The sequence below is a fragment of the Curtobacterium sp. PhB190 genome, from assembly GCF_004365385.1.
Classification (GTDB): domain Bacteria; phylum Actinomycetota; class Actinomycetes; order Actinomycetales; family Microbacteriaceae; genus Curtobacterium.
Genome location: NZ_SODN01000005.1, coordinates 225,045 through 281,237, shown reverse-complemented (window position 1 = coordinate 281,237; position 56,193 = coordinate 225,045). Strand labels below are relative to the sequence as shown.

The following is a 56,193-nucleotide window of genomic DNA, read 5'->3' as shown; positions in this document are numbered from 1 at the left end:
CGGAGGCGCTCGAGCGCCGGTCGGAGCACCGCCGTCGAGGCCGCGTCGTTCGCGTCGATCGCGGCGAGTAGCGAGCGCCCGTCGTCGACCCGGTTCGCGGTCGAGAAGCGCTCGAGGAGCACCTGCGCGGCCGCGGTCACCGCCTCCGTCGCGCCGGCGAGCAGCTGGTGGTCGTCCATGGTCGTCTCCTGTCCCGGCCGACGCGGTCCGTCGATCCGGGAGCAACGCTACGAACGTCGATCATTGCGCGCCAGTACATTCCGCGCACCGGTAGATTGCGTCTTGTGCAACTGGATCTGAACCTGCTCACCGCGCTCGACGCCCTGCTCGAAGAGGAGAGTGTGACGGGCGCCGCCGACCGACTGCACCTGTCGGCACCGGCCATGAGCCGCGCGCTCGGCCGCATCCGGATCGCCGTCGGAGACGAGGTCCTGGTGCGCAGCGGCCGGGTCATGCGGCCCACGCCACGCGCCCTCGCGATGCGCGAGGAGGTCCGGTCGCTCGTGCTGCGCAGCCGGCAGGTCCTGACACCCGAGACGACCTTCGACGCCGGCGCCCTGCACCGGACCTTCACGATCCGTGCGCACGACGCCCTGGTCTCCGTGCTCGCCCCGTGGCTCGTCGAGCACACGCACCGGGCCGCCCCCGGCGTCGGCCTGCGGTTCCTCGGCGAACCGGACGACGACACCACGGACCTGCGGCGGGGCGTCGTGGACCTGGAGATCGGTTCCGCCGAGCCCGCGACCGCCGAGATCGACCACCGGCACATCGCGACCGACCCCCTGGTCGGGCTGGCACGCCGCGGGCACCCGCTCCTGGCCTCGGGCACCGCCGACGTCGACCTGGCTGCGTGGGCAGGTGTGCCGCACGTCGTCGTCTCCCGCCGCGGCCGGTTCGGCGATCGGATCGACGAGCTGCTCGCCGCGACCGGGCGGTCACGGTCGGTGGTCGCGTCGGTCGCGTCCACGAGCGCCGCCGTCGAGATCGTGCGCGAGACGGACGCGGTCGTCGTCATCCCGGCGTCGGTGGCGTCACGTGCCGTCCGCGCGGACGACACCGTGGTCTTCACGCCGCCCGTCGAGCTGCCGGCGGTGTCGGTCGTCCTGACCTGGCACCAGCGCTCCACGTCCGACCAGGGGCACCGGTGGCTGCGCAGCCTCGTCGAGCAGGCGCTCGTCGGCACGCTGGAACCCTGACCGGCTTCGGCGACCCGGCTCACGTCTTCGACGTCAGCCGGATCGGACGGGAGGCCCGTGGCGGGCCCGCCACGGGCCTCCCGTCCGGTCTGCGGCGCGTCAGCGACCGGCTGCTGCGTGGGCGGCGACCTGGGCGGCGGACAGTTCCGTCCCGTAGACGGCCGCGTACCGCATGGACCCGGTGAAGTAGGCGTTGGCGGGCGAACCCGGCCATCCGCCGATGGTGTCGTAGCCGATCCGGAACCAGCCGGTGTAGTTCTCCGGCGTCTTGTACGCCGCGTTCGACGCGACCAGCGTGCCGTCGACGTACAGGCGCATGCCGTTGGCCGGTGACATCGTCGTCACGGCGTGGTGCCATGCGCCGTCGGTGTAGGCCTTCGGCGACGAGACGACCTGGGTCGTGCCGCTGTACGTCCCGAACGCGAGCTGCCCGCTCGTGTTGAGGTAGAGCTTGCGGTCGTGCTGCCCGGACCCGCCGGTCTGGCTGCTGCCGAAGCCGATGAGCTGTCCACCGGCGACCGTCGTCTTGAACCAGACCTCCTCGCTGAAGGTGGTCGGGTTGGCGTACGAGCGCGAGGTGGAGACGTAGCTCGTGGAGCCGTTCAGCACGTAGGCACTGCCGGTGTCGCGCGGGCAGGCGTTCGGGTCGGGCGTGACCGCCGTCATCGATCCCTGGTAGGTGCCGTTCACGCCGCGGCCCGACCAGTCCGTGGCGGTCTTCGCGTTCGTCGACTCGGTGAGCCGGTACGCGAACAGGGCGTTCGCGGTGTCGGCTCCGACGGCGCCCGTGCAGGTGAAGTACGGGGCGGTCGCGGCGGTGTTCGTGTCGTTCCGGACGGTGGCGCTGTAGGCGGAGCGCGTCGGCGCGAACTGGTTCAGCAGGACGACGACAGCCAGGGCGACCACGAGCAGGAGGGCGACGACGCGGCCGTCACGCAGGCGACGGAGGATCACGAGGGACGCACCGCCTCGACGCGGCCGACGGCCAGGCAGGCCACGAGCGGCACCAGGCACATGGCGATGAGCGCCACCCACCCGAGCGGGTCGAGGTCGATGTTCGAGGTCAGCTGGTAGTGCCCGTTCTTCGTGAGTTCGTGGATGACCACGCGGCCGACCTCACCGTCGACCAGGTGCACGGTGTTGCCGCCGTGGGCGTCGACGCGCACCGGGAAGATGCCGGACGAGATGACGGTGGCCTCGACGCCCGTGGGGCTCGAGGTGTTCGTGATGGTCGTCACGTTGACGAACGGCTTGAGCACGAACGCGGCGTACGAGACCGTCAGGGCGGAGCCGGCGATCCGGAGGCAGGTGCGGGTCACCCGGTCCGTGAAGGCACTGGTCAGGGTCAGGATCAGGAGCGTGCCGATGAGCAGGATCGGGGCGGCGCGGAACAGCCAGCCGAGGTGCGGGACCAGGAGCGCCGGGGTGCCGATCACGTCGGCCTGCGACAGCGTCCACGGGTCGACCGCGCCGTTCACGTCGCCGCGGGTGTGCAGGCCGCCGTCGGCGTCGATCGCGATGATGCGGTGCGTGTAGACGACGTCGGGGTTGGCGGAGGTCTCGAACGAGACGACGTCGCCGACGCGCAGGGTCGTGACGTCGACCGGCAGGTCGAGCACGAGGGTCCCCACCGGGGCTGCTTCACCCATCGAGGGCGTCTCGACGACGAACCAGCGGCCACCGGCGGACAGGAACAGCACCGCGGCGGTGAGCAGCAGTGCGGCGACCAGGGCGAGCAACCAGGCGAGGACGGTCTCGGACCGGGTGACCGCGCGACCGCGGAGGACCGGACGGTCGAGCGTGCCGCTGAGCGGGATCGCTGCGGTCTGGCTCATGTCGTGCTCCTGCGGCTCGGTGGGGTGCGGCTACTGCGCGTGGTGGAACGGGGGTGGCGACGCTCGGCCGGAGGGGGGTCGGTCGAGCGTCGCCGGTCTGGGGTCACGGGACGTCCCGGGACGGCTGGGGGAGCCGGCCCGGAGCGGGATCAGGCCGTGAACGTCCAGGTCATGGGGACCGAGGCTGCGAGGCCCTGGTAGGTGTTGCCCGCCGAGGAGTCGAGGGTCACCGCGAAGTTGAACGGCGTCGAGGCGCCGGCGGCCGGAGCTGCGGGCATCGTGAAGGCCGACGCTGCGGCGCCCTTGAAGCTGGCGAGCGTGCCGCTGAAGACCGTGGTCGAGCCCGAGGTGATGACGAGGTTCATCTTGGCGCAGAGGTCGGTCGCGGTCCCGTTCGAGGAGCCGTTGTTCGACTGGGTGCACGTGCTGCCCGGCGTCAGGGTGAAGGTGCTCGCGGCAGCGGTGCCGGTGTTCTTGATCGAGATCGCCGTGTTGACCGTGTTGCCCGGCGTCATCGTCGTGCTGCCGCCGAACTTGTTGATCGTCGAGCAGGTCGCGGAGTTCGTCGAGACCGAGCCGCCGTCGGTGCTGAGGCAGGTGACGGTCGCGCCGGCGTTCTGCTCCTGCATGATCAGCGTGCCACTGGCGGCGGTGTTGCTGCTGTTCGTGATGCTCGCCGCGAACCCGGACAGGGTGCCGGTGAGCGAGAGGGAGAGGAGCACGGCGGCGAAGATGCCGGCGAGGAGCGCCACGGGGGCGAAACGGATCCGCTTCAGCGCGGAGGTGCGGAGCTTGGTGGACACGGTGTACCTCATCGGTTCGGTGGTTCGCAGTGGTTGGGGGAAGCAAGTCACTCGGGCGGATTTGCTTCAATCATTAAGATAGTCACCGCTTGACCAAGTTGGCCACTCGCACACCTACCCCAGTGCGGGGGACGCTCCCGTCCCCCGGGTTCCCGACATGGAAGGATTCCCCCCGTGACCCCCGCCGCACCCGATGACGACGCCGCCGACCTGATGGCCGCGTTCACCGCTGTCGTGCGCGCGAACGCGAGCCTGGTGAACCAGCTCAGTGCCCGAGCCGGGGTGCACGAGAACGCCCTGCGAGCACTCGTGCTCATCAGCGACACCGGGTACTCCACGCCGACGGAGGTCGCTGGCTACCTCGGCCTGACCTCGGGCGCGGTGACGAACATGATCGACCGGATGAGCACCGCCGGACTCCTCGAGCGCGCGCCGAACCCGAACGACCGTCGTGGGTCGTTGCTGCGGCTGCTGCCGAGTGGCGACGACGTCGTCGCGGACTACCGGCAGCGCTACGCCGCCATGCTCCGGGCGGTCGACGGCGCGCACGGCGGCGAGCTGCACGAGGTGCTCAACGACCTGGCGACGAGTTTGTACCAGCAGGCCGCGGCAACGGGGGAGTAGGGGCTCGTCAGACCGGCTGGAGCGCCTGCTGCTCGCCGGCGGGGAGCTCGACACGGATGCGGTCACCCGTCCGGACGACACCGCCGGTCACGACGACGCTCATCACGCCGCCCTTCCGCACCACCGCACCGTCCTCGTCCCGCCCGAGCACCTCACGCAACAGACCCGGTTCGAACCCGTTGATCTGCTGGCACGGGTTCCGCAGGCCCGTCACCCGGACGCACGCCTCGTCGCCGAGGTGCAGCACGGTGCCGGTCGGCAGGCCGAGCAGGTCGACGCCGCGGGTCGTGACGTTCTCGCCCATCTGGCCCGGCTCGAGGTGGTACCCGGCGTCGGCGACCTCGTCGAACACCTCGGCGTGGAGCAGGTGGACCTGCCGCAGGTTCGGCTGGGAGGGGTCACGTGCCACGCGGGAACGATGTTGGACGGTCGTCCCGGCGTGGGCGTCGCCCTCGATGCCCCAGCCCTCGACCAGGGTCACCTCGTCGACGACGGGCTTGCTGAACCGATGGACGTCGTCCCGGCTCACGGCGATCACACGCGGATGGTCGTCACGGTTGTCGGTCATGGTGCGATTCTGGCGCAGGTCGGGGTCCGGCGCAGCACAGATCTGGTCACGCGCTCACGCGCTCACGCGCTCACGCGCTCAGCTTCGCGAACGCGGATCGGTGCCAGACCAGCGGGCTGTGCGAGAAGTCCGACATCAGACCGTTCACCCGGAGGACCACGATGTAGTGGTCACCCGCCGGGTAGGTGTGCTCGACCGAGCACTCCAGCCAGATCGGGGCTCCTTCGAGGAACACCGCGCCGGTGTCGGAGACCATCGTCTCGATGCCGACGAACCGGACGGACTTGTCGCGCGACGCGAGCTGCCGCGTGACGGGTTCGTGGCGCTCCCCGAGGACCGAGACGCCGATCGTCCGTGCGCCCGCGAGCGCGGGCCAGGTGGTCGAGGTGTGCTGCACGGCGAACATCACCAGCGGCGGGTCCTGGGAGACACCCACCGTGAACGAGGACGCGACGAGGACGGTCGGCTCGTCGTCGACGACGGCGGACAGCGCGGCGACGCCGCACGGGAAGCCGGAGAACGCCTGGCGGAGCAGGGCCGGATCGGCGGTGGACGGTGCGGTGAACATCGGGACTCCTTCGAGGGTGGGCGGGCAGAGGGTCAGGCAGCGTCCGCGTGTGCGGTGAGTCCGGACCGGTCGAGGGCGGTGGTCACGGCGCGGACGAACTCGTCCGTCGCGAGGGCCGGGAACTGACCGGTCGAGGGCATCGCCACGACGTCGGTGCCCGGGACCACACCGAACGTGATCGGGTCGTCCGAGGTGAACTGCGCGGTCGGCGGCTCGAGGACGGTGAGGTGCACGCCGGCCGCCACGAGCGCGTGCATGTCCTCCCACGTCTGCCGGTGCCCGCGGAACACCGCGGGGTAGACCGAGGCGTACCGATCGGCGTTCGCGATCGTGTCCGCGACGGCTTCGTAGAGCACCCGTGGGTTGTCGCTGCCGTACAGGCCGACGTTCTTCGCGTAGAGCTTCGTCAGCGTCGACCCGTCCGCCGGGAACGCGATCGGTGGCGCCCAGTCGTTGGCCCAGTGCTCGAACGCTGCGTCGTCCGGCTCCTCCTGCGCGTAGAGCACGGCGCCGGGGACCCGGTCCGCCCCGGCCGCGACCGCCATCGCGGTGACGAGTGCCGACCCGGTCTTCATCCCGACCGGCAGGAACCGTCCGACCCCGAGCCCGTCGAGGGCCTGCAGCAGCACGGTCGCGTAGTCACCCAGGGGTCGGTCTGCCGGTGCGTCGTCGGACTGTCCGAACCCCGGGGTGTCGAAGGCGAGCACGGCGACGCCGTCCGGGAACGCCTCGAGGACGGGGTCGTAGACCGCCGAGGTGCGAGGTGACTCGTGGTACATCGCGATGACGCGCTCGGCGTCCCCCGGGGTCGGTCCGCCGGCGCGGAAGTGCACCTGGCCCCAGTCGGTGTCGACGTAACCGCGCATGATGGTTCCTCTCGTCGGGCCGATGCCCGGTCAGAACGCCCGCAGGTTGTCCCGCAGGTGCTCGTGGTCGTACTCGGTGCGGGTCAGCCCGCGAGCCTGGAGCTCCGGGACGAGCCCGTCGCACACCTCGGCGATGAACCGCCGGGTGACACCGTTCGTCCCGATCAGGAAGCCGTCCCCACCGGACACGTCCGCGAACGCCTCGAGCTGGTCCGCGACCTGCTCGACGGACCCGACGAGCGCCGGACCGGCGCCACCGGCCTCCTTCGCGACCGCCTGCCGCAGCGTCAGCGTGGCGTTGCGGTCCCGGTAGAGCGCGAAGTTCTGGGTACCGTTCGTCGCCAGGTCGAGTTCGCCGAGCGGGGTGTCGAGCGGCACGGTCGAGAAGTCGATGTCGGTGGACTTCGACATCGTTGCGAGCGGGATGTCGATGTTGTCCATCGCGAGCTGGACGCGGTCGTCGGCACGTTGCCGCGCCTCCGCCTCGCTGGACCCGACGATCGGCCAGACCCCGAACAGCACCTTGACGTCGTCCGGGTCGCGCCCGACCGCCGCGGCGGCGTCACGGACGCGGTTCCGGTAGTCGCGCGCCTTCTCGGGGGACGAGTGGATGGCGACGATGGTGTCCGCGTACTGCGCTGCGAACGCGATGCCGCGCGGCGAACCACCGGCCTGCGAGATCACCGGGCGGCCCTGTGGCGAGGGCCCGGAGTTCAGCGGCCCCCGGGTCGAGAAGTGGCTTCCCCGGTGGTCGGCGTACCGGACCTTCGTGTGGTCGGCGAAGGTCGCCGTGCGACGATCCGCCACCACCGCCCCGGGCTCCCACGTGTCGAACAGCGCGGTCATCGAGCGGACGAAGTCCTCGGCCACGTCGTACCGGGAGTCGTGCTCGTCCATCCCGTCGTGGCCGTAGTTCTGCAGCGCACGGTCGCTCGTGCCGGTCACCACGTTGACGCCGAACCGGCCCTTCGACAACTGGTCGAGCGTGCCCGCCATCCGCGCGAGCAGGTAGGGGTGGTACGCGAAGGTCCCGGCCGTCGCGATGATCCCGAGCCGTTCGGTCGCCTGCGCGAGCAGTGTCGCGACGATCATCGGGTCTTGCCGCGGCGCCTGCATGGCGTACTTCAGGTAGACCTCCATCGAGTCGCCGTAGCGGTCGCCGACGAAGGTGTTGTCCTCGATGAGCACGTAGTCGAACTTCGCGCGCTCCATGGCCCGGGCCAGGTCGACGAAGATCTGCGCGTCCTGCCAGTCGTCGCCGATCGAACCGGAGAACGGCTGTGCCCAAGCGGGTACCGAGGTCCCGTTGCAGAACCACCCGAGGTGGAATGGTGAGGCGGTCATGAGTGCTCCAGTCCCGACGCTCAGAACGCGGCGAGGTTCGCTTTGAACGTGGACTCGGGGTAGTCGCTGCGGATGAGCCCGCGCTTGCGGAGCTCCGGCGCCAGACCCGATGCGATCTCGTCGATGTACCGGCGCGAGTGCGTCCGCACCGGTTCGCCGCGGATCAGGAACCCGTCACCGCCGACGGCCTCCATGACCTCGTCCATCTGCTCCGCGACCGACGCCGGTGTGCCGACGAGCTCGACGGCCTCGGTCTGCTGCCCCATCAGCGCCTCGCGGATGGTCTTGCCCTGCGTGCGCTTCCGGAACTGCTCGAGCCCGGACTGGTGCCCGTTCGTCGAGACGTCGTCGGGCAGCGGGGCGTCCAGGTCGAACTGCTTGAAGTCGACCTCGGTGGTGATCGACATGATGCCGAGGATGGTCTCGATCTGGTCCTGGGTCAGCTCGTTCCGGCGGCGCGCGATCTCCTCGGCGTCGGCCAGCGTCTCGCCGAGGACGGGCTGGATGATGTACATGACCTTGACGTCGTCGGCGTCCCGCCCGTGACCGACGGCACGCGAACGGATGTCGTCGCGGTACTCGCGCATCTGGTCGACGCCCTTGGGCGCCGAGAGCAGCACGTTGGCGTGCCGCGAGGCGAAGTCACGCCCCTTCGGCGAACCACCGGCCTGGCAGATGACGGGGTGGCCCTGCGGCCCGGCCGGCAGGTTGAGCGGTCCGCGGACCTTGAAGTACTTGCCGTCGTGGTGGATGGGGTGCACCTTCGTGTGGTCGGCGAGGTACCCGGACTCGCGGTCGGCGACGATCGCGCCCGGTTCCCAGGAGTCCCAGAGGTCCTTCACCACGGTGATGAACTCGTCCGCCATCACGTAGCGCTCGTCGTGTGGCAGCAGGTGGTCGAGGCCGTAGTTCTTGCCGGCGAGGTCCTCGGAACTCGTCACGACGTTCCAGCCGACGCGCCCCTTGGTCAGGTGGTCCATCGTCGCCATCACCCGTGCGACGAGGAACGGCGGGTAGAACGAGGTCGACATCGTGGCGATGAAGCCCATGTGCTGGGTGACCTGCGCCAGCATCGGCAGCAGCGGCACCGGGTCACCCTTGGGGGAGTGCAGCCCGTGCTTCAGGTCGTTCTCGGTGCTGCCGCCGTAGGTGTCACTGACGAGCGTGGAGTCCTCGAACATCATGAAGTCGAAGCCGGCGCGCTCGAGCGAGCGGGCCATGTCCATGTAGTACTCGCCGTTGAGCCAGGTGAGCGGGGTGTCGGCCGCCCAAGGGGACTTCCACGCGGGCGTCTTGAACGGGGTGAACCACGCGAGGTGGAAGGGTTCGGCTGCCATTCGTGCTCCAGAGGGGGACTGAGGTGGTGGTGCGACCAGTCGATCAGTGCGCGATTTCGCCGCGGCTGCGCCACCGTGAGGATTCGATTACGCGTGCACCCGATCGCTCGGACCACCCGCTGATCGGGGGTTTCAGGCGGACGCGGAGATTTCCGCCTGCGGTTCGGGCGTGCCGGTGGTCCGGTCCGCCACCGCGCCCGCCAATACGCCGGAGCGGTGGCCGGCGAGCACGGCGTCGGCGGACGGCACCGGGATCCGGTAGGCCGACGTGATGGTCGTGTAGAGCGCGCCGCCGAGGCGGCCGACGGGGCGGTAGCGCTCGATGTCGATGCGCCCACGGTCGTCGAGGACCCCGTCGTCGGTGTGCACACCGACCACCTCGGCGAAGACGAGCGTCGCGCCGGGCATCTCCTTCTCCTCGGTCGCACGACACTCCAGGGCGACCTTGGCACCCGCCAGGCGTGGCGGCGTGACGACGGTGCTCGGGGTGGTGTCGAGTCCGAGCAGGGCCGCTTCGTCGACGTCGGCGTCGAACAGCGCGGCCGTGTCCGTCTGGTCGGCCTCGAAGCCCTCCGTGACCAGGTTGACAACGAAGTCGCCGGTGTGCCGGATGTTGTCGAGCGTGTCCTTGCTGCCGGTGAAGGACACCATGAGCATCGGTGGGTCCATCGTGACGAGCTGGAAGTAGCTGTACGGGGCCAGGTTGTACCCGCCGGCGAGCGAGACCGAACCGATCCAGGCGATCGGCCGCGGCACGACCGCGTTCTTGATCATCCAGATGAAGTCGACGTGTTCGGACGAGGTGTCGAGGTACATGCGGTGGCCTCCTGGCGCGCGTTCGTGGGTCGAGATCTGACGGGAGGCTCGGTGCAGGTCCGGTGGGTCGGCGCGCCTCCCGGGGCAGCCGGTCGCAGGGCCCGGCTCAGGCCGCGCGGTCGTCGTCCAGCACGCGGGCTCCGGGGATCGCCCGGAGGAGCGTCCGGGTGTACTCGTGCTGCGGGGCACCGAAGATCTGGTCGGGGGTGCCGGACTCGACGATCTGCCCGTGGTCCATGACGTGCACGCGGTGCGACACCATCCGGACGACGGCGAGGTCGTGGCTGATGAACAGGTACGCCAGACCGAGTTCCTGCTGCAGCTCGACGAGGAGCTCGAGGATCTGCTCCTGCACCACGACGTCGAGCGCGGAGACGGCCTCGTCGAGGACGACCAGGTCGGTCTGGAGTGCGAGGGCGCGGGCGATGGCGACGCGCTGGAGCTGCCCGCCGGACATCTCGTTCGGCAGCTTGTCCGCGGTCGCCGCCGGCAGAGCGACCCGGTCGAGCAGGTCGAGGGCGCGGGCCTTCCGCGTTGCGGCGTCGCCGATGTCGTGCAGCACCATCGGTTCCTCGATGCTCCGACGGACGGTCCAGCGGGCGTCGAGCGAGCCGTACGGGTTCTGGAACACCGGCTGCACGCGACTGCGGAACCGCATCAGGTCGCCGCCGCGCAGCCCGGAGAGCTCGGCGCCGTCGAAGGTGATCGAGCCGCTCGTCTGGTGCTCGAGCGCGAGGACCATCTTCGCCGTCGTGGACTTGCCGGACCCCGAGCCGCCCACGACCGCGACCGTCTCACCGCGTGCGATGTCGAAGGTCGAGCCGGTCACTGCGACGAAGGGGTCCTGCCGCCGCCAGCCGCTCGAGCGGATCGGGTACTCCTTGCGGACGTCGGTGAGCCGGACGAGCGGTTCGGCCGCCGCCACCGCGAGGTCGGGGCCGGTCGGACGGTGAACCGTCGTCGCAGGGCCGTCCCCGACGAGGCGGACGGATCCGAAGTCCGGGGCGGCCGCGAGGAGCCGCTGCGTGTACTCGTGCTGCGGACGCGCCAGGATCCCGGCGGCGCGGCCCTGCTCGACGACGTCCCCGCGGTACATGACGAGGATCGTGTCGGCACGTTCGGCGGCGAGCGGCAGGTCGTGGGTGATCAGGAGCACGGCGGTGCCGAGTTCACTGGTCAGCCGGTCGAGCTCGTCGAGGATGGTCCGCTGCACGGTGACGTCGAGGGCACTCGTCGGCTCGTCGGCGATGAGGAGCTTGGGACGACAGGCGAGCCCCATCGCGATGAGCACCCGCTGCCGCATGCCGCCGGAGAGCTCGTGGGGGTACTGGCGTGCACGGCGCTCCGGCTCGGGGATCCCGACCATCTCGAGCAGCTCGACGACACGGGTCCGTGCCGCCGCGCCCTTGGCGATGCCGTGCACCTCGAGTGCCTCGCGGATCTGCGTGCCGACACGGTGGATCGGGTCGAGGTTCGACATCGGGTCCTGTGGCACCAGGCCGACGCCCTTGCCCCGGATACCGACCATCGTGCGCTCGGGGGCATCGTGGATCGACACCCCGTCGAAGGTGATGCTGCCGTCCGAGATCCGGCCGTTCTCGGCGAGCAGGCGGTTCACGCTGGCCGCCGTCGTCGACTTGCCGGAGCCGGACTCGCCGACGATCGCCAGGGTCTCCCCGGCGGCGAGGTCGAACGACACCCGGCGGATCGCCTCGAACTCACCGGACGGGGTCGTGAACGTCACGGCCAGGTCGCGGACGGACAGGAGCGGCTGCTGCGTCATGGGGGCTGCCTTCGGGACAGGAGCGGAGCGTGCGAGGAGAGGGGCGCGGGCCGGCCGTTGCGGCCGGCCCGCGCTGGGGTGGTGACTAGACCGCGACGGTGGGGAGCGGGGTCTCCACACGCGGCTGGGGCGTGCCTGCGAAGGACGGTGTGCCGCCCCACGAGGTCTCGACGTCGGCGAGCTCGACGACCTCGCCGAACGACCAGCCCATGCCGAACAGGGCGAAGTGGTTGCGCTCCGGCGTGAACTCGGCGACCGCGTCCCGCACGACGTACGTGGCGTAGTCACGCTGTCCCGCGTCGCGGACGGTGGTCTCGACGCAGATGTTCGTCGTCACACCGCAGACCACGAGGTTGCGGACACCCATGCCGGTCAGGACGGGTTCGAGCCGGGTGCCGTAGAACGCACTCGGGCGGGACTTGTCGATCACGACCTCGTCGGGTCGGGCTCCGAGCTCGGGGATGAGCTCGATCTCGTCGGTGCCGTACCCGAGCGAGTTCGCGGCGATCCGGTCGGTTGCCTTCGCACCCTTCGTGACACCGAAGTCGACCATGCCAGGGCTGTAGACGTAGCGGGTGAAGATCACCGGCACGCCGGCAGCACGTGCGGCGTCGACGAGGGCGACGGTGCCGGGGATCGCGTGCCGCAGCGGGGTGACGTCGATGCCGGCGCGGCCGAGCGAGTCGTCGTTGTCGAAGAACGCGCGCTGCATGTCGACGACGATGACGGCGGTGTTCTCGGTGGGGATGGTGGTGGTCATCGTGCGACTCCTAGTTGAAGAGGATCATGCCGTTGGGACGGGGCGTCCAGTCGAGCCCCTTGGTGACGCCGTACGTGTAGGTGTCGGCGATGAGCGGTGCGTAGTACGTGTTCTCGTCGACGATCGCCGAGACCTGCCCGAGGTCGGCGTTCCGGGCGTCCTCGTCGGGTTCTGCGAGCTCCTTCTCGAGCAGCGCGTCGATCTCTGCGTTCTTCGCGTAGCCCTGGCCGCCGGACTTGGTGAGCATGGTCAGGGGAAGGTCGGCGTCGAGCACCGACGGGGCGAACGCGTAGATGTACAGACCGGAGAACTTGTTCGAGAACCAGTTCGACGAGAACGTCGAGAACTCCTGGCCGTCGAGCTCCACCGTGATGCCGACCGCTTCGAGGTACTGCTGGATCGACTGTGCGAGCTGCTGGATCTGCGGCAGGGTCGTCGTCGGGTAGCTCAGCGTGATGGCGGACCCGTCGTACCCGGAGGCCTCGACGAGCTGCTTCGCCTTCGCGACGTCCTGCTCCGTCGGCTCGATGGAGTCGTCGTAGCCCTGGGTCACCGAGGCGACGAGCTGGCTGGCCGGCTCGGTGGTCCCGGCCATCAGCTTCTCGGAGATCGCGTCGCGGTCGACAGCCAGGCTGACGGCCTTGCGGAAGTCGGCGTCGTCGAGCCACTTCGCGGTCGCGTTGAAGCCGGTGTAGATGACCCGGTTCGACTTCGTGTCGACGACGTCGATCGCGTCGGACGACTCCGCGGTGTCGACGCTGGCCGGTCCGAGCAGCGCGATGTCCAGGTCGCCGGACTGCACCGAGTTCGCGCGGGTGGTCTCGTCCGGCACGAACTGGAAGACGACGTTCTCGTAGGTGCCCTGCTTGCCCCAGTAGTCCGGGTTCCGCTTCAGGGTGATGGAGTCGCCGCGGGTCCACTTCACCACCTCGTAGGGACCGGAGCCGACCGGCTTCTGCCCGAACGCCTTCGCACCCTCGGCGTAGATCGCCTCCGGCAGGATCGACACGAGTGTGACCTGGCGGTCGAACGGCGCGTACGCGGTGTTGAGGTGGAACACGACGGTGGTGTCGTCGGTCGCTTCGAGGGAGTCGATCGCGGTCATGTAGCCGCCGAGGTTCGACTCGGGGTCCTTCATCGCCGTCTCGTAGGTGTACACGACGTCGTCGGCGGTGACGGGGGAGCCGTCGGAGAACTCGGCGTCGTCACGGAGCGTGAACGTCCACGTCGTCAGGGCGTCGTCGTGGGTCCACTCGGTCGCCAGGCCCGGCTCGACGCTGCCGTCCGCCCCGATGGTCGTCAGCTGGTCGAAGACGTTCTCGAAGACGTTGAGCGACTGCAGGTTCGTGTCGAACACCGGGTCGAGGGTCGACGGTTCGGCGGTCAGGGCGGCGGTGACGGTGTCCTTGGTGGTCGAGCCGCTGCCGGTGTCGGCGGACGAGAAGCCCGAGCAGCCGGTGAGCACGAGTGCTGCGGTGCCGGTGAGGCCGACCGCAGCGAGGAGTCGGTGGATCCGGGGTGATGCCATGAGGGGGTGGTCCCTTCCGGGTCAGGGGTGCGGGGGTGGGACGAGCGGTCAGCGACGCGAACGGCGCGCGGACAGGCCCTGCGAGACGAACTGGACCCCACCGATGACCATCAGGATCATCAGGGCGGGCAGGACGACGAGCGCTGGGTTGGTCTGCAGGTAGTTCTGGCCGTCGGCGATGAGTCCGCCGAGGCTGGGGGTCGGCGGCTGGATGCCGAGGCCGAGGAAGGACAGGGACGACTCGATCGTGATCACGGTGCCGACCTCGAACGCCGCGAGGATCGCGATCTGCGGGAGCACGTTCGGCAGCAGGTGGCGGCTGATGACCCACCATCCGGACCCGCCGGCCGCGGTCACGGCGGTGACGAACTCGCGTTCCCGCAGCGACACCGCGATGGAGCGCGAGACGCGGCCGTAGCCGACCCAGTTCGTCAGGCCGAGCATCACCACCAGCAGGGTGGTGCTCGAACCGAGCGCGGCGACCAGCACGATGAGGAGCAGGACGACCGGGATCGACAGCTGCACGTCGGCAACGCCCATCAGGAACGCGTCGAGACGACCGCGGCGCCACCCGGCGACGAGCCCGATCGCCAGCCCGAGGACCATCGAGATGAGCACGGCGCCGAAGGCCACGACGAGCGACGTCCGGGTCGCCACGGACAGCCGGCTGAGCAGGTCACGGCCCAGTGCGTCCGTCCCCATCAGGTGGGCACCACTCGTGAAGGGCGTCTGCTGCGCACTCGCGAGGTCCTGCGTGTACGGGTTGAAGCCGGGCAGGAACGGCACCACCACCACGACGAGTGCGACGATCACGAGCATGACGGTCGCGACGACGAGCGAGGGCGCCGCGCCGACGAGTCCCGCGGTGAGGGACCTTGCCTGGGTGCGGGAACGGAGCCGGTTCGTTGCCTGGGTCATGAGAGCCTCACTCGCGGGTCGAGCACCGCGTAGAGCATGTCGACGATGAAGTTGATGCCGACGAAGAGCACGGCGATCAGCACGACGCCGGCCTGCACGATCGGGTAGTCGCGCTCCGTCACGCCCTGCACGATCAGCCGGCCGAGGCCCGGCCAGTTGAAGACCATCTCGAGCACGACCGTGCCGCCCATCAGCACCCCGAGGTTGATGCCGGCGATCGTGATGACGGGCAGCAGGGCGTTCGGGAGCATGTGCCGCGCGACGATCCGGCCTCGGGGGACGCCCTTCGCGCGGGCGGTCCGGACGTAGTCCAGGGTCCGTGACTCGTCGAACGAGGACGAGATCAGCCGCAGGTACAGCGCCACTTCGAACGTCGCCATCGTCGCGACGGGGAGCACGAAGCTCGCGTAGCTCGTGCGGCCGATCGCGGGGAGCAGCCCCAGGGAGACCGAGAACACGAGCACCAGCAGGATGCCGAACAGGTACGGCGGGATCGCCTGCCGGACCGTCGCGAGCCACATCAGCGTCGACCGGAGCCGCTTGCTGCCGGTCGTCTCGGCGACGACCGCCAGGGCCACCGCGAGCGCGAACCCGATGACGAACGAGGTCAGGGCGAGCTCGACGGTGTTCGGCAGCCGCTCGAGCACGAGGCCGAGTGCTGACTGACCCTGCCGGATCGAGTCGCCCAGGTCGCCCCGGAACGCACCCGCCATGAAGTCGACGTACTGCACGAGCAGCGGCCGGTCGAGCCCGAGGCTGTGCCGGGCGGCGTCCACGTCGGCCTGCGTCGCCTGGTCCGGCAGCATGAGCCGGACCGGGTCCCCGGTCAGCCGGGCGAGCACGAACGCGAACGTGAGCACCGCGAGGACCGTGACGACGATCCGCGCGACGCGGGAGCCGATGAACCGCACCATGTGACGGTCCTTCCTTGAGCGGGTACGAGGTGGTCACCTCGGTGTGCAGGTGACGCTACGGACCGATTGATTCCGCACCGTGACCTGTCGGTAACGGTTGATTGCGCGCCGTCGATCCGCATGGGCAAGCCGATCGAGGGCGTTTCCGCCGCTGTCGGCGGTCTTGGTTCGTACCGCGTTGCTCAGCGCGGAGGCGTCGGTGTCTTGAGCATCGCGGGAACGTCGTCGTGCTTCGCCCACAGCGCCACACGGTCGCCGCGGTAGTGGCCGTAGGCGAGCATGCCGACGCGACCGTCCGCACCGCGCACGAGCGTCTCGCGCACCAGGATCGCGGCACCGACCGCGACCTTCAGGACCTTGGCGGTGCGCTCGTCGCAGTTCACCGCCTCCACGGTCGCCTCGACGTGCGACAACGCGACCTGCCGCATCGCGTTGAGCCGGGCGTCCCGGTCGTCGTCGTCGACGAGCAGGTCCGGCGCGTCCATCGGGTAGTACCCGACGAGCACGCCGAGCGGTTCGCCACCGCGGGTGACGAGGTCCTCGCGCATGAGCACGTACTCATCGTCGATCTCCAGCCGGCTCCGGATGTGCTCGTCGGCCAGCACGGGCGCGCGCTCCAGCTCGGTCAGTTCGAGGGACACGGAGGGCCGGTCCGGGTCCTCCTCGGCGCGGGTCCATCCGCCGATCGGCAGGAGTTCCAGCAGCGGCAGCTCGGAGATCGAGGCCACGACGCTCGTCCCGATGCGCTGTCGTCGTTCGATGAGCCCCTCGGCACCGAGCATCGACAGCGCCGACCGGATGCTGCTCCGGCTCATCATCATCGACATGGTGAGGCTCTGCTCCTCGACCGGACGCCCGGCCGCGAGCACGCCGCGCCGGATGCTCGCCCGCAGGAGCACGTGGGCCCGTCGCGGGGAGGACTGCAGGAGTTCGCGGATCCGCTGGCCACTGCCGCTCCGGGCTCGGGCGATGGCCTCGGTGAGTTCGGTCTGCGTGTACACGTCGATCCTCCGGTCCGGAGCCGACAGTGCCAGCGGCCCCTCGGTGGAGGCGAGCTTATGGACGACGCGTGTCGTGCAACTACCCCGGAGCGTTACGTGTTGATTACGCCGTGCAGCCGGCCGAGCGCAGGGGTCAGTGTCCGAGCTCGACCAGGAACACCCCGGCGATGATCAGCGCGATGCCGCCCAGCATGAGCAACGTCAAGGGTTCGCGGAAGAGCACCCGGCCCAGGATCGCCGTCAGTGCGACACCGGTCGCGGCCCAGATCCCGTAGGCGACACCGATCGGCAGGCCGAGCGTCAGGGCCACGGCGAGCAGGCTGAAGGCGACGAGGTACCCCAGGACGACGGGCACGAAGAACAGCTTCTTGCCGTCGGTGGCGAGCTTGAGGCTGATCGTGGCACCGACCTCGGAGACGATCGCGACGGCGAGCAGGACCCAGGCCATCAGAACGCCTCGCGCTCTGGCGTCTGGCGCTTCCGTGCGGCGAGGGCTCGCTGCGAGCCGATCTCGACCAGCAGCACGCCGGCAGCGATCAGCACGATGCCGACGACCATGGTGAGCGTGAGTGCCTGCCCGAACAGCACGGCCGCGAGCACGGCGGTCAGGGCGACGCCGGAGGCTCCCCAGATGCCGTAGGCGACCCCGACCGCCATCCCCGCGCGGAGCACCAGGATCAGCATCGCGAACGCGGCGACGTAGCCCACGGCGACGAGCGCGTACCACCCGGGCTGGTCGACGGCAGCCTGCATCGAGAGCGCTCCAGTGACCTCGGCGACGATCGCAGTCCCGAGGAACAGCCACCTCATGCGCCGGTCCCGTCCGCCAGGGCCGCGATCGCCCGTGCCGCGACCCGGACGGTGGCCTGTGCGGCCCTGTCGTCCCGGTCGGCGAGCCACGTCGAGCTGATGCCGTCGGCCGTCGCGATGAGCAGCCGGACGACGTGCTCGACCGGCACTGCCCAGCGGATGCCGTCCTCCGCGGTCCACTCGTCGACCTGCTCGCGGACCGCATCGAGGTACGCGTGCTGCTCCCAGGCGGCGAGGTCCTGCAGGTCGGGGTCGCGTCGCGAGTAGGTGACCAGCTCGACGACGGCGAGTGCGGTCGCTGGGTCGTCGCGCGTCTGCGCGAGGTGGGCCGACAGGCCGGAGGTGATCCGGGCCTCCAGGTCGAGCCGCGTGACCGGTGGTGCGAACGCGACCGCCATGGCCGTGCGGAGCTGGCGTTCGAGCACGGCACGGAAGAGCGGCGCCTTCGATGCGAAGCAGTAGTGGAAGGCGCCGTGCGGCAGGCCCGCGCGGGCGGTGACCGCGCGGGTGGTCACCGCGCTGATGCCGCCGTCGCGCAGGACGGCGATCGCGGCGTCGACGAGCTGCTCGCGTCGTTCCTCGACGCTGCGGTGCTCTTGCTGGAGGGTCATGGTCCGACCGTAACGCCGAACTTGGCCATGTGGCCAAGTCGGGCGGTGAACTCTCAGCGTGGGATGGGTGGGCCCCAGCACCCCGGTCCACAGCAGAAGGACCCTCGGCCAACCGGCTGAGGGTCGTTCTGTGGTGAGACGTACCTACTTGCGGAGCAAGAGGCTGGCCACGCCGAGGACGGCGAGGGTGGTCTTGTAGCTGCGAGGAGACATCAGACCGTCCTTACTTGCACTGGCTGGCACTCGTTGCACTGGCTGGCACTCTTGTCAGCTGGCGGGCGGCAACCGCCTTACTGCGGCATGTCCACGAACCGCGAGAACATCCCGTGGAACGCCACGGTGATGGTGTCCGTCGGCCCGTTACGGTGCTTCGCCACGATCAGGTCGGCCTCACCCTGCCGCGGGTTGTCCTTCTCGTACGCCGACTCGCGGTGCAGCAGGATGACCATGTCGGCGTCCTGCTCGATCGACCCGGACTCTCGCAGGTCGGAGATCGCCGGCTTCTTGTCGGCACGCTGCTCGGGACCACGGTTCAGCTGGGACAGCGCGATGACGGGGACCTGGAGCTCCTTCGCCATCAGCTTCAGTGCACGCGAGAACTCGGAGACCTCTTGCTGGCGGCTCTCGACCTTCTTGCCCGAGGTCATCAGCTGCAGGTAGTCGATGACGACGAGCTTGAGGTTGTGCTGCTGCTTGAGTCGACGGCACTTGGCGCGGATCTCGACCAGCGTCATGTTGGGGGAGTCGTCGATGAAGAACGGCGCGTCGTTGATGCGCCCGCGGGTCTGCGCGATGGTGGTCCAGTCGCGGGAGTCCACGGTGCCCTTGCGCATGTTCTGCAGCGGCACGCTGGTCTCGGCGGACAGCAGACGCATGGCGATCTCGGCGCGACCCATCTCGAGCGAGAAGAACGCGGCGGTCTGGTCGTGCTTGATCGCCGCGGCGCGGCACAGGTCGAGCGCGAGCGTCGACTTACCGAGGGCGGGTCGAGCGGCGACGATGATCAGCTGTCCGGGGTGGAAGCCGTTCGTCAGGCCGTCGAGCTGCGCGAACCCGGTCGGCACGCCGGTCATCTGGCCGTCACGGCCCTTGGCGGCCTCGATCTCGTCGAGGGCGGCGGAGATGGCGTCGGTCAGGGGGACGTAGTCCTCGGTCTGCACGCCACCAGCGACGTTGTAGACCTCGGCCTGCGCGCTGTTGACGAGGTCGGTGACCTCGCCTTCGGAGGCGTAGCCCATCTGCACGATGCGGGTACCGGCGTCGACGAGGCGACGGAGGACGGCCTTCTCGGCGACGATCCCGGCGTAGTACCCCGCGTTGGCCGCGGTCGGCACCATGCTCGTCACGCTGTGCAGGTACTCGGCGCCACCACCACGGGACAGCAGACCGGTCTTGGTCAGCTCGTCGGTGACCGCGATGACGTCGGTGGGCTCGCCGTGCGAGTAGAGCGACAGGATCGCGTCGAAGATGACCTCGTGCTTGGGGACGTAGAAGTCAACGCCACGAGCGGTCTCGATGACGTCGGCGACGGCGTCCTTCGACAGGAGCATGCCGCCGATGGTCGACTGTTCGGCCAACAGGTCGTGCGGCGGGGTGCGTTCCATGCCGCGCTCCGCGTACTCCTGCGGTGCGGGCTCAAGATGCGCGATCGACACACTCTCTCCTCTGTTGAACGACGCAGGGCTGGACACAGTGGTCCGACGCCTGCAACGACTTTCTACCCCCAGCGACCGACATCCCCGAGTCGCTGGGCCAAGCTACGGCCGCAGAGTTATCCCCAACAAACGGCCCTGTGGATAACTCTGTGGAGGGATTGCGGAACACGCCGGGATGCTGTGTGGAGAACTGTGGACGAGCCTGTGGAAACATGGCCATGGGAACACACTTTCGACCACTTGACCGGGGGTTTTCATGTTCACACGGTGTGTGGAAAAGTGGGCTTCAAGTACGCCTTGAAGGTTCCGATTTGACACGTTTCTGCTGTGTAAAACGACTTGACAAGCACCCCTCCTGTGGGAAGTGTTCTCGGGCCGTTCCCAGCAAGCCGGGCCGTGCCTGAGAGGTAACCAGCCAGCCAAGCCGAACCCGCCCGTGCAAGCCGAGCCGGGCCTCCCGGCCGTTCTGGACGACCGTGCGTTGTTGGTGAGCAGAAGATGTCGAGTGGGGGATCGGGACCCGACCTTTTCTGCTCACCAAGTGAACCCCGCATGCCGCACGCCCCGCGCCCCGCGCCCCGCGGAGAGCCCGCCAACGCAACGACGGGCGGGCCTCCCGAAGGAGACCCGCCCGTCGTGGAACGGAACGTCAGTGCTACTTGGCAGCGACGACCTTGAGCGAGATCACGGCAGTGATGTCCTCGCGCAGACGCACGGTGGCCTCGTGGTCACCGACGGTCTTGATGGTCGCGGGGACCTCGACCTTGCGCTTGTCGAGCGAGCCGACGCCCTGCGCCTGGACGGCGTCAGCGACGTCGCCCGGACGGACGGAGCCGAACAGACGACCGTCCTTGCCGGCCTTGACCGCCAGGGAGATGGTCGCGTTCTCGAGCTTCATCTTGAGGTCCTGTGCCTCTTCGATGGTGGCGAGCTCACGCGCGGTGCGCGCGGCACGGATCGACTCGACCTGCTTCTCGCCGCCCTTGGACCACGCGACAGCGAAGCCCTGGGGGATGAGGTAGTTGCGGGCGTAGCCGTTCTTGACGTCGACGACGTCACCAGCGGAACCGAGGCCGGAGACCTCGTGGGTGAGGATGAGCTTCGACATGTGTCGACCTCCGATCAGCGGCCGGAGCCGGCGTAGGGGAGGAGCGCCATCTCACGGGCGTTCTTCACGGCACGGGCGATGAGGCGCTGCTCCTGGACGGAGACGCCGGTGATGCGACGGGCGCGGATCTTTCCACGCTCCGAGATGAACTTGCGAAGGGTCGCAACGTCCTTGTAGTCGATGACGCCGACCTTGATCGACTTCGCGGGAGCGGCGTTCTTGCCGCCCTTGCCGCGAGGCTTCCGGCGGTCGCCGGTGCTCTTTCCAGCCATAGTGATTTGTCCTTAGAAGAAAAGTTGTGTGTCCGTCGGAACGCGGAGGATCAGAACGGGGTCTCGTCGTCGAAGTTGCCGCCGGGGGTGCTCCACACGTCGTTCGACTGTGCGTTGCCGCCGCCCTGCTGGCCACCCTGCGGGGACCACGGCTCGTCCGACTGGCCACCAGCGGCGGCGTTGCCGCCACCGTTGTTGTTCCAGCCGCCGTTGCCGCCGCCCTGCTGACCGCCGCCGACCTGGCCACGACCGCCGCCGCCACCCGCTGCGCGGGTGATCTGTGCGGTCGCGTACCGGAGCGACGGGCCGATCTCGTCGACCTCGAGCTCGATGCTCGTGCGCTGCTGACCCTCACGGTCCTGGTAGGAACGCTGACGCAGACGACCCTGCGCGATGACGCGAGAGCCCTTCGTCAGCGACCCCGCCACGTGCTCGGCGAACTCCCGCCACACACTCGCGCGGAGGAACAGCGCGTCGCCGTCCTTCCACTCGTTCGCCTGACGGTCGAACGTGCGAGGTGTGGAGGCGATGGTGAAGTTCGCCACTGCGAGCCCGTTCTGCGTGTAGCGCAGCTCGGGGTCCGCGGTGAGGTTGCCCACCACCGTGATGACGGTTTCGCCGGCCACGGGTTACTCGGCGCTCGCGGTCGCGGTTGCGGAGGCGTTGGCAGCCTTGCGGGCTGCGCGTGCCTCGTCGCGCTGCTTCTGGGCGGCGACCTGCGCGATGCCCTCTTCGGCGCGGAGGACCTTCGTGCGGAGCACGGCCTCGGAGAGACCGAGCTGACGGTCGAGCTCCTTGGCGGCCTCGGGCGAGGACGTGAAGTCGACGACGGCGTAGATGCCCTCGGACTTCTTGGCGATCTCGTAAGCGAGCCGGCGACGGCCCCAGACGTCCACGTTGTCGACGGTGCCACCGTCGTTGCGGATGACAGCGAGGAACTTGTCCAGGCTGGGAGCGACGGTGCGCTCATCGATCTCGGGGTCGAGGATCGCCATCAGTTCGTACTGGTGCATGCGGAACCCACCTCCTCTGGTCTCAGCGGCCCCGGGCAGTTCCCGGGGCAGGAGGGTTGATGCATGTGCCACGGCACGCAGACACGCGCCGGGCAACCTGCACAGACTACCCGACGGCCTGGAGGCGCGCCACCGGTCTGTGGAGAACCGTCGCGTCCGTCAGGCGGTCGCGTCCCGAGCGGCCCACCAGTCGCGCAGGCGCGCCTCGGCAGCGTCGGCACCGAGCGGCCCGTCGTCCATCCGCGCCTCGAGCAGGAAGCGGTAGGCCTCGCCCACGGCACGCCCCGGCGGGATGTCGAGGATCCGCATGATGTCGTCGCCGGTCAGGTCGGGCCGGATCGAGTCCAGTTCCTCTTGGTCGGCCAGGACGCGGATCCGCTCCTCGAGGTCGTCGTACGCGAACGCCAGGCGATCGGCCTTGCGACGGTTCCGCGTGGTGACGTCCGAGCGGGTGAGCTCGTGCAGCCGTTCGAGCTGCGGGCCGGCGTCGCGGACGTAGCGCCGGACGGCCGAGTCGGTCCAGGCACCGTCGGTGTACCCGAAGAACCGCAGGTGCAGCTCGATCAGGCGGGACACCGCGGCGATCGTGTCGTTGTCGAAGCGCAGGGCCCGGAGCCGCTTCTTCGCGAGCTTCGAGCCGACCAGGTCGTGGTGGTGGAAGCTGACGGCGCCGCCCGGCTCGAGCTTGCGGGTGGCGGGCTTGCCGATGTCGTGCAGCAGCGCCGCGAGCCGCAGCACGGTGTCCGGGGGGTCGCCCGCGTGCCGCTCGGCCTCGTAGCCGATCGCCTGTTCGAGCACGGTCAGGGAGTGCTCGTAGACGTCCTTGTGGTGGTGGTGCTCGTCGATCTCGAGCTGCATCTCGGGCAGCTCGGGCAGGAACCGCTGCGCCAGCCCGGTGTCCACGAGCAGGCGGATGCCGCGCACGGGGTCGCCCGTGCCGAGCAGCTTGACGAGTTCGTCGCGTACCCGCTCGGCGGACACGATGTCGATGGAGTCGACCAGGTCCTGCATGGCGGCACGGACGTCGTCGTCGACGGTGAACCCGAGCTGCGACGTGAACCGCGCTGCCCGCATCATCCGGAGCGGGTCGTCGCGGAACGACACCACGGCGGCCTGCGGGGTGCGGAGTCGTGCGGCCAGCAGGTCCTCGACGCCGCCGTGGACGTCGACGAGCTCGCGCGCCGGCAGCCGGAGCGCCATCGCGTTGACGGTGAAGTCGCGGCGGAGCAGGTCGTCCTCGATGGTGTCGCCGAACGCGACCTCGGGCTTGCGGGTCTCGCCGTCGTACACGTCGCTGCGGTAGGTGGTGATCTCGACCTGTTCGCCGCGGACCAGAGCGGCGATCGTGCCGAACTGCCGCCCGACGTCCCACGTGGTGCTCGCGATCGGCTCCACGATCGCCAGGATCTCGTCCGGACGGGCGCTCGTCGTGAAGTCGAGGTCGGTGACGGGGCGACCGAGGAAGGCGTCCCGCACGGGTCCACCGACCAGGGCCAGCTCGTGTCCGGCGTCGGCGAAGGCCCGAGCGAGGAGGTCGACGGGCTCGGTGGTGGCGAGTGCGTCGAGTCGTTCGACGGCCTGGGCAACGGACTGCATGACGGTGCTCATCCTCCCAGATCGAGGCCCCGAGTTCTCCACAACCCCGCGCGCACGGGACCTGTTCATGGTCACGCCTCATACACTCGTGCTCGGCCCGAACCGACCCCGTGGCCCGCTTCCGTATGCACATCCTCCGCACCACGCTCGCCGCAGCCGCGTCGACCCTCGTCGCGCTCGGCCTGGTCGTCGCGCCCGTCAGCGCCCCGCACGCCGATGCTGCGACGGTGTCGTCGGCCAAGACCCACCTCGCCGATCCGGCTGCTGCCGATGCGGGCAAGGCCACGATCTCGGTCGCCCCCGCGCACCGTGGGATCGTCCAGCGCGACCAGGACCTCACCCTCTCGGTGACCGTCACGAACGACACCGACGCCGCGCTGCCCGCCGGCACCGCGGAGTTCGACATCTTCCGCTCCGTGAGCACGCGGGACGTCCTCGCCGACTGGCTCGCCGACACCACCACGACCGGTTACCTCGGCGCCCCGATGGACTCCGTGGACATCCCGGAGGTCCCGGCGCACCGATCGGTCACCATCGACTCGGTCGAGATCGTCTCGGGCAACGTGGCACTCGGCGGGTACTCCTCGTTCGGTGCGCGGCGCATCGCGGCGGAGTACACGGCCGGTGAGACCTTCGCCGTCGCCCGCTCCGCGATCACCTGGTACCCGGACTTCGAGCAGGTGCCGGTCAGCGTCTCCGTCGCGATGCCGGTGACGGTCCCGAAGTCCACGGACGGCATCCTCAGCGCGGCCGTCCTCGCCGCCGCGACCTCGGTGGACGGCACCCTCACCCAGCAGCTCGACGCCGCCGAGGACCACAACGTCGCCGTCGCGGTCGACCCCCGCATCATCGCCTCGATCCGGATCCTCGGCGAGAACGCGCCGTCCGCGGCGACCGCGTGGCTCCAGCGCCTCGAGTCCCTGCGCAACGAGACCTTCGCGTTGTCCTACGCCGACGCCGACGTCACCGGGCTGCGCCAAGCCGGGTCGGACGGCATCCTCGCCCCGATCTCGCTCGACCAGTCCGTGAAGACCGAGAACTTCCCCGGCGCCGAGACCCCCGCACCGACCCCGACCGCGACGCCCGGGCAGACGACGACCCCGAGCAGCACCGCGTCCCCGAGCGACGACGCCACCACCGACGCCGGCTCGGGCGAGACCGCGGAGACGCTGCCGACGACCGAGCAGCTGCTGGACTTCCCGTACTCGATGGACTCCATCGCGTGGCCGGCGGACGGCACCGTGACCGCGGCCGACCTCACGGCACTGCAGCGGGCCGACAAGGACACCACCATCGTGTCGAGCGGGAACACCTCCGCCGGCGCGAACGCCACGGTCTCGGCGTCGGAGAAGATCGGCGACGACCACGTCCTCGTGTCGGACCAGTCGATGTCGTCCCTGCTGCGCGACGCCGCGACCGCACCGGACCGCCAGAGCTGGTCGTCGGCGATGTCCGAGCTCACGGCGACGCTCGCCACCTCGGCGCGCGACGGCACCGCCACGGGGCCGATCTTGCTGACCCTCGGTCGCGACTGGCCCTCGGACTCCACACGCCTCAGCCAGACCCTCGACGCCCTCGAGAGCACCGCCTGGGTGGCACCGGCCGACCTCTCCACGGCGTCGGACGCCACGGCGGGGTCGCTCACGCTCAACAGTGCGTCCACCGGGGCCGACCGCATCGCACAACTCAAGCGCCTCGTGCAGGGCGAACAGGGGCTCTCCGCGTTCGCCACCATCCTCGACACCCCCGCTGAACTGACGGCTCCCGCACGCCTCCGGCTGCTCGCCATCGCCTCGAACGCGTGGCGCGGGGACGACGACGGGCTCCAGGCCGCGGTCGACGTCCGCACAGCGGCCTGGGCGAAGCAGACCACCGAGGTCGGGATCGTCGACTCGAGCAGCCTGACCCTGCTCGGCGACCGGTCCTCGCTGCCGGTGTCCATCCGCAACAGCTCGGACTACCCGGTGACGGTGCACCTGGCCGTCCAGCCGTCGAACTCCGCCCTCCGGATCGTCCGCAACGACATCGTCGTCGAGATCCAACCGGACTCCTCGACCCGAGCGACCGTCCCCGTGCAGTCCGTCGCGAACGGCAAGGTCGAGCTGACGATGTCCCTGTCGAGCCCGACCGGCGTCGCCATCGCGCAGCCGGCCACCGTCGAACTCAACGTCCAGGCGCAGTGGGAGACGGTCATCACCGCCGCCGCAGCGGTCGCCCTGATCGCGATCTTCGGCTTCGGGATCTTCCGCAGCATCCGGAAGCGCATCCGTCGTCGCAACGGCGAACTCGACGACGAGGACGACGACGACCCCAACCGCCCGCTCGCCGTGCAGCCGGGTGCGCCCGGCGCGGCTGCTCCGTCCGCGGGATCGGTCGCCGGACCGGGAGGCCCGGATCACCGCGCCGAGGCGCCCACCGCGTTCGCCGTGGCCGGCTCCGGAACGGCCGCTGTCGCGGCTCCTGGTGGCGACCGCCTGCAGGACGCGATCGCCCGTGCCGGGGCCGAGCCGGGCCTCCCGTCCGACGCCCGTACCAGCCGCGTCGCGGACGCCCGCGACCCCGAGGAGCCGACCATCAGCGCCACCCAGCCCCAGCCCGACGTCGACGCGGAACCGGTCGCGGAGCGAAGCCTGGGGCGTGCGAGTGCGATGCTCGCGGCGGGGACGATGGTGAGCCGGATCCTCGGCTTCGCGAAGACCTTCGTGCTCGCGTACGCCATCGGGCAGAACAAGAGCCCCTCGGCGAACGCGTTCGCCGTCGCGAACCAGCTGCCGAACAACATCTACGCGCTCATCGCGGGTGGCCTGCTGTCGGCCGTGCTCATCCCGCAGATCGTCCGCGCCATGAAGAACGGCACGGACGGCGGACAGGCGTACGTCAACAAGATCGTGACGCTCGGCGGGTCGGTCTTCATCGTCATCACGATCGTCGCGACGGCACTGGCGCCGCTCCTGGTCCGCCTGTACACGACGTCCTCGGACACCCGGAGTCCCGCTGCGACCGACCTCGCCATCGCCTTCGCGTTCTGGTGCCTGCCGCAGATCCTGTTCTACGCGATGTACTCGCTGCTCGGTGAGGTCCTCAACGCCAAGCAGGTGTTCGGTCCGTTCACCTGGGCACCGCTGCTCAACAACGTCATCGCGATCGCCGGGCTCGTGGTGTTCATCGCCCTGTACGGCACGAGCGGCAGCGCCCTCGACGATTGGACGCCGGCGAAGATCGCGCTCCTCGCCGGCAGCGCCTCGTTCGGTGTGTTCGCCCAGGCGGCGTTCCTCCCGCTGTTCTGGCGGCGAGCAGGGCTGTCCTTCCGGCCGGACTTCCGGTGGCGCGGCGTCGGCCTGAAGTCGACGGGAACCGCTGCCGGCTGGCTCTTCGCGATGATCCTGGTGACCCAGGTCGCCGGCATCGTGCAGTCCGCGGTCGCGTGGAAGGGTCAGGGCGACGGACCCGGCAACGCGGTACTCGGCAACGCGTGGCTCATCTTCATGCTGCCGCACTCGATCATCACGGTCTCCATCGCGACGGCGTACTTCACCCGGATGAGCCACGATGCTGCACGCGGCGACCTGGCATCAGTCCGACGGAACCTGTCGCTGTCCCTGCGCATCGTCGGACTCTTCACGGTCTTCGCGTCCGTGGCGCTGGTCGTCGTCGCGGTGCCGTTCGGCCGGCTCTACGAGGGCACGTTCGAGAGCGCCCTGCAGGTCGGTGCCGTCCTGGTCGCCTACATGCCGGGCCTGGTGCTGTTCAGCATGTTGTTCATCATCCAGCGCGTGTTCTGGGCCATGCACGACCACCGGACCCCGTTCCTGATGCAGTGCATCCAGTCCGTCCTGTTCGTCATCGGTGCCCTCGCGGTGTCGACGTTCCCGACCTCCGTGATCGGCATCGGTGTGGCCGCGTGCACGACGCTCGCCGGCACCGCGCAGACGATCGTCGCGCTCGTCCTGGTGCGTCGCAAGCTCGGCAGCATCGAAGGACCGGTCGTGACCCGCTCGCACGTGCAGTTCGTCATCGCCGCGCTGATCGCCGGGGTGGTCGGCCTGCTGGTCGTGAACTTCTTCGGGGCGTTCTCCGCGGCCGGGTTCGCGATGTCGGACCGCACCGGGGCACTCATCACCATCGTCCTGACCGGCGCCGTCATGGTCCTCGTGTACTTCGGGGCGCTCGTCGTCGCCAAGAACGGCGAGATCAAGAACGCCGTCGGCACGGTGAAGAGCAAGCTCGGTCGCTGACCGCACGCTTCCCGGACGTCGCGGAATGCCGCGCCGGTACCATGTGTTGACCCGGTCAGCACGCAACGGAAGGGCAGTCAGGCATGCGCCAGCTCATCATCATCGGTTCCGGTCCGGCCGGGTTCACCGCCGGCATCTACGCCGCGCGCGCAGAGCTCAAGCCGCTCATCGTCGCGTCCAGCGTCGAGACGGGCGGGGAACTCACCAAGACGACCGAGGTCGAGAACTTCCCGGGCTTCCCCGAGGGGATCCAGGGCCCCGACCTCATGATCAAGATGCAGGAACAGGCCGAGAAGTTCGGCGCTGAGGTCCTGTACGACGACGCCGTCTCCGTCGACCTCACCGGCGACGTGAAGAAGGTCACCGTCGGCTCCGGCGAGACGTACGAAGCCCTCGCGGTCATCTACGCGACCGGTTCGGCGTACCGCCACCTCGGCATCGCCGACGAAGAGCGCCTCTCGGGCCACGGTGTCTCGTGGTGCGCGACCTGCGACGGCTTCTTCTTCCGCCAGAAGAACATCGCCGTGGTCGGCGGTGGCGACTCCGCGATGGAAGAGGCGACGTTCCTCACGCGCTTCGCCGACAAGGTCACCGTGATCCACCGCAAGGACACCCTCCGCGCGTCGAAGATCATGCAGGACCGCGCCCACAACGACCCGAAGATCGAGTTCGCGTGGAACAAGGAGGTCATCGGCATCCAGGGTGACTCCGCCGTGACCGGCGTGACGCTCAAGGACACCGTGGACGGCACCGAGAGCGAACTCGCCCTCGACGGTCTGTTCATCGCGATCGGCAACGACCCCCGCGTGCACCTCGTGCACGGTCAGCTCGAGCTCGCTCCCGAGGGCACCATCGCCGTCGAGGGCCGCACGTCCAAGGCCGTCGGCGTCCCCGGGGTCTTCGTCGCGGGCGACGTGCTCGACCACACCTACCGCCAGGCCATCACGGCTGCTGGGTCCGGTGCCGTCGCTGCGCTCGACGCCGAGAAGTACCTCGCCGACCTCGAGGACTCGCTGACCGACGCTGCTGCGGGCGAGACCCCGGTCGAGCCGGTCACCATCTCCGCCTGACCCTTACGGCCCCCGGAATGCCGGGGGAGCGTCCGCGGTTCCACATCCAGTACCGACTTCTCACGAAAGGACACCCATGTCCAACGCAAAGGCTGTCACCGACGCCACCTTCTCGGACGAGGTCCTCAAGTCCGACAAGACGATCCTCGTCGACTTCTGGGCCGAGTGGTGCGGCCCGTGTCGCGCCGTCTCGCCGATCCTCGACCAGATCGCCGAAGAGCACGCCGGCAAGATCGAGATCGTGAAGCTCAACGTGGACGACAACCCCCAGTCGGCCATGAACTACCAGATCACGTCGATCCCGGCGATGAAGGTCTTCAAGGGCGGCGAGGTCGTCAAGACCGTCATCGGCGCCAAGCCGAAGCCCGCGCTCGAGGCCGACCTCGCCGAGTTCCTCGCGTAGGTCGCACCAGCTCCACCGAACGCCCCGTCCTCGTCCTGCTCAGCAGGCGCCGGCGGGGCGTTCGCATGTCACCCGTTGCGGATCGGCCCCCGCCGCGGAGCCCGGGTTTCCGGGGTCGATGTCGTAGTGTGGCGGGAATGTCTCACTGATCGGAGCACGGTATGACGAACGGCAACAGCCTCGACCCCTGGTACGACTCCTACGCCCAGCGCACCGCCGGGCTGAGCGCCTCCGAGGTCCGAGCCCTGTTCGCCGTCGCCTCGCGCCCCGAGGTGGTCTCGCTGGCCGGCGGCATGCCGTTCGTCTCCGCGCTGCCGAGGGAGCTCGTCACGGGCTCCCTGGACCGCGTGATGAACGAGCACGCAGCCATGGCACTGCAGTACGGCGGCGGACAGGGTCTGCGGTCCCTCCGCGAGCACATCGTGGACGTCATGAGCCTCGAGGGCATCCGTGCCAGTGCCGAGGACGTCGTCGTGACGACGGGCTCGCAGCACGCGCTCGACCTCGTCACGCGGCTGTTCATCGATCCGGGCGACGTCGTCCTCGCCGAGTCCCCGTCCTACGTCGGTGCGATCGGTGTGTTCCGGTCGTACCAGGCCGAGACCGTCCACGTGACGACCGACGAGCTCGGGCTGGTGCCCGAGGCACTGCGCGAGGCGATCGCGAACCTCCGGACGCAGGGCAAGCGGATCAAGTTCCTCTACACGATCCCGAACTTCCACAACCCGGCCGGCGTCACCATGAGCCGGGAGCGCCGCATCGAGGTGCTCGACATCTGCCGGTCGAACAACATCCTGGTGCTCGAGGACAACCCCTACGGACTCCTCTGGTTCGACGAGCCGGCACCGCAGGCGATCCGTTCCATCGACGAAGAGGGCGTCGTGTACCTGGGGTCCTTCTCCAAGACCCTCGCACCCGGTTTCCGCGTCGGCTGGGCGCTCGCACCGCACGCCATCCGCGAGAAGCTCGTGCTCGCCAACGAGTCCGCCGTCCTCGCCCCGAACTCCTTCGGTCAGTACGTCGTGAACGCCTACCTGGACGCCGCGGACTGGAAGGGTCAGGTCGACACCTTCCGGGGCATCTACGCAGCGCGCCGTGACGCCATGCTGTCCGCTCTGGGGGAGTTCCTGCCGGACCTGTCCTGGACGAAGCCGAACGGTGGCTTCTTCGTCTGGCTGACGCTCCCCGAGTCCCTCGACTCGAAGGGCATGCTTCCGCGCGCCGTGAAGGAGCTCGTCGCCTACACGCCGGGGACGGCCTTCTACGCCGACGGTCGTGGCGGCGGGCACATCCGTCTGTCGTTCTGCTACCCGACCCCCGAGCAGATCCGCGTCGGCGTGAAGCGGCTCGCCAACGTCGTCAACGACGAACTCGAGCTGATCGAGACGTTCGGTCCGACGACTCGGCCGAACAGCGTCGTCCGCGAGACGTCCTCGGTCAGCGCTCCGCCGCCGAACATCTCCTGATCAGCGCTTTTCCGCGGTGCGTGGCCCACCAGCACCGTCGTTCCACACCGGAGGACCCCCATGGCTGAGCTCACTCGTCGTCACGTCGTCGTCGTCGCCGGAGGGATCTCGCACGAGCGTGACGTCTCCCTGCGCTCCGGTCGGCGGGTCGCCGACTCGCTGACCGGGTACGGCTGGCAGGTCGATCTCCGCGACGCCGACGCGCTGCTGCTGCCGGCTCTCGCCGAGTCCCGCCCGGATGTCGTGTGGCCGGCTCTGCACGGCGCCTCCGGTGAAGACGGGGCCCTGCGGGGCATCCTGGAGGCGGTGGACATCCCGTTCGTCGGCTCACGTTCCACGTCGGCCCGGTTGGCATGGGACAAGCCCACGGCGTCAGCGCTGGTCGCGCGGGCAGGCGTCCGCACCCCTCGCTCCGTCACGCTGTCCCACGACGTGTTCCGCGAGCTCGGCGCCGTCGGGGTCCTCGAGGCCATCGCGGGGGAGCACCCGGTTCCGCTCGCCGTGAAGCCGGCACGCGGCGGCAGCGCGCAGGGAGTGACCCTCGTCGACGACGTCAACGACCTCCCGCGTGCCATGGTCACGGCCTACACGTACTGCGACGACGTCGTGGTCGAGCAGCTCATCCGCGGCACCGAGGTCGCAGTCGGCATCATCGACACGGGCGACGACCCGGTGGCGCTCTCCGCGGTGGAGATCGTCCCGCGGAACGGCATCTACGGCTTCGAGGCGCGGTACAACGCGGGGGAGACGACGTTCTACACCCCCGCCCGACTGTCTGACGAGTTCGCGACCGCTGCAGCCGATGCCGCCGTCGCGGCGCACACAGCCCTCGGCCTCCGCCACCTGTCCCGTGTGGACCTCATCATCGACGGCGCCGGAACGCCGTGGTTCCTCGAAGCCAACGTACTCCCGGGTCTGACCGAGACATCCCTGCTGCCGCAGGCACTCTCCGCATCGGGGTTCGATCTCGGGTGGACGTACGCCGAGCTCGCCGAGCAGGCGATCCGCGACCACCACGCCTGATCCTCAGCTCGACGTTCCACGTGGAACATCGGAGTGGGTGAGAGTCGATGTTCCACGTGGAACGTCGCACTCGTGGTTTGCTGCTGAGAGCTGATCCGCTCTGAGCAGCAACGGGTGCCTCGGGTCATCTGCGGGCGCACGGTGGACGCATGACTGATTCACCACCCCCCGCAGCCTTCACGACCGAGTACCGGCGTGCCCTCTTCGACCAACGCGTGCTCGTACTCGACGGTGCCCTCGACGACGACAACGGCACCGTCTTGATGACGCAGTTGGTACAGCTCGCGACGGCGGACCCCTGGAACGACATCGCGCTCTGGATCCATTCGCCCGGAGGATCGGTTCCAGCGATGCTCGCACTCCGGGACCTCATGCGGGTGATCCCCAACGACGTCAGCACGCTCGCGTTCGGGATCGCTTGCAGCGCGGGGCAGTTCCTGCTGTCCTCGGGTACCCCTGGCAAGCGACGAGCGCTGCCGCACAGCCGGATCCTGATGCACCAGGGATCCGCAGGGATCGGGGGGAGTGCGGTGGACGTGGCGCTACAGGCGGACCACCTCCGTGACACCCGCGACACCGTGCTCGGACTCATCGCAGCGGACACCGGGCAGACGGTCGACCGCATCTTCGAGGACTCGCTGCACGACCACTGGTACTCCGCGGAGGAGGCCCTCGACTACGGGTTCGTCGACCTGATCGTCGACGACTTCTCGGTGATCCGGCCCCAGCAGCCGCGTTCCACGGTGACAGGCTTCGGCGGGCCTGCCGCAGGGGAGGGAGACCGATGAGCGCGTACACGATCCCGAACGTCATCGCGCGGGACGCTCGCGGCGACCGGGTCTTGGACGTCTACTCGCACCTGCTCACCGAGCGGATCATCTACATCGGGACCGCGATCGATGCTGGCGTCGCCAATGCCCTCATCGCGCAACTCCTCTTCCTCGAGTCGGACAACCCGGACTCGGACGTGCAGCTCTACGTCAACTGCGACGGCGGCGATCCGAGTGCCATGCTCGCTGTCTACGACACCATGCGGTTCATCCGCCCCGCCGTCGCGACCACCTGCGTTGGGCAGGCAATCGGTGTCGGAGCCGTGCTGCTCGCCGCGGGCGCCGAAGGAAAGCGGTCGGCCCTGCCGCATGCTCGGGTCGTGCTCCACCAACCCGCGGCGCAAGGGCAGGGGGCCATTCCCGAGCTCATCTTGCAGGCCGACGAGGTCGTCCGGATCCGGGCCGAGATCGAGCACCTGCTCACCGAGCACAGCGGCCAGAGTGTCGACCAACTCCGAGCCGACACGGACCACGATCGGGTCTTCACGGCCCGTCAGGCCCAGCAGTACGGGCTCGTGGACCACGTGATCACTCGACGCTGACCGACGGCGCTCCCGGACGCCTCAGGCTGCGAGGAGGAAACTACTCCGCAGCTGTTCGCCACCAGTACCTGCGGAACGTGCTCGCTCGCGGAGCTGTTCTGCTGCCGCCGCCGTCAAGTCCAGCAAGGAGCTCTCGAGCGCGCCGGCCACTGCTGCCAACATCTCGCTCGAAGGCTCCTTCCGCCCCCGTTCCATCTCCGACAAGTACTGCGGCGACACCCCTGCGCGACGGGCGACATCTTGCAGGGTGTCCCCGCGGACGCGGCGACGAGCGCGGAGTTCTTGACCGACGACATCACGCCAGAGCGGCTCGGGATTGCGGGATCTCATGATGCGAGCCTGGCAGTGTTCCACGTGAAACGTACGGGCTTCCCGTTCGCTGCTCGTGAACTCGAACCAGCGGAACGGCTACGCGCCCCGTGTCGGGCCGAACGACCCGTCGCTGCTCCAGGCACCCGCGCCGGGCATGCGAGGCCCGCTACGGGGCGCACAGCGCCATTGACAAGCCGTCAGGACGAGACTTCGCTGATCCCCAGCTCCGACAGAATGCGATTGAGGTCGTCGCCGTTCGCGAAGTCGATCGTCACGGAGCTCTTCCGGGCACCGACGGCGATCTTGACCCGTGTGTTCAGCCGGTCACCGATGCGCTCAGCAAGGTCGTTGAAGTGCGCCTGGTTCTTGGAGGGCTGCGGCGTCGTCTTCGGAGGGGTCTTCGTCGCCAACTGCTGCGCGATCGCTTCGGCAGCGCGCACCGACAGGTCCTCGTTGACGATCTTCTCGGCGAGGTACTCCATCGCCTCCGCGTCCGGGGCAGCAAGGATCGCGCGGGCGTGACCGGCCGACAGCACGCCGGCAGCCACTCGACGCTGCACGGGGGAGGGGAGCCGCAGCAGACGGATGGTGTTGGTGATCTGCGGACGCGAGCGACCGATGCGCTGGCCGAGCTGTTCCTGCGTGATCCCGAAGTCCGCCAGGAGCTGCTGGTACGCCGAAGCCTCTTCGAGCGGGTTGAGCTGCGCCCGGTGCAGGTTCTCGAGCAGGGCATCCCGGAGCATCGCGTCGTCCGGCGTCTCCTTGACGATCGCCGGGATGGTCGTGAGCCCGAGTTCCTTGGTGGCGCGGAGGCGCCGCTCACCCATGATCAGCTCGTACTGCGGCTCCGTCCCCGCAGCCCCGGGGATCGGACGGACCACGATGGGCTGCAGCACCCCGATCTCACGGATGGAGTGGACGAGCTCCTGCAACTCCTCTTCGCGGAACTCCTTGCGCGGCTGCTGCCCGTTCGGGATCACGTCCAGCGGGTTGAGGTTCGCGAGTCGGGCTCCCGGAACAGCGACGAGCTCGTCCGCGGTGGGTGCCGACGCCGGCGACCCACCAGTCGGGAAGAACACGTCGACCGGGCGGTCCTGCTGGTCCGTCGCCGTCGGGATGAGCGCGCCGATGCCGCGGCCGAGTCCGGTTCGCTTGGGTGCCATCAGTCTTACGCTCCTCGTGCTGCGATCTCGGCGGCCGCTTCCAAGTAGGAGAGCGACCCGGTGGAGTTCACGTCGTACGCGACGACGCTCTGTCCGTAACTCGGCGCTTCACTCACCCGGACGGACCGGGGGATCATCGCCTTCAACACTTGACCACCGAAGTGCTCGCGGACGTCGTTCGCCACCTGGTTCGCCAGGTTGGTCCGACCGTCGTACATGGTGAGCAGGATCGTCGAGACCCTGAGGTTCGGGTTGAGGTGCCGCTCGATGAGCTCGATGTTGCGCAACAGCTGGCTGAGTCCCTCGAGCGCGTAGTACTCGCACTGGATCGGGATCAGGACTTCCTGGGCCGCCACGAACGCATTGATGGTGAGGAGACCGAGCGACGGCGGGCAGTCGATGAAGACGTAGTGGTACGGCTCGTCCAGCGACTGGAGGTACAGATCGAGCGCCGTGCGCAGCCGCTGCTCTCGAGCGACCAAGGAGACGAGCTCGATCTCAGCACCCGCGAGGTGGATCGTCGCCGGGACGCACCAGAGGGTGTCGGACTCGGGGGACCGCTGCACGGTGTCGGCCATCGCGGCCTCATCGACGATGACGTCGTAGATGCTCGCGACTTCAGCCTGGTGGTCGACGCCCAGGGCCGTCGACGCGTTGCCCTGCGGGTCGAGGTCGATCACGAGCACCCGTGCGCCACCGTGGGCGAGGCCGGCGGCCAAGTTGACGGTCGTCGTGGTCTTCCCGACGCCGCCCTTCTGGTTCGACACGGTGATGATCCGCGTCTTCGGGGGCAACGGGAACTGCTGCGTCGCGATCGCACGTCGCCGGCGGTTCAGGTCGGCGATCTCGCGAGCAAGCGGAGTCGACGCGTCGTAATCGGTCGATGAGCTCAACGAGTGCCTCTTCCCCGGTTCGATGTTTCACGTGAAACGTGGAGCAGCACGCGATCAGTTGTCCCGATCCGAGCCGCAGGGTCAGTCAACTGTAGCCCGGAAGACCCGCGTGGTCTCTGCGACCACACCGTCCCCGAGCTCGAGGACCTCGACGTCCGACAGGTGCTGGCGCAGGATGACCTTGCGTGCCTTCTCGATCTCGTCGTCGACGCGCGCACCCTTCATGAGGATGAGCTGCCCGCCCGAGCGGACGAGTGGAACCGTCATCGGGATGAGCTTCGACAACGCACTGACCGCGCGGGCCGTGACCTGGTCGACGACGATGTCGTCGGAGACGTCCTCGGCGCGGCCGCGGACCACCGTCACGTTGGACAGCCCGAGCCGGCTCGCCTCGTTGGTGAGCCAGTCCACTCGACGCTCCATCGGCTCGATGAGCGTGAAGTGCACGTCCGGACGGGCGATCGCGAGCACGAGACCGGGCAATCCCGCACCCGAGCCGACGTCGGCAACCCGACCACGGGCCTCCAGGAGGGGCGCCAGCAAGGCTGAGTTGAGGATGTGTCGTGTCCAGAGTCGAGGCAGTTCGAGCGGGCCGATCAGGCCCAGCTCCTCACCGCGACGAGCCAACTCGTTCGTGAACGACCGAGCCGTCTCGATCCGGTCGCCGAAGAGCGCGGACGCAGCCGCAGGCTCGGCCTCGAGCACCGGAGCAGCGTCCGGAGCTGTGGGAGCGGTGGCCGAGGACACCGACTCGTCCGTCATCGGGTGACGACCGTGTGGCGGTCCCGACCCTCACCCTCGGACTCCGAGTGGAAGCCCTTCTCAGCGACGAGGTCGTGGACCAGCTTGCGCTCGTACGACGACATCGGGGGGAGTGCTGCGGACGACGATCCGGCTTCGATGCGCTCGACGGCGGTGTCGACCAGTCGCTGCAGCTCGTCGGCACGAGCGTCACGGGAGCCGCCCACGTCGAGGATGAGCCGGCTGAACTCGCCCGTCTCGGCCTGGACGGCGATGCGGGTGAGTTCCTGCAGCGCGGTCACGGTGTCCGGCTTGGAGAGGACGCGGAGCGCCTCTCCGTCATCGGTGACCGACAGGTACACGCGACCGGCGCGCTCCTCGATCTCGATGTCCCCGTCGAGGTCGCAGATGTCGAGGAGTTCCTCGATGTAGTCCGCAGCGATGTCAGCCTCGTCACGGGCGTCCTCGTCCGGGACCTCGGTGGTGTCGACGGCTGCGGCGGTGTCCTGCTCGGTCACTTACTTCTTCCCGTTCTTCTTCGAGCGCTGCTTGCCGACCGGCTGCGAACGCTGGGTGGTGACGCGCACGGCCTCGATCTCGGCGGCGCCAGCACCGGCACCAGCCTCGGCGAGGACCGGGTTGGCGATCCCGCGACGCTGGGCCTTCTTGGCCAGACGCGCCTCACGTGCCAGGGCCGCCTCGGAACCGGGCGTCGGCATGCTGCGGATGACGAAGTACTGCTGCGCCATCGTCCAGACGTTCGAGGCGAGCCAGTAGAACATGACGCCGAGGGGGAAGCTCAGACCCGAGATCACGAAGACCAGCGGGAGGATGTACAGCATCATCTTCTGCTGGCGGTACATCGGCGACGCCTTGGTCTCCGGCGACATGTTCTTGGCGACGAGCTGCAGCTGCGTGATGAACTGCGACGCGGTCATGACGACGATCATGAAGCCGGCGATCGCACGGACTTCCCACCCGGAGGCGTTGGTGAACGTCTCGTGCAGGGGAGCACCGAACAGGGCCGCGTTGCCGAACGACGCCGCGAGGTCGTTCGTCAGCAGGCCGATGCCCGTCTTGTTGATCTGGGCTTCGTGCAGCACCGAGTACAGCGAGAAGAAGATCGGCATCTGCAGCAGCAGCGGCAGGCAGGAGCTCAGCGGGTTGGTGCCCGTCTCCTTGTACAGGGCCATGGTCTCGCGGCTCATGGCCTCACGCGAGAACTGGTCCTTCTTGCCCTTGTACTTGTCCTGGATCTTCTTCAGCTGCGGCGCGACCTCGAGCATGCGGCGCTGCGACTTGATCTGCCGCACGAAGATCGGGATCAGCGCGGCGCGGACCACGAAGGTCAGGAAGATGATGGAGAGGACCCAGGTGATACCCGCGCCCGGGTCCATGCCGATGCTCTCGAAGATCCAGTGGAAGCCGACGAGGATGGCGGAGACCACCCATTTGAGCGGCCAGAGGATCGTACCGATGATGTCCATGGGGACGGCTACGCCTTTCGAGTGCGCTGGGGGAGCAGGACCGGCCGGGCCGTTCCGACCGCGGGGTGCGGCTGCTGCGGGATCGGCGCGAGGACGAACCCGAACCGGTTGACGACGAACGGGCGACGACGTTCCGTGACGTCGTCGATCCCGCCTGCAGCCCAGGGGTTGCAGCGAGCGATGCGCCAGGCGCCCATCGCGGATCCGCGGACGACGCCGTACTGCTGGATCGCTTCGAGGGCGTACCGGGAGCACGACGGGTGGTACCGGCAGACGTTGCCGTACAACGGGGAGATCACTGCACGGTAGGCGCGGAGCACGACGACGCACGCGTTGCGTGGGAGCAACGCGGCGACCCAGGCCAGCCGGGTCCACAGGGTGCGGTTCATGCTGCCTTCTCCACCCCGCGCGCGAAGGAGCGCACGACGTCTTCGAGCAGGGTAGGCCATCCGGCCTGCGATGCGGCTGGCAGTGCGCGCACCACCACGTCGTACCCCACGGGGGAGTCGGCGAGGATGCCGTGCGCGATCGCCTTGAGCCGCCGCCTGATCAGGTTCCGGGTCACGGCGTTGCCCACCGTCTTCGCGACGATGAACCCGAACCGCGACGGTCCGGCAGGGTCCGTCGAGCGACGGACCACGGACACGACGACGTGCGCCGTGGCGCTCTTGCGACCACGACGCACGACGTTCCGGTAGTCGTCCCCGCGGACGATGCGGTTGGCGCTGGCCAACACTGCGATGCCGGGGTCAGACCGAGGACCGGATCAGGCGGTGAGCCTGATCAGGCCGAGAGCTCGGTGCGGCCCTTGGCGCGACGCGCCGACAGGATGGCGCGGCCGGCACGCGTCCGCATGCGGAGGCGGAAGCCGTGCTTCTTGGCGCGGCGACGGTTGTTCGGCTGGAAGGTGCGCTTGCTCATGATCTCTCCACACGGCTGCTCGCGGCGAGCCGTCACGTATGTATGTGTCATCGCTCGGTGTCGAACGACGCAGATGGGCGCGACCAATCGGCCGCAGTCAACTGGTTAACGGTACGTGACAGCAGCGAGCAGGTCAAACGCCGATCGGGCCGGCCTCGGTGCCGGAGGCGTCGAGGACACCGCTGCGGTCCATTCTCCACATTGGGGACAACTTCCGTTCGGTGCCACCCGGCCCGGTCCTTTACAGTGGGGTCATCGATCGGCCCCGCGCCCCGGTACGACAGGGAAGTACTCCTGTCCGACGGATCCGGGCGGTCGTGGACAACACTGTGGACAACCCTGTGGGAACACGCGCGGTACGAGGCGTCGACGAAGCCCCCGAGACCCCGACGAACCGCCGGCGCACGACACGGTCCGCTGAGCGCCACACCCCGCGGCACTCCGGCACGTCCGACCCAGCAGGACGCACCCCGGTCCGGCACCGAACGCACGACACACACCTGGAGACGAGCGCGACATGACGATGCCGGCCGACCCCGTCGAGGACCTCTGGTCATCCGTACTCGGAATCCTCAGCGAAGACCCCCGCATCACGCCGCAGCTCCACGGGTTCCTCAACCTGGTCGAACCGAAGGGCGTCCTCGCCGGCACCCTGTACCTCGAGGTCCCCAACGACCTGACCCGCGGCATGCTCGAGCAGCGGATCCGCATCCCGATCACCGAGGCCGTCGCCCGCATCGGTGACGACTCGGTCGCGAACTTCGCCATCACGGTGAACCCGGACATGGCGTCCGAGCCGCGCGTCGACCCGAACGTGCCGGAGTACGCCGAGCCCGTGCAGGAAGCGGTGGAGCAGAGCGCTGCACCCCGTCAGTACATCGAGGCACCCTTCGTGCCGAGCCAGATCGACTCCCCGGGCACGAGCGGCCGGCCGGAGTCGCGGCTGAACCCGAAGTACAACTTCGACAACTTCGTCATCGGCTCGTCGAACCGCTTCGCCCACGCCGCAGCGGTCGCGGTGGCCGAGGCTCCGGCGAAGGCCTACAACCCGCTCTTCATCTACGGCGACTCCGGGCTGGGCAAGACCCACCTGCTCCACGCCATCGGGCACTACGCCGAGAGCCTCTACCCGGGGATCCGCGTCCGGTACGTGTCGAGCGAGGAGTTCACCAACGACTTCATCAACTCGATCGCGAACAACCGCTCGAACCAGTTCCAGCAGCGCTACCGCGACATCGACATCCTGCTGATCGACGACATCCAGTTCCTGCAGGGGAAGGACTCCACGCAGGAGGCGTTCTTCCACACGTTCAACACGCTGCACGACCACAACAAGCAGGTCGTCATCACGTCCGACGTCGCACCGAAGCACCTCACCGGCTTCGAGGACCGCATGCGGTCGCGCTTCGAGTGGGGTCTGATCACGGACGTCCAGGCGCCCGAGCTCGAGACGCGCATCGCGATCCTCCGCAAGAAGGCGCAGTCCGACCACCTGCAGGTGCCGGACGACATCCTCGAGTTCATGGCCTCGAAGGTGTCGAGCAACATCCGGGAGCTCGAGGGGACGCTCATCCGCGTCACGGCGTTCGCGAGCCTGAACCGGACGGCCGTCGACATGGCCCTGGTGCAGACCGTCCTCAAGGACCTGATCACCCTCGACGAGGACAACGTCGTCGCGCCGACGGACATCATCAACCACACCGCCGAGTACTTCAAGCTCTCCGTCGACGACCTGTACGGCTCGTCCCGCTCGCAGGCGATCGCCACCGCGCGACAGATCGCGATGTACCTGTGCCGCGAGCTCACGAGCCTGTCGCTCCCGAAGATCGGGCAGCTGTTCGGCAACCGCGACCACACCACGGTCATGTACGCGAACAAGAAGATCACCGAGCTCATGAAGGAGCGGCGGTCGATCTACAACCAGGTCACCGAGCTCACGAGCCGCATCAAACAGGACCGCCGCTACCGCTGAGATCGGTACGTCTCCGGGCGTATCCACCATCTGAGACGGTTCCATGGGCCGGAGTTCTCACAGTGTGGATAGCCTGTGGATAACTGTGGAGGACACGCCGCCCGGTTGTTCACAGCGAGGGGGCCTCCTGTGGAAACTGGGGATGGAAGTGGATAGATGAGATTCATTCATCCCGACGTCGCCCACAGCTCGCCCACAAGTCACAACGGTGTAGTTCCCTACGGCCGAGCGGCATGCACAGGGTTATCCACAGTGTGCACAGGCGTTAACACCATTACTCCTGGTTAACGATCCATCTCCGCGGGACAACCTTGTGGACGGCGGGATGACAAGAAATCCGGCCCACGTCCGCCTGTGCCAGAATGGGGCGGCCGGACAGTCCAAGCCGATCGACAGGGGTTCCAGCTGTGAAGTTCGAGGTCAACCGGGACGTCTTCTCCGAAGCCGTCTCCTTCGCGGTGAAACTCCTCCCACAGCGCACGACCCTCCCGATCCTGTCGGGCGTCCTGATCCACGCCGACGGCGATCGTCTGACGCTCTCGTCGTTCGACTACGAGGTCTCGGCGCAGACGTCCATCTCGGCGCAGATCGACGACCCGGGCACGGTCCTGGTCAGCGGTCGCCTGCTGAACGACATCGCGAGCCGACTGCCGAACGCCCCGGTGACCTTCACGACCGAGGACTCCAAGATCTCGGTCTCCTGCGGATCGGCGCACTTCACGCTGCTGTCCATGCCGGTCGAGGAGTACCCGACGCTGCCCGAGATCGGTCCGCAGACCGGTGTCATCCCCGGCGATGCCTTCTCCGAGGCCGTGTCGCAGGTTGCCGTCGCCGCGAGCCGCGACGACGTCACCCCCGTCATCACTGGTGTCCAGCTCGAGGTCGGTGACAACGACCTGTCGCTCATCGCCACGGACCGGTACCGCGTGGCCGTCCGGACCATCGCGTGGGACTCCGGCCGCGTCGGCTCGGACCCGCTGCACGCCCTCGTCCCCGCGCGCACGCTGCAGGAGGTCGGTCGCACCTTCGGGTCGGCGTCCACCGTCTCGGTCTCGATCAGCGGCAACTCCGACCGTGAGCTCATCGCGTTCCACGCCGACGACAAGACCGTCACCTCGCTGCTGATCAAGGGCAACTACCCGCCGGTCCGCCGGCTCTTCCCCGAGAACGTCAACGACCACGCGGTGATCAACACCGCTGAGCTGGTCGAAGCCGTCCGACGGGTCTCACTCGTCCTGGAGCGCGAAGCAGCGCTCCGGTTCTCCTTCACGGTCGACGGGCTCACGCTCGAGGCGATCGGATCCGAACAAGCGCAGGCGTCAGAGTCGATCAGTGCGTTGCTGACCGGAGAGGAAACGGTGGTCTCGCTGAAGCCCGCCTTCCTCCTCGACGGACTGAACGCGGTGCACTCCGAGTTCGTCCGCATCTCCTTCACCAAGACGGAGAACCCCAACAAGCCGGGCCCGGTGCTGATCACCGGCCAGACTTCGCAAGAGGCTGCCGCGACCGATGGATACCGGTACCTGCTGCAGCCCAACCTGCTGCTGCGATAGGCGCAACAGGAACACTGCGCTGACGCACCAGCTGCGGCCTCAGCGCGACGACGAAACAGAAGAGGAAATCATGCACATCGGTCTTGTCGGCCTTGGTCGCATGGGCAACAACATGCGTGCCCGTCTCCGCAACGCAGGGATCGAGGTCACCGGTTACGACGCGAACCCCGCCGTCTCCGACGTCGCGAGCCTCGCAGACCTGGCGGGCGCCCTGCCCGAGGGTCAGCGACTCGTCTGGGTGATGGTGCCGCACGGCAAGATCACCGACGACGTCATCACCGAGCTCGCCGGTGTCCTGAACGAGGGCGACCTCGTCATCGACGGTGGCAACTCGAAGTGGCTCGACGACACCACGCACGCCGAGCAGCTCCGCGCGCGCGGCATCCGCTACATGGATGCCGGTGTCTCCGGCGGCGTGTGGGGCAAGGACAACGGCTACGGCCTCATGGTCGGCGGTGACGTCAAGGACGTCGAGTTCGCCATGCCGGTCTTCGACGCACTGCGCCCCGAGGGGCCGCGCGAAGAGGGCTTCTCGCACGCCGGTCCGATCGGCGCGGGGCACTACGCCAAGATGGTCCACAACGGCATCGAGTACGCGATCATGCAGGCCTACGGCGAGGGCTACGAGCTCCTCGAGGCCAAGGACCTGATCACCGACGTCCCCGCCGTGTTCGCCGGGTGGCAGCGCGGGACGGTCGTCCGTTCCTGGCTGCTCGACCTCATGGTCCTGGCCCTGAACGAAGACCCGAAGCTCGACGAGCTCGAGGGCTACGTCGAGGACTCGGGCGAGGGCCGCTGGACGCTGGAAGAGGGCATCGAGCTCGCCGTTCCGATGCCGGCGCTGTCGGCGTCGATCTTCGCGCGCTTCGTCTCGCGTCAGGGCAGCGCGTCCCCGACGATGAAGGCCGTCGCGGCGCTCCGCAACCAGTTCGGCGGTCACGCCGTCAAGAAGTCCTAGGACCACCCGGGGAAACCCGGACTCGGCCCGCGTGCACGTCGACCATCTCCAACTCACCGACTTCCGGAACTACCGGGAGGCGGACGTCGACCTCGCACGCGGGCCGAACCTGTTCGTCGGGCGGAACGGGCAGGGCAAGACCAACCTGGTCGAGGCGATCGGGTACCTGTCGACGCTCGGTTCTCACCGGGTCCCGACGGATGCAGCGCTCGTCCGCCAGGGTTGCGACGCCGCGATCGTCCGGGCCCGCCTGGCGCACGAGGACCGCAGCATCCTCGCCGAGGTGCAGATCAACCGCACGGGGGCGAACCGTGCGCAGGTGAACCGGTCGGCGATCAAGCCCCGTGAACTCCCGCGCTACTGCACCTCCGTCCTCTTCGCTCCCGAGGACCTCGCCCTGGTCCGTGGCGAACCGGCCGGTCGCCGACGCATGCTCGACGAACTGCTCGGCCAGATCGCGCCGCGGATGCAGGGGGTCCTGGCCGACTACGACCGCACGCTCCGCCAGCGGAACACCCTGCTCAAGTCGGCCCGTGCCACCGGCGCCAAGGCCAACGCGCTGTCGACGCTCGACGTCTGGGACGACCGCCTCGTCGGACTCGGTGCCGAGATCGTCGCCGCGCGCGACCACCTGACCCGCCGGCTCGCACCGTTCGTCGCCGAGGCGTACGCCACCGTCGCGGGCGAGGACCACGATGCCTCGATCGCCGGTGTGCTCTCGATCCGTGGCGGAGACCCGGAGGCCGCCGCCGCGACGGACCCGGTCCTCGGCACCCCCGACGAGCCGGTGAGCGTGACCGCCGCAGCCGAGGCGTTCGCGGCTGCCCTCGAGCGGCGTCGTCGTGACGAACTCGACCGCGGGTTGACCCTGGTCGGGCCGCACCGGGACGACGTCCTGTTCCAGCTCAACGGGTTACCTGCCCGCGGGTACGCCAGTCACGGGGAGTCCTGGTCGTTCGCGCTCGCGATCCAGCTGGCGAGCGCGTCGATCCTGCGGGCGGAGTCGAACCTCGGTGACCCGATCATCATCCTCGACGACGTGTTCGCCGAACTCGACGAATCCCGGCGCGAACGCCTCGGGAACGCCGTGGCCGACTACGAGCAGGTCCTCATCACGGCCGCGGTGTTCGGCGACGTCCCCTCGCAGCTGGCCGCGCACACGGTGCGGATCGAGGCGGGCACGATCGTGACCGACGCGACCCCGCCGGAAGCCGACGCCTGATGCCCCGCCCGTGGAAGCCGACCGAGCCGTCGCGGCTGTACCGGCACCTCCGTGCCGTCTTCGGTGACCCCTCGAAGCGCGGGGTCGACGCCCGCCGCCGTCGCTCCCGCGAGTTCGACGCCGACACCGTCCCGTACGGCCGTGGCCGCGAACCCCGTGGGCTCGGTGACGTGGTCGGATCCCTGGCCAACGAGCTCGGCTGGACCGAACCCCTGGCCCGCTCGGAGCTGTTCGTGGACTGGCCGAGCGTCGTCGGTGAGGAACTCGCGAAGCACTCCACGCCGGTCACCATCGACGACGGTGCGCTGGTCATCCGGTGTGACTCGACGGCCTGGGCGACGCAGCTCCGTCTCATGCGGGCCAGCGTCACGACGACCATCGCCGAGCGGCACCCGGAAGCCGGGGTCGAGTCGATCCGGGTTTCGGGGCCGGACGTCCCCACCTGGAAACGCGGCCCCAGGACGGTCCAGGGGCGCGGTCCTCGCGACACCTACGGTTGAGCCGACGAAATCATCCTGTGGTGCCAAAAAAGCCCGCCTGTGGGCCGGATGAGCCCTCGAAAGAGGGGCCTCTGCGGTAGACTGGGAGGTGCAGTGCGCGGGCGTTCCGCGCGCAGGCAGGAGCACGCTCGACATGGCATCAGAATCTGAAGACGACCCGCAGAACCCGCTCGACGCGGAGACCCCGCAGAGCGAACCGTCCTACGGAGCAGACCAGATTCAGGTGCTCGAGGGGCTCGAGGCGGTCCGCAAGCGTCCCGGTATGTACATCGGTTCGACGGGGCCCCGCGGTCTGCACCACCTGGTCCAGGAGATCGTCGACAACTCCGTCGACGAAGCCCTCGCCGGGTACTGCGACACCATCGACGTCACCATCCGTGAAGACGGCGGTGTCCGCGTGGTCGACAACGGCCGTGGCATCCCGGTCGGCATCCACGCGGCCGAAGGCGTCTCGACCGTCCAGGTCGTCCTGACCGTCCTGCACGCCGGCGGCAAGTTCGGCGGCGGCGCGTACGCGGTGTCCGGTGGTCTGCACGGTGTCGGTTCCTCCGTCGTGAACGCGCTGAGCTCCGAGCTCGACGTCGAGGTCCGACAGCAGGGCCACGTCTGGCGCCAGAGCTACACCGACGGCGTCCCGGTCGCACCGCTGACCAAGGACGAACCGTCCGACGAGCACGGCACCACGATCACCTTCTGGCCGAACGCCGAGATCTTCGAGACCGTCGTCTTCGACTACGAGACCCTGCGCACCCGGTTCCAGCAGATGGCCTTCCTCAACAAGGGCCTGCGGATCAACCTGCGCGACGAGCGCACCCCGGAAGAAGGGGAAGAGGCGCGGAACGACTCCTTCATGTACGAGCGCGGTCTCGCCGACTACGTCGAGTACATCAACGCGCAGAAGAAGGCCGACCTCGTCCACCCGGACGTCATCGGCTTCGAGTCCGAGGACACCGAGCGCAAGATCGCGCTCGAGGTCGCGATGCAGTGGAACACCTCGTACCAGGAGAGCGTCCACACCTTCGCGAACACGATCAACACGCACGAGGGCGGCACCCACGAAGAGGGCTTCCGCGCGGCGCTGACGTACCTGGTGAACAAGTACGCGCGCGAGACGAAGATCATCAAGGAGAAGGACGACAACCTGACGGGTGACGACATCCGTGAAGGGTTGACGGCCGTCATCTCCGTGAAGCTCGGCGAACCGCAGTTCGAGGGCCAGACGAAGACGAAGCTCGGCAACACCGAGGCGAAGGGCTTCGTGCAGCGCGTCGTCGGCGCCGAGCTCACGCACTGGTTCGAGAGCAACCCGACCCAGGCCCGCGACGTCGTCCGCAAGGCGATCCAGGCGTCGCAGGCGCGGCTCGCGGCCCGCAAGGCCCGCGAGACCACGCGTCGCAAGGGGCTGCTCGAGTCGGGTGGCATGCCCGGCAAACTGAAGGACTGCCAGTCGAAGGACCCGACCCTGTCGGAGATCTTCATGGTCGAGGGCGACTCCGCCGGCGGTTCCGCGGTGCAGGGCCGCAACCCGATGACCCAGGCGATCCTGCCCCTGCGCGGCAAGATCCTGAACGTCGAGAAGGCGCGGCTCGACCGCGCGCTCGCCAACCAGGAGATCCAGTCGATGATCACGGCGTTCGGCGCCGGCATCGGTGAGGACTTCGACCCGGACAAGGCCCGGTACCACAAGATCGTGCTGATGGCCGATGCCGACGTCGACGGCCAGCACATCACCACGCTGCTGCTGACCCTGCTGTTCCGCTACATGCGGCCGCTCATCGAGCGCGGTTACGTGTACCTCGCGCAGCCGCCGCTGTACCGCCTCAAGTGGTCGAACGCGGCGCACGAGTACGTGTTCAGCGACCGGGAGCGCGACGCCCTGATGCAGTCGGGCATCGCCGCCGGCAAGCGGATCCCAAAGGACAACGGCATCCAGCGCTACAAGGGCCTCGGCGAGATGGACTACAAGGAGCTCTGGGACACCACGATGAACCCGGACACCCGCACGCTCCTGCAGGTCACGCTCGAGGACGCCGCCGCGGTGGACAGCACCTTCTCGACGCTGATGGGTGAAGACGTCGACGCACGTCGCCAGTTCATCCAGCAGAACGCCAAGGACGTCCGCTTCTTGGACATCTGAACAGACTCGACATCTCGACCCTGGCCTGGAGGCGCGGTGCCAGCCGCGTGCTCTGGTCCGGACCACTTGTGGTCGCGTCCACCGCGACGAACGTCACCACGGCCTCCCGGCCGTCAGAAAGGTAACGCAAGCCAATGGCTGACGACAACGAGAACGCCCCCGACGAGCAGCCCGAGATCGTCCACGGCGACAGCGGGGACATCGTCGTCTCCGGTGACCGCATCTCGCAGGTCGACCTGCAGCTCGAGATGCAGCGTTCCTACCTCGACTACGCGATGTCGGTCATCGTCGGCCGTGCGCTGCCCGAGGTCCGTGACGGCCTGAAGCCGGTGCACCGCCGCGTGATCTACGCGATGTTCGACGGCGGCTACCGTCCGGACCGCGCGTTCTCGAAGTGCTCCCGCGTCGTCGGCGACGTCATGGGGCAGTTCCACCCGCACGGCGACTCGGCGATCTACGACGCGCTGGTCCGTCTGGTGCAGCCGTGGTCGCTGCGCTACCCGCTCGCACTCGGTCAGGGCAACTTCGGCTCGCCGGGCAACGACGGCGCAGCAGCCCCGCGGTACACCGAGACCAAGATGGCGCCGCTCGCCATGGAGATGGTCCGGGACATCGACGAGGACACCGTCGACTTCCAGGACAACTACGACGGTCGGACCCAGGAACCCGCGATCCTGCCGGCACGGTTCCCGAACCTGCTCGTCAACGGCTCGGTCGGCATCGCGGTCGGCATGGCGACGAACATCCCGCCGCACAACCTGCGCGAGGTGGCCGAGGGCGCGAAGTGGGCCCTCGACAACCCCGAGGCGACGCGCGAAGAGCTCCTCGCCGCGCTCATGCAGCGCATCAAGGGGCCGGACTTCCCGACCGGTGCGCAGATCCTGGGCACCAAGGGCATCCAGGACGCCTACCTCACCGGTCGTGGTTCGATCACGATGCGCGCCGTCGTCAACGTCGAGGAGATCCAGGGTCGCACCTGCCTCGTCGTCACCGAGCTGCCGTACCAGGTCAACCCGGACAACCTCGCGATCAAGATCGCCGACCTGGTCAAGGACGGCAAGCTCGCCGGCGTCGCGGACATCCGCGACGAGACCTCGGGTCGCACCGGCCAGCGCCTGGTGATCGTGCTCAAGCGCGACGCCGTGGCCAAGGTCGTGCTGAACAACCTGTACAAGCACACGCAGCTGCAGGAGAACTTCGGCGCGAACATGCTCGCGATCGTCGACAGTGTCCCGCGGACCCTGCCGCTCGACGGGTTCATCTCGGCGTGGGTCGCGCACCAGGTCGACGTCATCGTCCGCCGCACCCAGTTCCGCCTGCGCGAGGCCGAGAAGCGCGCGCACATCCTGCGCGGCTACCTCGCAGCGCTCGACGCCCTCGACGAGGTCATCGCGCTCATCCGTCGGTCGCCCGACGTCGAAGAGGCCCGCTCCGGCCTGATGGACCTGCTGTCCGTCGACGAGATCCAGGCGCGCGCGATCCTCGAGCTCCAGCTCCGTCGACTGGCCGCCCTCGAGCGCCAGAAGATCCACGACGAGGCCGAAGAACTCGAGCGCAAGATCGCCGACTTCCAGGACATCCTGGCGTCGGAGACCCGGCAGCGCACGATCATCCGCGACGAGCTCGAGGAGATCGTCGACCGCTTCGGCGACGACCGGCGCACCGAGATCATGCTCGGCTACGACGGCGACATGTCGATGGAAGACCTCATCCCCGAAGAGGAGATGGTCGTCACCATCACCCGCGGTGGGTACGTCAAGCGCACGCGCAGCGACCAGTACCGCTCGCAGCACCGCGGTGGCCGTGGTGTCCGTGGCGCCCAGCTCCGCGCGGACGACATCGTCGAGCACTTCTTCGTCACGACGACGCACCACTGGCTGCTGTTCCTCACCGACCAGGGCCGGGTCTACCGCGCCAAGGCGTACGAGCTGCAGGAAGCCGGCCGCGACGCCAAGGGCCAGCACGTGGCGAACCTGCTCGCGATGCAGCCGGACGAGCAGATCCAGCAGGTGCTCGACATCCGTGACTACGAGGTCGCGCAGTACCTCGTCCTCGCGACCGAGCACGGGCTGGTGAAGAAGACCGCGCTCACCGAGTACGACACCAACCGCACCGGTGGCATCATCGCGATCAACCTGCGCGACGGGGACAAGCTCCGCCAGGCGCTGCTCGTCGACGAGCACGACGACCTGCTGCTCGTCTCACGACAGGGCATGTCGCTCCGCTTCACCGCGACGAACGACACCCTGCGGCCGATGGGTCGGTCGACCTCCGGCGTGAAGGGCATGTCCTTCCGCGACGGCGACTCGCTCCTGGCCGCACGCGTGGTGGCGGACGACGGTTTCGTCTGGGTGATGACCGAGGGCGGGTACGCCAAGCGCACCGCCGTCGACCAGTACCGCATCCAGGGACGCGGTGGTCTCGGCATCAAGGTGGCGAAGTTGGCGACCGACCGAGGCGACCTTGTGGGTGCTCTCATCGTCGGTGAGGACGACGAAGTGCTCGTCGTGCTGCAATCGGGCAAGGTGGTAAGGTCTGCCGTGGCCGAGGTCCCTGCCAAGGGTCGCGACACCATGGGTGTCGTCTTCGCCAGGTTCGCGGCGAACGACAAGATCATCGCAGTGGCCCAGAACACCGAGCGGAACCTGGTCGACCAGGACGACGCCGAGATCGAGCCAGCGGGCCCGGTGGAGACGGTCAGCCCTTCCGAAGCGGCCCCGGACTCCACTGATCCCATCGACACCGAGCCCGTCGCGGACGAGGCCGGAGAGGACCAGTCAAGCAATGAGTAGTGTCGCCGAGAAGCTCCAGAAGAAGGCGAAGCGACCCGTCGGCACCCGCCAAGTGCGGCTGCGGTTGGTCTACGTCGACTTCTGGTCGATGGTGAAGCTCAGCTTCCTCATCGCCCTGGCCGGCAGCATCGTGATCGTGGTCGCCACGGCGCTGGTGTGGGTCATCCTCAACCAGACGGGCGTGTTCACGCAGGTGGACGCCTTGTTGAAGGACGTCACCGGTCAGAACAGTTACTCGATCATGGACCAGTTCTCACTGGGCCAGGTGCTCGGGTTCTCCATCGTCGTGGGCATCCTCAACGTGGTCGTCGGCACCGTGCTCGGCGCCATCGTGAGCGTCCTCTACAACCTCAGTGTCCGCATCACCGGCGGCTTGCTCGTCGGCTTCACGAACAACTGACACACCCGGGCCGGGTGAGCCGACCGCTCGATTTCGTTCTGCGAGATCCGTGGGGTAGGCTTTCATCCGGTCTGAGGGGCTATAGCTCAGGCGGTTAGAGCGCTTCGCTGATAACGAAGAGGTCCAAGGTTCAAGTCCTTGTAGCCCCACCAGTTCTTCGGAACACACGACAATTCCATCCCGCCGCCGATCACCTCGGTGGCACCCGGGGCCTTAGCTCAGTTGGTAGAGCGCCTGCTTTGCAAGCAGGATGTCGGGAGTTCGATTCTCCCAGGCTCCACTCCACTCCGGGATGACCCTGCTGCGGTCGTTCCTTCCTCCGCCGGATCGTTCCGCCGTGCTGGTCTCGTGCCTTCGGCACGGGCCGCTCCGCGATAGCCGTCTCTGTGCGACATCGTGCGTTCGTCGTCGTCGTCGTGCGTGCTGGGCTTGGGCGGGTGTTGGTGCCCCGAGGTCTCGCGGCGCCGAGGTTCCGAAATCACGGCATCTCGAGCGCTCCAGGGGACGGCCGTGGAACCTCGGCGGCTGGCGTGCGGCATGTCGCGGAACCTCGGCGTCGGCCGGCCGGCCGGCCAGCCAGTTGGTGCCTCGTCGCAGACCCGAGGCCGGGAACGACGAAGGGCCCCGGCGGCGTGCCGGGGCCCTTCGTACGAACCGTGGAGGTCAGGCGGCAGGCTTCTCCGCCGTGTCAGCGTCGTCGGCAACCCACAGGTCGTCGTCGGCGCGGAGCGTCTGGTACGCGGCGTACGCGGCACCAGCAACGGCGACGACGCCGACGATGATGAGTGCGACACCACCGAAGCCGATGCCCTTCTTCTGCTGTGACGGAACGTACTTCACAGCAGCCTTCTTGGCCTTCTTGCCCTTCTTCTGGGCGTTCTTCACGATCTTCTTGACCCGGGGGTCCTTCGCGAGGTCGGTGACGCTCAGCACGGAGCCAGCGGTCGACACCAGTCCGGGGATGACCTCGGACTGGAACTTGTGCGAAGCGTTCTGTGCTGCGGACGTCGCAGCGTGGACCCCGGTCGCGACCGCGGGACGGATCCCGTTGTCGATCGCGTTCTGCACACGAGGGGCGATGTCCTTGCGGGCTGCGTCGGCTGCGTTCGACCGGGCTTCCGCCAGGATCGCGTTCGCGTGCTCGAGGACCTTGCGCTGCTCTCCGAGGAGCGAGGCGGTCTGGCCCTTGAGCTTCTTGATCTGCTTCCGACGCTTGCGCGGGATCTCGATCGTCGTCATCTGGTACCTCCATCGGATCGGCGTGACCCCATCCTGCCACCAGAGTCCCTGACAGGTCACGGAGCCTCACCTGTGGGTCCGGTCCGTACGCAGCCGGTACATGCGAGAATCGGAACATGTCTCTGCACACCGCTGTCGCAACGATCCACACCAACAAGGGCGACATCCGCGTCAACCTGTTCGGCAACCACGCACCGAAGACCGTCAAGAACTTCGTCGACCTCGCCACGGGCAAGCAGGAGTGGACCCACCCGGGTACGGGCAAGGTCTCCACCGACAAGCTCTACGACGGCGTCGTCTTCCACCGCATCATCAAGGACTTCATGATCCAGGGCGGCGACCCGCTCGGCCAGGGCATCGGCGGTCCGGGCTACCGCTTCGACGACGAGATCTCCCCCGAGCTCACGTTCCAGAACCCCTACATCTTCGCCATGGCCAACGCCGGCATCCAGGGCGGGCGTGGCACCAACGGCTCGCAGTTCTTCATCACCACGGTGGCGACGCCGTGGCTGCAGGGCAAGCACACCATCTTCGGTGAGGTCGCCGACGACGAGTCGCGTGCCGTGGTCGACGCCATCGAGGGTGTCCCCACCGACGGCCGTGACAAGCCCGTCGAGGACGTGGTCATCCAGAGCATCGACGTCGAAGGCGTCTGATCCACACGTGACCGACCAGGCGTACAACCCGAACAACACCTGCTACCGGCATCCGGACCGGCAGAGCTTCGTGCTCTGCCAGCGCTGTGGGCGGACGATCTGCCCGGAGTGCCAGACGCCGGCGGCAGTCGGGGTGCACTGCCCGGAGTGCGTGCGTGAACAGCGCGCACAGTTCGCAGCGAACCGTCGCGCGTCCGGAGCCCCCAGCGGGCTGACGGTCGCGCGACGGCGCTTCGCGATGCTCGACCAGAAGGCGACGGTCGTCATCGTGGCGATCACGGTCGCCATCTGGCTGCTGGACCAGGTGAGTGGTCGGTTCTTCACCGGCCTGCTCGCCTACAACTCGTTCTTGCTGCCCACGGAGCCGTGGCGGGTCGTGACCGTGCTCTTCGTCCACTCGGGCATCCTCCACATCGTGTTCAACATGTGGGCGTTGTGGATCTTCGGCCGGATGCTCGAGAACATGCTCGGTGCCTGGCGATTCGTGGCGCTGTACTTCATCACGGGGGTCTTCGGTTCGATGCTCGTCACGTTCCTCGCTCCCGGTACCTGGGTGGTCGGGGCGTCCGGTGCGATCTTCGGGCTCTTCGCGGCGTTCTTCGTGCTGCAGCGGAGCCTCGGGCAGAACGCAGTGCAGCTCCTCGTGATCATGGGCCTCAACCTGGTCGTCGGGTTCCTCCCGGGGACGAACATCTCGTGGCAGGCGCACGTCGGTGGCATCATCGGCGGCTTCCTGGTGGGTTTCGTGTTCGCCAAGACCCGGAACATCCGGCAGCGGCCCCTGCAGATCGGCCTGCTCGTCGCCACCGCCTTGGTGGGCATCGTCCTCACCGCAGTCGGGTACGCGGTCACCATCGGCTGACCCGACCCGGACACACGTCCACCGAACGCCCCGTCGCATCAGCGGCGGGGCGTTCGTCGTTCCGAGACATCCGTGCGCCCAGCCCGTCGTGCGGTCACTCTCCCGCGGAAGCGACAGTCTGTCGCCGACCTTTCGGCGACATCTGACGCTTTCGCAGGCGGAACGGCGCAGCCAGCCGCGCATTCGTCGCTCCCGCGACTGGACGGCGGACGGGAGGCACGGTGCCAGGCCGCCACGGGTCTCCAGTCCGCCGTCCACAAGGCGTCCGCAGAGTTATCCACAGGTGTGGAGAAACCGGTGAGTTACACGCGTGTGATTATCCCCATTGTGGACTCAGCTGTGGATAACTCCGGGGTCGGGGTGTGGATGACGATGTGGAGAGTGTGTAGAAGTGTGGAGAACCGCCCGGATCCTCGATGATCCGGGGATCAGCGGCAGCAAGTCCTGTGGAGAACGACAACGCCCGCCGCACCAAGTGGTGCGACGGGCGTCGGAGTGTCTCGAGGCTGCGGATCAGCGCCAGCGGGTGGTCATGAGGAAGCCGATGAACATGATGCCGAAGCCGACCAGGATGTTCCACGAGCCGAGGCTCGGCACCGGCAGGGTCGCGTTCGAGATGTAGAAGACGATCACCCAGACGAGGCCGATGAGCATGAAGCCGAACATGACCGGCTTGAACCACACCGGGTTCGGGGCGTCCCCCGCGGTGTCGACCGAGTCGGCTCGGGTCCTCCGGGCGGGCTTGGTGCGGTCCTTGTCACTGGCCATGGCCGGTATCCTACCGTGACCACGTGTGTGGATCGGCCCGCAGACCGCTGCACACATCCCCCACGAGTACGGTGAACCGCCATGACCAGGATCCTCGTCGTCGACAACTACGACAGCTTCGTCTACACGCTGAACGGGTACGTCCAGCAGCTCGGAGCCGAGACGGACGTGGTGCGCAACGACGCCTTCCCCGAGTCGGAGATCGCGGACCGCATCGCCGACTACGACGGCATCCTGCTGTCGCCCGGCCCAGGCACCCCGGTCGACGCCGGCGTCTCGATCCCCACGGTGCACGCGGCGATCGCGTCCGGCACCCCCCTGCTCGGGGTCTGCCTCGGCCACCAGGCGATCGCAGAAGCCCTCGGCGCCACGGTCACGCACGCCGACGAACTCATGCACGGCAAGACCTCGCAGGTCGACCACGACGACAGCACGCTCTTCGCGGGCGTTCCGCACCCGTTCACGGCGACGCGGTACCACTCCCTCGCAATCGTCGACGGCACGGTGCCCGACGAGCTCACCGTCACAGCCCGGACCGGCGGCGGCGTCATCATGGGAGTCCAGCACCGCGCCCACCCGCTGTACGGGGTGCAGTTCCACCCCGAGTCGGTCCTGACCGAGGGTGGCTACCGCATGGTCGGCAACTGGCTCGAGACCACCGGTCTCTCCGGGGCTGCCGAGCGCGCCGACGGGCTCGGCCCGCTCATCGCGACGCACCGCGGCTGACTCGTCAGAGCGCACTCGACGGCGTCGCGTGTCGACGTGCTTGGAGCAGTGGACGCGACGACCTGGCGGGCCCGCGGACGCGTGGCGGGGGTGCGCCGGGCCTCCTGGCCGTCAGCGTGCCGACGGGAGGCCCGTCACCGGTCCGTCAGGCCACACGCGTGTGCGTGTGGTCGGCGCGACGGCCGCGGTGGCGTCGTTCCTGATCGGGACGGTCAGCGACCGTCGCCGTTGTCGCCGCCGGTGTCGCCGTTGTCTCCACCGGTGTCCCCGTTGTCGCCCTTGTCGTTCCCGTTGTCGGACGACGGGGCGTGGGTCGGCTGGCTCGACGCGGCGCAGTAGGTCAGGGCGACGGCACTGCCCTGGGCGACATCGCCCTGCGGGGTGTCCTGCTGCGTCACGAGGCCACCCGTGCACGAGTACGACGGCGACGGCGTCACGGTGAGACCGAGCTGCTCGAGCGACGCCTTCGCCTCGGAGAACTGCTGGTTCGTGACGTTCGGCAGCTGCACCTTGCCGTTGGACACCGTGAGGTTGATCACGATGCCCTTGGTGTGGAGCGAACCGGACTCGGGGTCGGAACTCATCACGGTGCCCTCTGGCACGTCGGACGAGTAGTCGGAACTGATCGCGCCGACGCGGAAGCCGGCATCGTCCAGTGCCTGCTGTGCCGCTGCCTGGGACTGCCCGTTCAGCTCGGGGACCGGGACCCGCTCGGGGCCGAGGGAGACGACCACGTTCACGCTGGACTTCCGGCCCACGTTGATGCCGGAGCCCGGGTCGGTGCGGATGACCGTGCCCTTGTCGACCGAGTCGGAGTTCTCCTCGACCTTGACGGCCGTCAGGTCCTTCTTCTCGAGGGCGGTGGACGCGGCACTGAAGGTCGACCCGGTGACGTTCGGCACGCTCACGGACGACGACACCGGTGGCTTGCCCGGCTGCAGGTTCGCGACGAAGAACACGACCCCGACGATGACCGCGACCGTCAGCAGGATGCCGACCCAGATCCACGCCACCGGCGGACGGTTCTGCGTGCGCTGCGGGCGGTGCTCAGCGGTGTCGTCGTCGAGCTCGCGGAACGCCGCGGCGGGGTTCGACGTGGTGCGCGGGTCGACCCCGAACAGCACCGTCGAGGCGTCGTTCGCCGCGTTCTGCTGGATCTTCTTGGTGGATGCCGGGACTCGGCCCGCAGCGGCCTGCTGCAGGTCCGAGCGGAACTCGGCGGCGTTCTGGAAGCGGCGCGTGCGGTCCTTGACCAGGGCGTGCAGGGTCACGGCATCGAGTGCCGGGGACACCTCTGGTGTGATCGACGACGGGGCGACGGGCTGCTCGCTGACGTGCTGGTAGGCCACCGCCACCGGGGTGTCACCGAGGAAGGGCGCGCGGCCGGTGAGCAGCT

The 56,193-nt window shown here is 68.6% G+C and carries 57 protein-coding genes and 2 tRNA genes (2 of these 59 running past the window's edge); 22 read left to right on the top strand and 37 right to left on the bottom strand.

Going from position 1 to position 56,193, the window contains the following annotated elements; genetic code table 11:
- On the bottom strand, positions 1-179 hold the 5' end (the start) of the coding sequence (locus tag EDF47_RS10475) for an inositol monophosphatase family protein (RefSeq protein ID WP_133938117.1). The gene continues 607 nt to the left of window position 1, outside the view; the window shows 179 of its 786 coding nt (coding positions 1-179); the start codon lies at positions 177-179; its stop codon lies off the left edge, out of view.
- A gap of 105 nt (positions 180-284) precedes the next feature.
- On the opposite strand from EDF47_RS10475, the gene EDF47_RS10470 reads away from it, so the two are divergent.
- On the top strand, positions 285-1,196 hold the full coding sequence (locus EDF47_RS10470; protein WP_173169042.1) for a LysR family transcriptional regulator: 912 nt from the start codon (positions 285-287) through the stop codon (positions 1,194-1,196).
- A gap of 99 nt (positions 1,197-1,295) precedes the next feature.
- On the opposite strand, the gene EDF47_RS10465 is transcribed toward EDF47_RS10470, so the two are convergent.
- The 3 genes from EDF47_RS10465 to EDF47_RS10455 all read right to left on the bottom strand — a co-directional run bounded on the left by EDF47_RS10465 (position 1,296) and on the right by EDF47_RS10455 (position 3,834).
- The gene (locus EDF47_RS10465) at positions 1,296-2,150 is read right to left on the bottom strand and encodes a LamG domain-containing protein (protein WP_131920838.1); all 855 of its coding nucleotides are present in this window, start codon (positions 2,148-2,150) and stop codon (positions 1,296-1,298) included.
- Complete coding sequence (locus EDF47_RS10460) at positions 2,147-3,031, bottom strand: S26 family signal peptidase (protein WP_123292956.1); 885 nt, start codon at positions 3,029-3,031, stop codon at positions 2,147-2,149. Before EDF47_RS10460 ends, EDF47_RS10465 begins: the two co-directional genes overlap by 4 nt.
- A 149-nt stretch (positions 3,032-3,180) precedes the next feature.
- A complete protein-coding gene (locus EDF47_RS10455) occupies positions 3,181-3,834 on the bottom strand; it encodes a hypothetical protein (protein WP_123293393.1) in 654 nt (217 codons plus the stop codon).
- A gap of 174 nt (positions 3,835-4,008) precedes the next feature.
- Here EDF47_RS10455 and EDF47_RS10450 point away from each other — a divergent pair, with 174 nt between their 5' ends.
- Positions 4,009-4,458, top strand: a complete 450-nt coding sequence (locus EDF47_RS10450) for a MarR family winged helix-turn-helix transcriptional regulator (RefSeq protein WP_207913211.1) — start codon at positions 4,009-4,011, stop codon at positions 4,456-4,458.
- 7 nt (positions 4,459-4,465) lie between these two features.
- On the opposite strand, the gene EDF47_RS10445 is transcribed toward EDF47_RS10450, so the two are convergent.
- The 21 genes from EDF47_RS10445 to EDF47_RS10345 form a co-directional block, all read right to left on the bottom strand.
- Positions 4,466-5,026: an MOSC domain-containing protein gene (locus tag EDF47_RS10445; RefSeq protein ID WP_131877885.1), complete on the bottom strand. Its 561-nt coding sequence runs from the start codon at positions 5,024-5,026 to the stop codon at positions 4,466-4,468.
- A 70-nt stretch (positions 5,027-5,096) separates the two neighbouring features.
- A complete protein-coding gene (locus EDF47_RS10440; protein WP_131877887.1) occupies positions 5,097-5,594 on the bottom strand; it encodes a flavin reductase family protein in 498 nt (165 codons plus the stop codon).
- A gap of 32 nt (positions 5,595-5,626) precedes the next feature.
- Complete coding sequence (locus EDF47_RS10435; RefSeq protein WP_133938115.1) at positions 5,627-6,460, bottom strand: alpha/beta fold hydrolase; 834 nt, start codon at positions 6,458-6,460, stop codon at positions 5,627-5,629.
- Between the two features lie 30 nt (positions 6,461-6,490).
- Positions 6,491-7,804 (bottom strand): NtaA/DmoA family FMN-dependent monooxygenase, encoded by a 1,314-nt coding sequence (locus tag EDF47_RS10430; protein ID WP_131877891.1) that lies wholly within the window; start codon positions 7,802-7,804, stop codon positions 6,491-6,493.
- A 20-nt stretch (positions 7,805-7,824) separates the two neighbouring features.
- The gene (locus EDF47_RS10425; RefSeq protein WP_131877893.1) at positions 7,825-9,141 is read right to left on the bottom strand and encodes an NtaA/DmoA family FMN-dependent monooxygenase; all 1,317 of its coding nucleotides are present in this window, start codon (positions 9,139-9,141) and stop codon (positions 7,825-7,827) included.
- Between the two features lie 132 nt (positions 9,142-9,273).
- Entirely contained in the window at positions 9,274-9,957 is a 684-nt protein-coding gene (locus EDF47_RS10420; protein WP_133938113.1) for a flavin reductase family protein, read from the bottom strand.
- A gap of 106 nt (positions 9,958-10,063) precedes the next feature.
- A complete protein-coding gene (locus tag EDF47_RS10415) occupies positions 10,064-11,740 on the bottom strand; it encodes an ABC transporter ATP-binding protein (protein WP_131877897.1) in 1,677 nt (558 codons plus the stop codon).
- Between the two features lie 85 nt (positions 11,741-11,825).
- Complete coding sequence (locus EDF47_RS10410; RefSeq protein WP_131877899.1) at positions 11,826-12,500, bottom strand: isochorismatase family cysteine hydrolase; 675 nt, start codon at positions 12,498-12,500, stop codon at positions 11,826-11,828.
- A gap of 10 nt (positions 12,501-12,510) precedes the next feature.
- On the bottom strand, positions 12,511-14,028 hold the full coding sequence (locus EDF47_RS10405; RefSeq protein WP_131877901.1) for an ABC transporter substrate-binding protein: 1,518 nt from the start codon (positions 14,026-14,028) through the stop codon (positions 12,511-12,513).
- A gap of 48 nt (positions 14,029-14,076) precedes the next feature.
- A complete protein-coding gene (locus EDF47_RS10400) occupies positions 14,077-14,946 on the bottom strand; it encodes an ABC transporter permease (RefSeq protein ID WP_131877903.1) in 870 nt (289 codons plus the stop codon).
- The gene (locus EDF47_RS10395) at positions 14,943-15,860 is read right to left on the bottom strand and encodes an ABC transporter permease (RefSeq protein WP_131877905.1); all 918 of its coding nucleotides are present in this window, start codon (positions 15,858-15,860) and stop codon (positions 14,943-14,945) included. The genes EDF47_RS10400 and EDF47_RS10395 overlap by 4 nt, the downstream gene beginning before the upstream one ends.
- 182 nt (positions 15,861-16,042) lie before the next feature.
- The gene (locus EDF47_RS10390; RefSeq protein WP_131877907.1) at positions 16,043-16,861 is read right to left on the bottom strand and encodes a UTRA domain-containing protein; all 819 of its coding nucleotides are present in this window, start codon (positions 16,859-16,861) and stop codon (positions 16,043-16,045) included.
- 133 nt (positions 16,862-16,994) lie between these two features.
- Positions 16,995-17,309: an SMR family transporter gene (locus tag EDF47_RS10385; RefSeq protein ID WP_131845112.1), complete on the bottom strand. Its 315-nt coding sequence runs from the start codon at positions 17,307-17,309 to the stop codon at positions 16,995-16,997.
- A complete protein-coding gene (locus tag EDF47_RS10380) occupies positions 17,309-17,671 on the bottom strand; it encodes an SMR family transporter (RefSeq protein ID WP_131877909.1) in 363 nt (120 codons plus the stop codon). Before EDF47_RS10380 ends, EDF47_RS10385 begins: the two co-directional genes overlap by 1 nt.
- The gene (locus EDF47_RS10375) at positions 17,668-18,282 is read right to left on the bottom strand and encodes a TetR/AcrR family transcriptional regulator (RefSeq protein WP_123292952.1); all 615 of its coding nucleotides are present in this window, start codon (positions 18,280-18,282) and stop codon (positions 17,668-17,670) included. Before EDF47_RS10375 ends, EDF47_RS10380 begins: the two co-directional genes overlap by 4 nt.
- Before the next feature lie 290 nt (positions 18,283-18,572).
- Complete coding sequence (dnaB, locus tag EDF47_RS10370) at positions 18,573-19,937, bottom strand: replicative DNA helicase (RefSeq protein WP_111083664.1); 1,365 nt, start codon at positions 19,935-19,937, stop codon at positions 18,573-18,575.
- 655 nt (positions 19,938-20,592) lie between these two features.
- A complete protein-coding gene (gene rplI / locus EDF47_RS10365; protein WP_111083665.1) occupies positions 20,593-21,045 on the bottom strand; it encodes a 50S ribosomal protein L9 in 453 nt (150 codons plus the stop codon).
- Positions 21,046-21,059: 14 nt separating this feature from the next.
- Entirely contained in the window at positions 21,060-21,317 is a 258-nt protein-coding gene (gene rpsR, locus EDF47_RS10360) for a 30S ribosomal protein S18 (protein WP_017887834.1), read from the bottom strand.
- Between the two features lie 50 nt (positions 21,318-21,367).
- Positions 21,368-21,943 (bottom strand): single-stranded DNA-binding protein, encoded by a 576-nt coding sequence (locus EDF47_RS10355; protein ID WP_133938111.1) that lies wholly within the window; start codon positions 21,941-21,943, stop codon positions 21,368-21,370.
- 3 nt (positions 21,944-21,946) lie between these two features.
- Positions 21,947-22,330 carry a 30S ribosomal protein S6 gene (rpsF, locus tag EDF47_RS10350; RefSeq protein WP_111083667.1) on the bottom strand — a complete coding sequence of 128 codons (384 nt, stop codon included), beginning with the start codon at positions 22,328-22,330 and terminating at the stop codon, positions 21,947-21,949.
- Between the two features lie 159 nt (positions 22,331-22,489).
- The gene (locus EDF47_RS10345) at positions 22,490-23,926 is read right to left on the bottom strand and encodes a CCA tRNA nucleotidyltransferase (protein WP_133938109.1); all 1,437 of its coding nucleotides are present in this window, start codon (positions 23,924-23,926) and stop codon (positions 22,490-22,492) included.
- A 110-nt stretch (positions 23,927-24,036) separates the two neighbouring features.
- On the opposite strand from EDF47_RS10345, the gene EDF47_RS20170 reads away from it, so the two are divergent.
- From EDF47_RS20170 to EDF47_RS10310, 7 genes are all read left to right on the top strand, one after another.
- Complete coding sequence (locus EDF47_RS20170) at positions 24,037-28,161, top strand: DUF6049 family protein (RefSeq protein WP_243834042.1); 4,125 nt, start codon at positions 24,037-24,039, stop codon at positions 28,159-28,161.
- 83 nt (positions 28,162-28,244) lie between these two features.
- Positions 28,245-29,231: a thioredoxin-disulfide reductase gene (gene trxB, locus EDF47_RS10335; protein WP_131877913.1), complete on the top strand. Its 987-nt coding sequence runs from the start codon at positions 28,245-28,247 to the stop codon at positions 29,229-29,231.
- Positions 29,232-29,307: 76 nt separating this feature from the next.
- Positions 29,308-29,634, top strand: a complete 327-nt coding sequence (gene trxA, locus EDF47_RS10330; protein WP_017887828.1) for a thioredoxin — start codon at positions 29,308-29,310, stop codon at positions 29,632-29,634.
- A 161-nt stretch (positions 29,635-29,795) separates the two neighbouring features.
- Complete coding sequence (locus EDF47_RS10325) at positions 29,796-31,100, top strand: PLP-dependent aminotransferase family protein (protein ID WP_131877915.1); 1,305 nt, start codon at positions 29,796-29,798, stop codon at positions 31,098-31,100.
- A 60-nt stretch (positions 31,101-31,160) separates the two neighbouring features.
- Entirely contained in the window at positions 31,161-32,123 is a 963-nt protein-coding gene (locus EDF47_RS10320; RefSeq protein ID WP_133938107.1) for a D-alanine--D-alanine ligase, read from the top strand.
- A gap of 149 nt (positions 32,124-32,272) precedes the next feature.
- The gene (locus EDF47_RS10315) at positions 32,273-32,911 is read left to right on the top strand and encodes an ATP-dependent Clp protease proteolytic subunit (protein ID WP_131877919.1); all 639 of its coding nucleotides are present in this window, start codon (positions 32,273-32,275) and stop codon (positions 32,909-32,911) included.
- Positions 32,908-33,495 (top strand): ATP-dependent Clp protease proteolytic subunit, encoded by a 588-nt coding sequence (locus EDF47_RS10310; protein ID WP_131877921.1) that lies wholly within the window; start codon positions 32,908-32,910, stop codon positions 33,493-33,495. Before EDF47_RS10315 ends, EDF47_RS10310 begins: the two co-directional genes overlap by 4 nt.
- A 21-nt stretch (positions 33,496-33,516) precedes the next feature.
- Here the strand turns inward: EDF47_RS10310 and EDF47_RS10305 are convergent, their stop codons facing one another.
- From EDF47_RS10305 to rpmH, 9 genes are all read right to left on the bottom strand, one after another.
- Entirely contained in the window at positions 33,517-33,825 is a 309-nt protein-coding gene (locus EDF47_RS10305) for a helix-turn-helix transcriptional regulator (protein WP_131877923.1), read from the bottom strand.
- A 179-nt stretch (positions 33,826-34,004) separates the two neighbouring features.
- Complete coding sequence (locus EDF47_RS10300) at positions 34,005-34,970, bottom strand: ParB/RepB/Spo0J family partition protein (RefSeq protein ID WP_132099236.1); 966 nt, start codon at positions 34,968-34,970, stop codon at positions 34,005-34,007.
- Between the two features lie 5 nt (positions 34,971-34,975).
- Positions 34,976-35,863: a ParA family protein gene (locus tag EDF47_RS10295; RefSeq protein ID WP_279586152.1), complete on the bottom strand. Its 888-nt coding sequence runs from the start codon at positions 35,861-35,863 to the stop codon at positions 34,976-34,978.
- An 81-nt stretch (positions 35,864-35,944) separates the two neighbouring features.
- Complete coding sequence (gene rsmG, locus EDF47_RS10290) at positions 35,945-36,625, bottom strand: 16S rRNA (guanine(527)-N(7))-methyltransferase RsmG (RefSeq protein WP_131877929.1); 681 nt, start codon at positions 36,623-36,625, stop codon at positions 35,945-35,947.
- The gene (locus EDF47_RS10285; RefSeq protein ID WP_111083678.1) at positions 36,622-37,122 is read right to left on the bottom strand and encodes a R3H domain-containing nucleic acid-binding protein; all 501 of its coding nucleotides are present in this window, start codon (positions 37,120-37,122) and stop codon (positions 36,622-36,624) included. The genes rsmG and EDF47_RS10285 overlap by 4 nt, the downstream gene beginning before the upstream one ends.
- Positions 37,123-38,091, bottom strand: a complete 969-nt coding sequence (gene yidC / locus EDF47_RS10280; protein WP_123292941.1) for a membrane protein insertase YidC — start codon at positions 38,089-38,091, stop codon at positions 37,123-37,125. It abuts the gene before it with no gap.
- Between the two features lie 8 nt (positions 38,092-38,099).
- Positions 38,100-38,480, bottom strand: coding sequence for a membrane protein insertion efficiency factor YidD (gene yidD, locus EDF47_RS10275; RefSeq protein WP_165901008.1), 381 nt, complete (start codon positions 38,478-38,480; stop codon positions 38,100-38,102).
- Entirely contained in the window at positions 38,477-38,827 is a 351-nt protein-coding gene (rnpA, locus tag EDF47_RS10270) for a ribonuclease P protein component (protein ID WP_123292940.1), read from the bottom strand. Before rnpA ends, yidD begins: the two co-directional genes overlap by 4 nt.
- 47 nt (positions 38,828-38,874) lie before the next feature.
- Positions 38,875-39,012, bottom strand: coding sequence for a 50S ribosomal protein L34 (gene rpmH, locus EDF47_RS10265; RefSeq protein WP_022889115.1), 138 nt, complete (start codon positions 39,010-39,012; stop codon positions 38,875-38,877).
- A gap of 517 nt (positions 39,013-39,529) precedes the next feature.
- Here rpmH and dnaA point away from each other — a divergent pair.
- From dnaA to EDF47_RS10215, 10 genes are all read left to right on the top strand, one after another.
- Complete coding sequence (gene dnaA / locus EDF47_RS10260) at positions 39,530-40,984, top strand: chromosomal replication initiator protein DnaA (protein WP_111083682.1); 1,455 nt, start codon at positions 39,530-39,532, stop codon at positions 40,982-40,984.
- A gap of 407 nt (positions 40,985-41,391) precedes the next feature.
- Complete coding sequence (gene dnaN, locus EDF47_RS10255; protein WP_111083683.1) at positions 41,392-42,537, top strand: DNA polymerase III subunit beta; 1,146 nt, start codon at positions 41,392-41,394, stop codon at positions 42,535-42,537.
- 70 nt (positions 42,538-42,607) lie between these two features.
- On the top strand, positions 42,608-43,495 hold the full coding sequence (gnd, locus tag EDF47_RS10250; RefSeq protein WP_131877931.1) for a phosphogluconate dehydrogenase (NAD(+)-dependent, decarboxylating): 888 nt from the start codon (positions 42,608-42,610) through the stop codon (positions 43,493-43,495).
- Positions 43,496-43,526: 31 nt separating this feature from the next.
- Positions 43,527-44,717 carry a DNA replication/repair protein RecF gene (recF, locus tag EDF47_RS10245; RefSeq protein WP_131877933.1) on the top strand — a complete coding sequence of 397 codons (1,191 nt, stop codon included), beginning with the start codon at positions 43,527-43,529 and terminating at the stop codon, positions 44,715-44,717.
- Complete coding sequence (locus tag EDF47_RS10240) at positions 44,717-45,217, top strand: DciA family protein (RefSeq protein WP_111083686.1); 501 nt, start codon at positions 44,717-44,719, stop codon at positions 45,215-45,217. Before recF ends, EDF47_RS10240 begins: the two co-directional genes overlap by 1 nt.
- A gap of 133 nt (positions 45,218-45,350) precedes the next feature.
- Positions 45,351-47,354, top strand: coding sequence for a DNA topoisomerase (ATP-hydrolyzing) subunit B (gene gyrB / locus EDF47_RS10235; protein ID WP_123292937.1), 2,004 nt, complete (start codon positions 45,351-45,353; stop codon positions 47,352-47,354).
- 134 nt (positions 47,355-47,488) lie between these two features.
- The gene (gene gyrA, locus EDF47_RS10230) at positions 47,489-50,146 is read left to right on the top strand and encodes a DNA gyrase subunit A (protein ID WP_243698016.1); all 2,658 of its coding nucleotides are present in this window, start codon (positions 47,489-47,491) and stop codon (positions 50,144-50,146) included.
- Entirely contained in the window at positions 50,139-50,546 is a 408-nt protein-coding gene (locus tag EDF47_RS10225) for a DUF3566 domain-containing protein (protein ID WP_027466922.1), read from the top strand. Before gyrA ends, EDF47_RS10225 begins: the two co-directional genes overlap by 8 nt.
- 75 nt (positions 50,547-50,621) lie before the next feature.
- Positions 50,622-50,698, top strand: a tRNA-Ile gene (locus EDF47_RS10220).
- A 55-nt stretch (positions 50,699-50,753) separates the two neighbouring features.
- Positions 50,754-50,826 (top strand) — tRNA-Ala (locus EDF47_RS10215).
- A 383-nt stretch (positions 50,827-51,209) separates the two neighbouring features.
- Here the strand turns inward: EDF47_RS10215 and EDF47_RS10210 are convergent.
- Complete coding sequence (locus EDF47_RS10210; RefSeq protein WP_111083687.1) at positions 51,210-51,785, bottom strand: hypothetical protein; 576 nt, start codon at positions 51,783-51,785, stop codon at positions 51,210-51,212.
- 116 nt (positions 51,786-51,901) lie between these two features.
- Between EDF47_RS10210 and EDF47_RS10205 the strand changes: the two genes are divergently transcribed.
- Together EDF47_RS10205 and EDF47_RS10200 are read left to right on the top strand one after the other, a co-directional pair.
- A complete protein-coding gene (locus EDF47_RS10205; protein WP_111083688.1) occupies positions 51,902-52,441 on the top strand; it encodes a peptidylprolyl isomerase in 540 nt (179 codons plus the stop codon).
- Between the two features lie 7 nt (positions 52,442-52,448).
- Entirely contained in the window at positions 52,449-53,303 is an 855-nt protein-coding gene (locus EDF47_RS10200; RefSeq protein ID WP_131877935.1) for a rhomboid family intramembrane serine protease, read from the top strand.
- Positions 53,304-53,816: 513 nt separating this feature from the next.
- Here EDF47_RS10200 and EDF47_RS10195 read toward each other — a convergent pair.
- Positions 53,817-54,071, bottom strand: a complete 255-nt coding sequence (locus EDF47_RS10195; RefSeq protein WP_123292935.1) for a cell division protein CrgA — start codon at positions 54,069-54,071, stop codon at positions 53,817-53,819.
- Positions 54,072-54,152: 81 nt separating this feature from the next.
- Here EDF47_RS10195 and EDF47_RS10190 point away from each other — a divergent pair, with 81 nt between their 5' ends.
- A complete protein-coding gene (locus EDF47_RS10190) occupies positions 54,153-54,797 on the top strand; it encodes a gamma-glutamyl-gamma-aminobutyrate hydrolase family protein (RefSeq protein WP_133938103.1) in 645 nt (214 codons plus the stop codon).
- A gap of 212 nt (positions 54,798-55,009) precedes the next feature.
- On the opposite strand, the gene pknB is transcribed toward EDF47_RS10190, so the two are convergent.
- Positions 55,010-56,193 carry the 3' portion of a Stk1 family PASTA domain-containing Ser/Thr kinase gene (gene pknB, locus EDF47_RS10185; protein WP_131845192.1) on the bottom strand. It continues 637 nt past the right edge of the window, so the window shows 1,184 of its 1,821 coding nt (coding positions 638-1,821); the start codon falls outside the window, past its right edge — the gene reads right to left on this strand; it ends in the stop codon at positions 55,010-55,012.

What these genes read in the sequence shown, in the direction of transcription:
- EDF47_RS10380 (WP_131877909.1), bottom strand. Translation starts at nt 17,671, where the DNA reads ATGAGGTGGCTGTTCCTCGGGACTGCGATCGTCGCCGAGGTCACTGGA.
- EDF47_RS10325 (WP_131877915.1), top strand. Translation starts at nt 29,796, where the DNA reads ATGACGAACGGCAACAGCCTCGACCCCTGGTACGACTCCTACGCCCAG.
- EDF47_RS10190 (WP_133938103.1), top strand. Translation starts at nt 54,153, where the DNA reads ATGACCAGGATCCTCGTCGTCGACAACTACGACAGCTTCGTCTACACG.
- EDF47_RS10240 (WP_111083686.1), top strand. Translation starts at nt 44,717, where the DNA reads ATGCCCCGCCCGTGGAAGCCGACCGAGCCGTCGCGGCTGTACCGGCAC.
- EDF47_RS10430 (WP_131877891.1), bottom strand. Translation starts at nt 7,804, where the DNA reads ATGACCGCCTCACCATTCCACCTCGGGTGGTTCTGCAACGGGACCTCG.
- EDF47_RS10385 (WP_131845112.1), bottom strand. Translation starts at nt 17,309, where the DNA reads ATGGCCTGGGTCCTGCTCGCCGTCGCGATCGTCTCCGAGGTCGGTGCC.
- EDF47_RS10320 (WP_133938107.1), top strand. Translation starts at nt 31,161, where the DNA reads ATGGCTGAGCTCACTCGTCGTCACGTCGTCGTCGTCGCCGGAGGGATC.
- EDF47_RS10460 (WP_123292956.1), bottom strand. Translation starts at nt 3,031, where the DNA reads ATGAGCCAGACCGCAGCGATCCCGCTCAGCGGCACGCTCGACCGTCCG.
- EDF47_RS10445 (WP_131877885.1), bottom strand. Translation starts at nt 5,026, where the DNA reads ATGACCGACAACCGTGACGACCATCCGCGTGTGATCGCCGTGAGCCGG.
- yidD (WP_165901008.1), bottom strand. Translation starts at nt 38,480, where the DNA reads ATGAACCGCACCCTGTGGACCCGGCTGGCCTGGGTCGCCGCGTTGCTC.
- EDF47_RS10440 (WP_131877887.1), bottom strand. Translation starts at nt 5,594, where the DNA reads ATGTTCACCGCACCGTCCACCGCCGATCCGGCCCTGCTCCGCCAGGCG.
- EDF47_RS10210 (WP_111083687.1), bottom strand. Translation starts at nt 51,785, where the DNA reads ATGACGACGATCGAGATCCCGCGCAAGCGTCGGAAGCAGATCAAGAAG.
- EDF47_RS10400 (WP_131877903.1), bottom strand. Translation starts at nt 14,946, where the DNA reads ATGACCCAGGCAACGAACCGGCTCCGTTCCCGCACCCAGGCAAGGTCC.
- gyrB (WP_123292937.1), top strand. Translation starts at nt 45,351, where the DNA reads ATGGCATCAGAATCTGAAGACGACCCGCAGAACCCGCTCGACGCGGAG.
- rpsR (WP_017887834.1), bottom strand. Translation starts at nt 21,317, where the DNA reads ATGGCTGGAAAGAGCACCGGCGACCGCCGGAAGCCTCGCGGCAAGGGC.
- EDF47_RS10410 (WP_131877899.1), bottom strand. Translation starts at nt 12,500, where the DNA reads ATGACCACCACCATCCCCACCGAGAACACCGCCGTCATCGTCGTCGAC.
- EDF47_RS10310 (WP_131877921.1), top strand. Translation starts at nt 32,908, where the DNA reads ATGAGCGCGTACACGATCCCGAACGTCATCGCGCGGGACGCTCGCGGC.
- EDF47_RS10415 (WP_131877897.1), bottom strand. Translation starts at nt 11,740, where the DNA reads ATGACGCAGCAGCCGCTCCTGTCCGTCCGCGACCTGGCCGTGACGTTC.
- EDF47_RS10195 (WP_123292935.1), bottom strand. Translation starts at nt 54,071, where the DNA reads ATGGCCAGTGACAAGGACCGCACCAAGCCCGCCCGGAGGACCCGAGCC.
- EDF47_RS10300 (WP_132099236.1), bottom strand. Translation starts at nt 34,970, where the DNA reads ATGGCACCCAAGCGAACCGGACTCGGCCGCGGCATCGGCGCGCTCATC.
- EDF47_RS10435 (WP_133938115.1), bottom strand. Translation starts at nt 6,460, where the DNA reads ATGCGCGGTTACGTCGACACCGACTGGGGCCAGGTGCACTTCCGCGCC.
- EDF47_RS10205 (WP_111083688.1), top strand. Translation starts at nt 51,902, where the DNA reads ATGTCTCTGCACACCGCTGTCGCAACGATCCACACCAACAAGGGCGAC.
- EDF47_RS10405 (WP_131877901.1), bottom strand. Translation starts at nt 14,028, where the DNA reads ATGGCATCACCCCGGATCCACCGACTCCTCGCTGCGGTCGGCCTCACC.
- EDF47_RS10395 (WP_131877905.1), bottom strand. Translation starts at nt 15,860, where the DNA reads ATGGTGCGGTTCATCGGCTCCCGCGTCGCGCGGATCGTCGTCACGGTC.
- EDF47_RS10420 (WP_133938113.1), bottom strand. Translation starts at nt 9,957, where the DNA reads ATGTACCTCGACACCTCGTCCGAACACGTCGACTTCATCTGGATGATC.
- EDF47_RS10345 (WP_133938109.1), bottom strand. Translation starts at nt 23,926, where the DNA reads ATGCAGTCCGTTGCCCAGGCCGTCGAACGACTCGACGCACTCGCCACC.
- EDF47_RS10375 (WP_123292952.1), bottom strand. Translation starts at nt 18,282, where the DNA reads ATGACCCTCCAGCAAGAGCACCGCAGCGTCGAGGAACGACGCGAGCAG.
- rsmG (WP_131877929.1), bottom strand. Translation starts at nt 36,625, where the DNA reads ATGACGGACGAGTCGGTGTCCTCGGCCACCGCTCCCACAGCTCCGGAC.
- EDF47_RS10315 (WP_131877919.1), top strand. Translation starts at nt 32,273, where the DNA reads ATGACTGATTCACCACCCCCCGCAGCCTTCACGACCGAGTACCGGCGT.
- trxB (WP_131877913.1), top strand. Translation starts at nt 28,245, where the DNA reads ATGCGCCAGCTCATCATCATCGGTTCCGGTCCGGCCGGGTTCACCGCC.
- trxA (WP_017887828.1), top strand. Translation starts at nt 29,308, where the DNA reads ATGTCCAACGCAAAGGCTGTCACCGACGCCACCTTCTCGGACGAGGTC.
- EDF47_RS10425 (WP_131877893.1), bottom strand. Translation starts at nt 9,141, where the DNA reads ATGGCAGCCGAACCCTTCCACCTCGCGTGGTTCACCCCGTTCAAGACG.
- dnaA (WP_111083682.1), top strand. Translation starts at nt 39,530, where the DNA reads ATGACGATGCCGGCCGACCCCGTCGAGGACCTCTGGTCATCCGTACTC.
- rpmH (WP_022889115.1), bottom strand. Translation starts at nt 39,012, where the DNA reads ATGAGCAAGCGCACCTTCCAGCCGAACAACCGTCGCCGCGCCAAGAAG.
- gyrA (WP_243698016.1), top strand. Translation starts at nt 47,489, where the DNA reads ATGGCTGACGACAACGAGAACGCCCCCGACGAGCAGCCCGAGATCGTC.
- yidC (WP_123292941.1), bottom strand. Translation starts at nt 38,091, where the DNA reads ATGGACATCATCGGTACGATCCTCTGGCCGCTCAAATGGGTGGTCTCC.
- EDF47_RS10305 (WP_131877923.1), bottom strand. Translation starts at nt 33,825, where the DNA reads ATGAGATCCCGCAATCCCGAGCCGCTCTGGCGTGATGTCGTCGGTCAA.
- gnd (WP_131877931.1), top strand. Translation starts at nt 42,608, where the DNA reads ATGCACATCGGTCTTGTCGGCCTTGGTCGCATGGGCAACAACATGCGT.
- rpsF (WP_111083667.1), bottom strand. Translation starts at nt 22,330, where the DNA reads ATGCACCAGTACGAACTGATGGCGATCCTCGACCCCGAGATCGATGAG.
- rplI (WP_111083665.1), bottom strand. Translation starts at nt 21,045, where the DNA reads ATGTCGAAGCTCATCCTCACCCACGAGGTCTCCGGCCTCGGTTCCGCT.
- EDF47_RS10225 (WP_027466922.1), top strand. Translation starts at nt 50,139, where the DNA reads ATGAGTAGTGTCGCCGAGAAGCTCCAGAAGAAGGCGAAGCGACCCGTC.